This window comes from Empedobacter sp. UBA5036 (genome assembly GCF_002415215.1).
Classification (GTDB): Bacteria; Bacteroidota; Bacteroidia; order Flavobacteriales; family Weeksellaceae; genus Empedobacter; species Empedobacter falsenii_B.
This window is the reverse complement of record NZ_DICC01000007.1, coordinates 1-45,288: the sequence shown is the minus strand read 5'-3', so window position 1 is coordinate 45,288 and position 45,288 is coordinate 1. Positions and strand designations below refer to the sequence as shown.

57 protein-coding genes and 1 riboswitch are annotated in these 45,288 nt (G+C 33.2%); of the genes, 8 read left to right on the top strand and 49 right to left on the bottom strand.

Going from position 1 to position 45,288, the window contains the following annotated elements:
* Positions 1 to 18: 18 nt before the first annotated feature.
* On the bottom strand, positions 19 to 957 hold the full coding sequence (locus B4J88_RS00715; protein ID WP_291065895.1) for an outer membrane beta-barrel protein: 939 nt from the start codon (positions 955 to 957) through the stop codon (positions 19 to 21).
* 73 nt (positions 958 to 1,030) lie between these two features.
* Between B4J88_RS00715 and B4J88_RS00710 the strand changes: the two genes are divergently transcribed.
* Positions 1,031 to 1,465, top strand: a complete 435-nt coding sequence (locus B4J88_RS00710; RefSeq protein ID WP_291065871.1) for a hypothetical protein — start codon at positions 1,031 to 1,033, stop codon at positions 1,463 to 1,465.
* A 259-nt stretch (positions 1,466 to 1,724) separates the two neighbouring features.
* Here the strand turns inward: B4J88_RS00710 and ftsY are convergent, their stop codons facing one another.
* The 6 genes from ftsY to B4J88_RS00680 form a co-directional block, all read right to left on the bottom strand.
* Positions 1,725 to 2,687 carry a signal recognition particle-docking protein FtsY gene (ftsY, locus tag B4J88_RS00705; protein ID WP_038337066.1) on the bottom strand — a complete coding sequence of 321 codons (963 nt, stop codon included), beginning with the start codon at positions 2,685 to 2,687 and terminating at the stop codon, positions 1,725 to 1,727.
* A 124-nt stretch (positions 2,688 to 2,811) separates the two neighbouring features.
* Positions 2,812 to 2,961, bottom strand: coding sequence for a DUF4295 domain-containing protein (locus B4J88_RS00700; RefSeq protein WP_084106961.1), 150 nt, complete (start codon positions 2,959 to 2,961; stop codon positions 2,812 to 2,814).
* A gap of 14 nt (positions 2,962 to 2,975) precedes the next feature.
* Entirely contained in the window at positions 2,976 to 3,158 is a 183-nt protein-coding gene (gene rpmG / locus B4J88_RS00695; RefSeq protein ID WP_038337065.1) for a 50S ribosomal protein L33, read from the bottom strand.
* An 11-nt stretch (positions 3,159 to 3,169) separates the two neighbouring features.
* Entirely contained in the window at positions 3,170 to 3,406 is a 237-nt protein-coding gene (gene rpmB, locus B4J88_RS00690) for a 50S ribosomal protein L28 (protein WP_038337064.1), read from the bottom strand.
* 82 nt (positions 3,407 to 3,488) lie between these two features.
* Complete coding sequence (gene lnt, locus B4J88_RS00685; protein WP_038337063.1) at positions 3,489 to 5,144, bottom strand: apolipoprotein N-acyltransferase; 1,656 nt, start codon at positions 5,142 to 5,144, stop codon at positions 3,489 to 3,491.
* A gap of 142 nt (positions 5,145 to 5,286) precedes the next feature.
* Complete coding sequence (locus B4J88_RS00680; protein ID WP_291065869.1) at positions 5,287 to 6,930, bottom strand: M1 family metallopeptidase; 1,644 nt, start codon at positions 6,928 to 6,930, stop codon at positions 5,287 to 5,289.
* A gap of 615 nt (positions 6,931 to 7,545) precedes the next feature.
* Here B4J88_RS00680 and B4J88_RS00675 point away from each other — a divergent pair.
* Positions 7,546 to 7,872: a tRNA-binding protein gene (locus B4J88_RS00675; protein ID WP_291065893.1), complete on the top strand. Its 327-nt coding sequence runs from the start codon at positions 7,546 to 7,548 to the stop codon at positions 7,870 to 7,872.
* A 380-nt stretch (positions 7,873 to 8,252) separates the two neighbouring features.
* Complete coding sequence (gene dnaK / locus B4J88_RS00670) at positions 8,253 to 10,154, top strand: molecular chaperone DnaK (RefSeq protein WP_291065867.1); 1,902 nt, start codon at positions 8,253 to 8,255, stop codon at positions 10,152 to 10,154.
* A gap of 157 nt (positions 10,155 to 10,311) precedes the next feature.
* Here dnaK and B4J88_RS00665 read toward each other — a convergent pair whose 3' ends face one another.
* From B4J88_RS00665 to rpsH, 24 genes are all read right to left on the bottom strand, one after another.
* Complete coding sequence (locus B4J88_RS00665) at positions 10,312 to 12,576, bottom strand: NADP-dependent malic enzyme (RefSeq protein ID WP_291065865.1); 2,265 nt, start codon at positions 12,574 to 12,576, stop codon at positions 10,312 to 10,314.
* Between the two features lie 143 nt (positions 12,577 to 12,719).
* On the bottom strand, positions 12,720 to 15,347 hold the full coding sequence (locus tag B4J88_RS00660; RefSeq protein ID WP_291065863.1) for a carboxypeptidase regulatory-like domain-containing protein: 2,628 nt from the start codon (positions 15,345 to 15,347) through the stop codon (positions 12,720 to 12,722).
* Complete coding sequence (locus tag B4J88_RS00655) at positions 15,344 to 16,165, bottom strand: GLPGLI family protein (protein WP_185144170.1); 822 nt, start codon at positions 16,163 to 16,165, stop codon at positions 15,344 to 15,346. The genes B4J88_RS00660 and B4J88_RS00655 overlap by 4 nt, the downstream gene beginning before the upstream one ends.
* 55 nt (positions 16,166 to 16,220) lie before the next feature.
* Entirely contained in the window at positions 16,221 to 16,445 is a 225-nt protein-coding gene (locus tag B4J88_RS00650; RefSeq protein ID WP_125349688.1) for a hypothetical protein, read from the bottom strand.
* A 154-nt stretch (positions 16,446 to 16,599) separates the two neighbouring features.
* The gene (locus tag B4J88_RS00645) at positions 16,600 to 17,445 is read right to left on the bottom strand and encodes a GLPGLI family protein (protein WP_286474889.1); all 846 of its coding nucleotides are present in this window, start codon (positions 17,443 to 17,445) and stop codon (positions 16,600 to 16,602) included.
* 59 nt (positions 17,446 to 17,504) lie between these two features.
* Entirely contained in the window at positions 17,505 to 18,806 is a 1,302-nt protein-coding gene (locus B4J88_RS00640; RefSeq protein ID WP_291065860.1) for a glycosyl transferase family 1, read from the bottom strand.
* A gap of 7 nt (positions 18,807 to 18,813) precedes the next feature.
* The gene (locus B4J88_RS00635; RefSeq protein WP_291065859.1) at positions 18,814 to 21,459 is read right to left on the bottom strand and encodes a YfhO family protein; all 2,646 of its coding nucleotides are present in this window, start codon (positions 21,457 to 21,459) and stop codon (positions 18,814 to 18,816) included.
* Positions 21,449 to 21,706: a hypothetical protein gene (locus B4J88_RS00630; RefSeq protein ID WP_291065857.1), complete on the bottom strand. Its 258-nt coding sequence runs from the start codon at positions 21,704 to 21,706 to the stop codon at positions 21,449 to 21,451. The genes B4J88_RS00635 and B4J88_RS00630 overlap by 11 nt, the downstream gene beginning before the upstream one ends.
* A 1-nt stretch (position 21,707) precedes the next feature.
* Complete coding sequence (locus tag B4J88_RS00625; RefSeq protein WP_291065856.1) at positions 21,708 to 22,778, bottom strand: DUF6263 family protein; 1,071 nt, start codon at positions 22,776 to 22,778, stop codon at positions 21,708 to 21,710.
* 159 nt (positions 22,779 to 22,937) lie between these two features.
* Positions 22,938 to 23,588 (bottom strand): porin family protein, encoded by a 651-nt coding sequence (locus B4J88_RS00620; RefSeq protein WP_291065854.1) that lies wholly within the window; start codon positions 23,586 to 23,588, stop codon positions 22,938 to 22,940.
* A gap of 114 nt (positions 23,589 to 23,702) precedes the next feature.
* Positions 23,703 to 24,176 carry a 50S ribosomal protein L17 gene (gene rplQ / locus B4J88_RS00615; RefSeq protein ID WP_291065852.1) on the bottom strand — a complete coding sequence of 158 codons (474 nt, stop codon included), beginning with the start codon at positions 24,174 to 24,176 and terminating at the stop codon, positions 23,703 to 23,705.
* A 12-nt stretch (positions 24,177 to 24,188) separates the two neighbouring features.
* Positions 24,189 to 25,181, bottom strand: a complete 993-nt coding sequence (locus B4J88_RS00610) for a DNA-directed RNA polymerase subunit alpha (RefSeq protein ID WP_038335552.1) — start codon at positions 25,179 to 25,181, stop codon at positions 24,189 to 24,191.
* A gap of 22 nt (positions 25,182 to 25,203) precedes the next feature.
* A complete protein-coding gene (rpsD, locus tag B4J88_RS00605) occupies positions 25,204 to 25,806 on the bottom strand; it encodes a 30S ribosomal protein S4 (RefSeq protein WP_291065850.1) in 603 nt (200 codons plus the stop codon).
* A gap of 47 nt (positions 25,807 to 25,853) precedes the next feature.
* Positions 25,854 to 26,243 carry a 30S ribosomal protein S11 gene (rpsK, locus tag B4J88_RS00600; protein ID WP_019974178.1) on the bottom strand — a complete coding sequence of 130 codons (390 nt, stop codon included), beginning with the start codon at positions 26,241 to 26,243 and terminating at the stop codon, positions 25,854 to 25,856.
* Between the two features lie 11 nt (positions 26,244 to 26,254).
* The gene (rpsM, locus tag B4J88_RS00595) at positions 26,255 to 26,632 is read right to left on the bottom strand and encodes a 30S ribosomal protein S13 (RefSeq protein ID WP_038335547.1); all 378 of its coding nucleotides are present in this window, start codon (positions 26,630 to 26,632) and stop codon (positions 26,255 to 26,257) included.
* Between the two features lie 12 nt (positions 26,633 to 26,644).
* Complete coding sequence (ykgO, locus tag B4J88_RS00590; RefSeq protein WP_013598490.1) at positions 26,645 to 26,761, bottom strand: type B 50S ribosomal protein L36; 117 nt, start codon at positions 26,759 to 26,761, stop codon at positions 26,645 to 26,647.
* A gap of 75 nt (positions 26,762 to 26,836) precedes the next feature.
* Entirely contained in the window at positions 26,837 to 27,052 is a 216-nt protein-coding gene (infA, locus tag B4J88_RS00585) for a translation initiation factor IF-1 (protein WP_019974180.1), read from the bottom strand.
* A gap of 22 nt (positions 27,053 to 27,074) precedes the next feature.
* On the bottom strand, positions 27,075 to 28,445 hold the full coding sequence (gene secY / locus B4J88_RS00580) for a preprotein translocase subunit SecY (protein WP_038335544.1): 1,371 nt from the start codon (positions 28,443 to 28,445) through the stop codon (positions 27,075 to 27,077).
* A gap of 15 nt (positions 28,446 to 28,460) precedes the next feature.
* Complete coding sequence (gene rplO / locus B4J88_RS00575; RefSeq protein ID WP_291065848.1) at positions 28,461 to 28,916, bottom strand: 50S ribosomal protein L15; 456 nt, start codon at positions 28,914 to 28,916, stop codon at positions 28,461 to 28,463.
* A gap of 30 nt (positions 28,917 to 28,946) precedes the next feature.
* A complete protein-coding gene (gene rpmD, locus B4J88_RS00570; RefSeq protein ID WP_038335538.1) occupies positions 28,947 to 29,126 on the bottom strand; it encodes a 50S ribosomal protein L30 in 180 nt (59 codons plus the stop codon).
* Positions 29,127 to 29,137: 11 nt separating this feature from the next.
* Positions 29,138 to 29,659 (bottom strand): 30S ribosomal protein S5, encoded by a 522-nt coding sequence (gene rpsE / locus B4J88_RS00565; protein WP_114999014.1) that lies wholly within the window; start codon positions 29,657 to 29,659, stop codon positions 29,138 to 29,140.
* A 16-nt stretch (positions 29,660 to 29,675) separates the two neighbouring features.
* The gene (gene rplR, locus B4J88_RS00560; protein ID WP_114999013.1) at positions 29,676 to 30,029 is read right to left on the bottom strand and encodes a 50S ribosomal protein L18; all 354 of its coding nucleotides are present in this window, start codon (positions 30,027 to 30,029) and stop codon (positions 29,676 to 29,678) included.
* Positions 30,030 to 30,042: 13 nt separating this feature from the next.
* Positions 30,043 to 30,588 (bottom strand): 50S ribosomal protein L6, encoded by a 546-nt coding sequence (rplF, locus tag B4J88_RS00555; RefSeq protein ID WP_219034155.1) that lies wholly within the window; start codon positions 30,586 to 30,588, stop codon positions 30,043 to 30,045.
* 22 nt (positions 30,589 to 30,610) lie between these two features.
* Complete coding sequence (rpsH, locus tag B4J88_RS00550) at positions 30,611 to 31,012, bottom strand: 30S ribosomal protein S8 (RefSeq protein WP_019974187.1); 402 nt, start codon at positions 31,010 to 31,012, stop codon at positions 30,611 to 30,613.
* Between the two features lie 287 nt (positions 31,013 to 31,299).
* A riboswitch (TPP riboswitch) is annotated at positions 31,300 to 31,392 on the top strand.
* Between the two features lie 82 nt (positions 31,393 to 31,474).
* Between rpsH and thiM the strand changes: the two genes are divergently transcribed.
* Genes thiM through B4J88_RS00525 form a run of 5 tightly spaced genes read left to right on the top strand, consistent with a single transcriptional unit; the run spans position 31,475 to position 35,004 of the window.
* On the top strand, positions 31,475 to 32,278 hold the full coding sequence (gene thiM / locus B4J88_RS00545) for a hydroxyethylthiazole kinase (protein WP_221853935.1): 804 nt from the start codon (positions 31,475 to 31,477) through the stop codon (positions 32,276 to 32,278).
* Positions 32,268 to 32,927 (top strand): thiamine phosphate synthase, encoded by a 660-nt coding sequence (thiE, locus tag B4J88_RS00540; protein ID WP_038335526.1) that lies wholly within the window; start codon positions 32,268 to 32,270, stop codon positions 32,925 to 32,927. Before thiM ends, thiE begins: the two co-directional genes overlap by 11 nt.
* Complete coding sequence (gene thiD, locus B4J88_RS00535) at positions 32,902 to 33,738, top strand: bifunctional hydroxymethylpyrimidine kinase/phosphomethylpyrimidine kinase (protein ID WP_038335524.1); 837 nt, start codon at positions 32,902 to 32,904, stop codon at positions 33,736 to 33,738. The genes thiE and thiD overlap by 26 nt, the downstream gene beginning before the upstream one ends.
* Positions 33,722 to 34,384: a thiaminase II gene (gene tenA / locus B4J88_RS00530; protein WP_038335522.1), complete on the top strand. Its 663-nt coding sequence runs from the start codon at positions 33,722 to 33,724 to the stop codon at positions 34,382 to 34,384. The genes thiD and tenA overlap by 17 nt, the downstream gene beginning before the upstream one ends.
* Positions 34,369 to 35,004, top strand: a complete 636-nt coding sequence (locus B4J88_RS00525; RefSeq protein WP_125349695.1) for an HAD family hydrolase — start codon at positions 34,369 to 34,371, stop codon at positions 35,002 to 35,004. Before tenA ends, B4J88_RS00525 begins: the two co-directional genes overlap by 16 nt.
* A 71-nt stretch (positions 35,005 to 35,075) precedes the next feature.
* Here the strand turns inward: B4J88_RS00525 and rpsN are convergent, their stop codons facing one another.
* From rpsN to rpsL, 18 genes are all read right to left on the bottom strand, one after another.
* On the bottom strand, positions 35,076 to 35,345 hold the full coding sequence (gene rpsN / locus B4J88_RS00520) for a 30S ribosomal protein S14 (RefSeq protein ID WP_019974193.1): 270 nt from the start codon (positions 35,343 to 35,345) through the stop codon (positions 35,076 to 35,078).
* A 6-nt stretch (positions 35,346 to 35,351) separates the two neighbouring features.
* Positions 35,352 to 35,915: a 50S ribosomal protein L5 gene (gene rplE / locus B4J88_RS00515; protein WP_038335516.1), complete on the bottom strand. Its 564-nt coding sequence runs from the start codon at positions 35,913 to 35,915 to the stop codon at positions 35,352 to 35,354.
* Between the two features lies 1 nt (position 35,916).
* On the bottom strand, positions 35,917 to 36,231 hold the full coding sequence (gene rplX / locus B4J88_RS00510; protein WP_038335509.1) for a 50S ribosomal protein L24: 315 nt from the start codon (positions 36,229 to 36,231) through the stop codon (positions 35,917 to 35,919).
* 9 nt (positions 36,232 to 36,240) lie between these two features.
* On the bottom strand, positions 36,241 to 36,609 hold the full coding sequence (rplN, locus tag B4J88_RS00505; RefSeq protein ID WP_019974196.1) for a 50S ribosomal protein L14: 369 nt from the start codon (positions 36,607 to 36,609) through the stop codon (positions 36,241 to 36,243).
* An 8-nt stretch (positions 36,610 to 36,617) separates the two neighbouring features.
* Positions 36,618 to 36,872, bottom strand: coding sequence for a 30S ribosomal protein S17 (gene rpsQ, locus B4J88_RS00500; protein WP_019974197.1), 255 nt, complete (start codon positions 36,870 to 36,872; stop codon positions 36,618 to 36,620).
* Between the two features lie 16 nt (positions 36,873 to 36,888).
* On the bottom strand, positions 36,889 to 37,077 hold the full coding sequence (gene rpmC, locus B4J88_RS00495) for a 50S ribosomal protein L29 (RefSeq protein ID WP_038335494.1): 189 nt from the start codon (positions 37,075 to 37,077) through the stop codon (positions 36,889 to 36,891).
* Between the two features lie 22 nt (positions 37,078 to 37,099).
* Positions 37,100 to 37,519: a 50S ribosomal protein L16 gene (gene rplP, locus B4J88_RS00490; RefSeq protein WP_038335490.1), complete on the bottom strand. Its 420-nt coding sequence runs from the start codon at positions 37,517 to 37,519 to the stop codon at positions 37,100 to 37,102.
* Positions 37,520 to 37,555: 36 nt separating this feature from the next.
* Positions 37,556 to 38,278, bottom strand: coding sequence for a 30S ribosomal protein S3 (rpsC, locus tag B4J88_RS00485; RefSeq protein WP_019974200.1), 723 nt, complete (start codon positions 38,276 to 38,278; stop codon positions 37,556 to 37,558).
* A 4-nt stretch (positions 38,279 to 38,282) separates the two neighbouring features.
* Positions 38,283 to 38,699 (bottom strand): 50S ribosomal protein L22, encoded by a 417-nt coding sequence (rplV, locus tag B4J88_RS00480; RefSeq protein ID WP_019974201.1) that lies wholly within the window; start codon positions 38,697 to 38,699, stop codon positions 38,283 to 38,285.
* A gap of 9 nt (positions 38,700 to 38,708) precedes the next feature.
* Complete coding sequence (gene rpsS, locus B4J88_RS00475) at positions 38,709 to 38,987, bottom strand: 30S ribosomal protein S19 (protein ID WP_019974202.1); 279 nt, start codon at positions 38,985 to 38,987, stop codon at positions 38,709 to 38,711.
* Between the two features lie 3 nt (positions 38,988 to 38,990).
* On the bottom strand, positions 38,991 to 39,815 hold the full coding sequence (gene rplB / locus B4J88_RS00470; protein WP_038335472.1) for a 50S ribosomal protein L2: 825 nt from the start codon (positions 39,813 to 39,815) through the stop codon (positions 38,991 to 38,993).
* 15 nt (positions 39,816 to 39,830) lie between these two features.
* Positions 39,831 to 40,115: a 50S ribosomal protein L23 gene (gene rplW, locus B4J88_RS00465; protein ID WP_038335466.1), complete on the bottom strand. Its 285-nt coding sequence runs from the start codon at positions 40,113 to 40,115 to the stop codon at positions 39,831 to 39,833.
* Positions 40,116 to 40,125: 10 nt separating this feature from the next.
* The gene (gene rplD / locus B4J88_RS00460; RefSeq protein ID WP_038335460.1) at positions 40,126 to 40,755 is read right to left on the bottom strand and encodes a 50S ribosomal protein L4; all 630 of its coding nucleotides are present in this window, start codon (positions 40,753 to 40,755) and stop codon (positions 40,126 to 40,128) included.
* A complete protein-coding gene (gene rplC / locus B4J88_RS00455; protein WP_026357390.1) occupies positions 40,746 to 41,375 on the bottom strand; it encodes a 50S ribosomal protein L3 in 630 nt (209 codons plus the stop codon). Before rplC ends, rplD begins: the two co-directional genes overlap by 10 nt.
* Before the next feature lie 247 nt (positions 41,376 to 41,622).
* Entirely contained in the window at positions 41,623 to 41,928 is a 306-nt protein-coding gene (gene rpsJ / locus B4J88_RS00450; RefSeq protein ID WP_019974208.1) for a 30S ribosomal protein S10, read from the bottom strand.
* A gap of 10 nt (positions 41,929 to 41,938) precedes the next feature.
* On the bottom strand, positions 41,939 to 44,062 hold the full coding sequence (gene fusA / locus B4J88_RS00445; protein WP_180905902.1) for an elongation factor G: 2,124 nt from the start codon (positions 44,060 to 44,062) through the stop codon (positions 41,939 to 41,941).
* Positions 44,063 to 44,068: 6 nt separating this feature from the next.
* The gene (rpsG, locus tag B4J88_RS00440; RefSeq protein ID WP_019974210.1) at positions 44,069 to 44,545 is read right to left on the bottom strand and encodes a 30S ribosomal protein S7; all 477 of its coding nucleotides are present in this window, start codon (positions 44,543 to 44,545) and stop codon (positions 44,069 to 44,071) included.
* 12 nt (positions 44,546 to 44,557) lie between these two features.
* Positions 44,558 to 44,941 carry a 30S ribosomal protein S12 gene (rpsL, locus tag B4J88_RS00435; RefSeq protein ID WP_019974211.1) on the bottom strand — a complete coding sequence of 128 codons (384 nt, stop codon included), beginning with the start codon at positions 44,939 to 44,941 and terminating at the stop codon, positions 44,558 to 44,560.
* Between the last annotated feature and the right edge of the window lie 347 nt (positions 44,942 to 45,288).

Sequence of the window (45,288 nt, the reverse complement as noted above, 5' to 3'; positions counted from 1 at the left end):
TCTCTTTTTGTTTATTTATTAAAACGTTGCAGCTCCTGCAGTTTCATTTTCTAATTTTCGGTTGATATTTGTTTTCTTACCTGTAGCAAAATCCAAGCTCAAACCAACAACAAACATCGATTTATTATCCCAAATTTTCCCAACACGAGAATAATCTACATATTGTTTATCCATTGTTTTTTGCTTGTAAGTTGACGACATTCCAATCCAATACATTCCTGTAGAAAAAGTCCAATTATTATATTTATAACTCACAAAAGCATGGTTCATGTTTTCTTGTGTGTACAACAAAGCTCCGCCCAACGTGTAATACGGAATATTAAATTGATAATCTACACGAAAGTTTTTGTAAACAGATGATAATGCAAAATAATTTCCGATATAATCATTCTTCAAAATTCTACCATCTTTCGTTTTGAAACGCTCTGTTGCTGGTGCTACATTTACTTTAACAGTTAAAATATCTGTTCCAAAAGGTTTGATAGAACCTGTAATTTGAACACCGTAACGTTGCGACTTTTGAACATTTTCGTACGTTAATTTATACCCTTCTACATTTCCATTAATGATATTTTGCAAATACAATTGATTAATCGGATCTTTTGTATAATGATAAAATGCATTTGTATTTAAATCAAAATATTTTGAATTGAAAGAGTAAATCAAATTATTTCCAAAAGATTTCTGAATAGTTAAATACGGATTTCCTTCTTGTGTAATATTTTCCACAACCTGAATCACGTTTTTACTCAATGCCGAATTCCAAGGACTTGTTGGTTTATACGAACTGGAAAAACGTAAATTTTGATTCTTCGCTAATTCGTAACCCAATACTAATTTTGGCGTAAACGTCCACGTATCTGTGTTTGTATTTTCATTCTTATTATGAACATTCGTCAATCCAACACCTAAACGATTCGACAGCTTTTTCGCTTTTCCTGAATATTCAGAATAGATATATTGTTCTAAATAAATTACATAAGAATTGCAATTATTTTTGATAACTTTACGCTAAACAAGATTTTTGAGTTTGAAAAAAATATTTCTTTTTATCGCACTTTTTACAAGTTTCAATTTATTATATGCGCAAGAACAAGCCGAACGTTCGTTGACAGAATATCGTGTCGAAAGTTTTCAAACACCTTTGGTTGCAAAAAAAATGCTATATGATTGGTTAGGAAAATGGGACAATATTTTGTACAACGAAAAAAATCAACCGTTGTTAGTTTGGTCGAATAAAAACATCATTAATGAATCAAATGAAACTTTTACTTTGATTGCATCGAGCGTAGAAAATGATGAAGAAATGTACGGAACTGTTCAAGTTTTGACGAGTAAGAAACAAGATGCTTTAGCGAAAGATTCTCCTTTTAGAGAATATTTAAACGAGTTTCTAAAAACTATTTCGAAGAAAGAAAACAAAAGCAAAAAGTTTTATAAAGAATATATTAAAGTGGTTTATTAAGCTAAAATATTAGTTACACTTAACTTGTTTAAACTTTTGAATAAATCACCACATAGATACATAGAAATAGATGAATATTTTATATAGAAATCAATAGTTCACTCATAGTTTTTCATCTTTGATGAAAATTATTACACATCTAATTTCATTTATTTTATTTTTAAAAAAACTATATATCAATAATATAAAATTAGTTAAACAAAAAAATCCTCCTTCAATAACTTGAAAGAGGATTTATATTTTATAGAAATTGAATTTCTTAATTATTTCGTTTGAAGAAAGAATCGACAAACTCCATTTTATTGAAAGCTTGCAAATCATTGATTCCTTCACCAACACCAATGTATTTAACTGGAATCTTAAATTGATCTGAAATTCCAATTACCACTCCTCCTTTTGCTGTTCCATCTAATTTTGTAACCGCTAAAGAAGAAACTTCTGTTGCTTGTGTAAATTGTTTTGCTTGCTCAAAAGCATTTTGACCTGTAGAACCATCTAACACTAATAAAACTTCGTGAGGCGCATCTGGAATTACCTTTTGCATCACACGTTTTATTTTTGTCAACTCGTTCATCAAGTTAATTTTGTTGTGCAAACGTCCTGCAGTATCAATCAAAACAACATCTGCATTTTGGGCAACTGCCGACTGAATGGTATCAAATGCAACCGAAGCAGGATCAGAACCCATGGCTTGTTTTACAATTGGCACACCTGCACGCTCCGACCAAATTACTAATTGATCTACAGCCGCCGCACGAAACGTATCTGCTGCTCCAAGAACCACTTTAAGTCCTTGCGATTTGAACTGAGAAGCCAATTTACCAATCGTCGTTGTTTTTCCAACTCCATTTACTCCAACCACCATAATAACGTATGGTACATCTTTCTTCGGAATCGAAAAACCGTTTGTATCTTCTATATTGTTTTCGGAAAGTAAGCCTGCAATTTCTTCGCGAAGAATTAAATCTAACTCAGAAGTCGAAACATATTTATCACGTTCTACACGTTCTTCTATTCGACGAATAATTTTGATCGTTGTTTCAACACCGACATCAGAAGAAATCAATACTTCTTCTAAATCATCTAAAACCTCATCGTCCACTTTAGATTTACCTACTACAGCACGACTGATTTTATCAAATAGAGAAGTTTTAGATTTTTCTAATCCTTCATCTAATTTTTCTTTGCTTTCTTTACCTAATATCTTTTTGAACCAACTCATTAATAAGCTAAATTTCTTAAAATTTTGTACGAAGATACATAAAATATAAGGAAATAAAAAAGCCGCCCTGAAAACGAGGCAGCTCAATTAACCTTAAATATTTTTTGTTAAGGAGATGATTTGATTATTTCGTGAAGAAAGAATCTGCTTCATCAGCGTTAACTACTTTTTCAACAAATACGTAAGCTCCAGATTTTGGAGATTTTACCATTTTGATAACTTTGGTCATTTTTTTAGACCCAGTTTGTAGGGTTGCTACCGTTTTCTTTGCCATCGTCTAAAATTTTATTATTTAATCTCCTTGTGAATTGTATACTTTTTCAATACTGCGTTGTATTTTTTCAACTCAATACGATCTGGAGTATTTTTTTTGTTTTTAGTTGTGATATAACGAGACATTCCTGGCATACCACTTTCTTTATGCTCTGTACATTCTAAAATAACCTGTACTCTGTTTCCTTTTTTTGCCATGGTGTCTTAAATTATTTGATTAAACCTTCTTTACGTGCACGTTTAACAGCCTCATCAACTCCTAATTTGTTGATTGTTTTTAAACCGTGTGCAGAAACTCTTAATGTAATCCACTCACCAGTTTCTGGCATAAAAAATCTCTTTTTGAACAAATTCACTTCAAAAGTGCGTTTTGTTTTATTATTAGCATGAGAAACATTGTTTCCCACTAATCTCTTCTTACCTGTAATTTGACAAATTTTTGACATCTTATTTTGTATTGTCCTATTTTAAACGGAGTGCAAAGTAACAAATTATATATTACTTATACAACTCTTTAGGTTATTAATTTTATATTTTTTTCTTATTTTGTTTATATAACAACTTCTGCGCAAGAGTATAAGCCAAGATAATTCCCATTACCAACAGCGCTATCCTCGCGATTACATCGCCATATTTTGTGTAAAACGTTAATTCACTATTCATTAAAATTGTACCATTTAAGGCACCCTGCTCTCCATATGGTAAAGACTTCATTATATCTCCTCGCTGATTAACGAAAGCCGAAATACCTGAATTTGCAGATCTAACGATAGCGCGTCTATTTTCAATAGCTCTCAAATTACCATATAATAGTAATTGACGATGACCATCGGTAGAGCCCCACCAAGAATCGTTGGTCATTGTGAATATAACATTTGCGCCTTCTCTCACATATTCTGTTGTATAGTCTCCGTAAATAGATTCGTAACATATAACCGGAGCAACAGTAGCGTTGTTTGTTTTATTCTTGAAAACAGAACGATGAGGTTGAATCCCCAACGTTTTTGTTGTGCCGCCAAAGTTAAGCATAAATTCTCCAATAATTGGCATTAAAATGTTTCGATATGGAAAAATTTCTACTCCAGGTACTAATTTACTCTTATGATAAACTTCTATCGAATCGTTTCCACTTATCTGCAAAGCCGAGTTATAAGCGTCGTACCACGTAATTCCATCTCTCATAACAGATGCCGTTTCCGATGCTAAAGATTGCATTGGATAAATTCGCATGATAGATGCTCCTGTTACAAAATGTAAATCTTTTTTGGTTTTTGTCCATTGCTGAATGTCTTGTATAATTAAATCATCATACATATTATCAAAAATCAAAGCAGATGATCCAGGTACGGCAGTTTCTGGTGCAACAACAAATTGAGTTTTTGGTTGAATATTTTTCAGCGCCAATTGTTTCAATTCGTCATAAATCTGCAAACCATCTTTCATATACTTTTCGTTGTATGGATCAAGATCTGGCTGAAGAACTAACACATCAAGTGCTTTTCCCTTTTCTTCGTAATTCGCATAAATAATATAAGAAATACCAATTGGCACAGCAATTAATAATCCAGCATAAATACCTAATTTGTTTAGATACCTCATTTCTTTCTTATTAATATAAGCCGTCAAATAATAGAATACCGTAATATTAACTAACCAAATCCAAAGTGCACCTCCAAAAGTTCCTGTGTATTCGTACCATTGCACCCATTCGTAATATTTTGCAAAACCATTTCCAAGGTTAAACCAAGGCCAAGTCAACTCCCAATTCAAGGTTAGTTTGTCAAAACTCATCCAAATCGCAGGAAGAAAAACCAATCCATACAGATTACCAGCTTTGGTTTTGACGAAATGATATAACTGAAAAACAATTGACATAAACAAGGAATTCGCCACAACTGGAATCAAATAAGCGCTCCACGAATTGTGCAAATCTCCATTCGCGTCCGTTTCTTGTGCATAATGCAACCACCAAATTACAATCGCATTCCAAATAAAGAAAGCTAAAAACGAAAGTCCGAAAATTTTGCGTCCTTTTTTCTTGAATTCTGCGCGTTGCGTGATTTGATGTTCTGCCAACATCAAGGGTACAAATCCTATAAATAATAACAATGGAAAGCCGTGCGATGGCCAACCTGCTGTTAATAATAATCCTGATAAGATTGCGTATGCAATATATTTTTTCATGTCACAAATTTATAATTTCATCATTCAATAACCGATGATATTTGTTTGGAATATTTTATAAATCATTTTGGATGAGAACCTGAAACAAGTTCAGGTAGACTTTCTTTGTCATATTGAACTCATTTCAATATCTCATTCAGTTTTAATATATAATATGCGTGTCAATATAATAATTTGGATTAATTGTTACATCAATCGCTCTTGTAATCGTTGAGTTATTAATCGTTTGCCAATTAGTCGTTGGATTGATTGTTACTTCAGAATCTTTCAATCGCAAAGGCATTGCAAATCCATCCACAACATTTGTATAACGATATTCAACTTTATTTCCACTTTGTTTAAGTTCTAAAGTCGGTACTTTAATTGTTCTTAAATATTGATTGAAAAAAGTATTCAAATTTAATCCAGAAAACTTCGCAATATAATTTTCAATTTGCTCTGTAGTTACAGTTTGATGATAAAATTCTTTATTTAATCCACGTAACATTTGTCTAAATTTTTCATCATTATTCATCCAAGTTCTCAACGTGTGAATCATATTTGCACCTTTATAGTACATATCACCACTACCTTCTTGGTTTACGCCATACACCCCGATAATTGGAATATCATTTTGGATTGCCTTTCTCGTTCCACGCACATATTCGCTTGCCGCATCTTTTCCATGATAAGTTTCTGTGAACAACGTTTCCGAATAAGCCGTAAACGCTTCGTGAATCCACATATCTGCCACATCTTTTTCGGTAATATTATTCCCAAACCATTCGTGACCAGCTTCGTGAACGATGATAAAATCCCATTTCAATCCCCAACCAGAACCTGATAAATCTCGACCCAAATAACCATTTGCAAATTTATTTCCGTACGCAATACCAGATTGATGTTCCATTCCCAAATGCGGAGCTTCAACAATTTTGAAAGAATCTTCGTAAAAAGGATAAGGTCCAAACCAATGTTCGAAACTTTTCAACATTAATTTTGCTTGTTCAAATTGCGATTTTGCTTTATCTATATTATAATCTAATACATAATAATCTAAATCCAATTTACCTTTTTCTCCTTCGAAAGTATCTTTGAAATTGACATAATGTCCGATATATGGAATAATGTTATAATTATTGATTGGATTGACAACTTTCCATGTAGAAATTGTTTTACCATTTTTCTCTTTCTTAGAAACTAATCGTCCATTCCCTATTCCAACCAAATCTTTTGGAGCTATAATTTCCAATTCCATTCCATTATCTGGCTCATCGCCTAAATAATCTTTGTTCGGAAACCAAGCACTTGCGCCCAAACCTTGTACCGCAACAGACATCCAATCGCGACCTTTTTCATCTTTCGTAAAAATCCAACCGCCGTCCCAAGGTGCTTTCACTGCAACACGAGGATTTCCGTTATATTCTAATTCTAATTGATTTGAAGTATTCTTGATAATTTTTCCGACATTAATAAAATAAACATTTCCATCACGTTTGAAATCAGAGATTTTCTTTCCATTCAATTTTACAGCCGAAACCATCATCGGATCTTGTAAATCGATTTGCAATAAATCTGATTGTTGAGGAGCAGTTTTATCAAAGGTAATTGTAGTTTTTCCTTTTATCGATTTTGACTGATAATCTGGCTCTACACTTACTTTATAATGTTTGACATCCCACCAATTTCGGAATTCATTATTCGTCCCGCGAAGCGAATCTTGTCGCGTAAACTCTTGTTTGTTATTAAGTACTTGTGCATTTGTTGTTATCGAGATCAAGCCAAGTAATAGTACTAATTTCTTCATAGTCATTTTTAAAACATATCAAAAATAAGATTATATATTTGATAAATAAGCCAAAAAACTATGATTACAGAAAAATTTAAAGAAAGAATAAATTATTTAAAAAATAATCATTTAATCGTTGAAGCATTGTACGAAATTTTAGATGAATTAAAATTAAAACATAGTGCTTTTACAGGTTTTACGTTTCGAGAAGAAATCGATCCGAAAGGTTTTTTATTGACTGCAGAAGGCGAAGAAAAAACTGGAATTACGATTCGTGTTCCACGCAATATCTTAGATTTTGATTTAGTATTACTTTCTAATGTTTTGATGCACGAAATGGTACATGTTTTTCAGCGTTCGGGTGAAAATCAAATTGAATTGCGAGAAGAACGCGAATGGCAAGCATATACAGAAATGATTTTTCATAAACGATTTCCAAATGTTCCACCATTGACCGATTTTTACATCAAGCAGTTTGGCGAAAAAGCATTGACGTATTACAACAGAATGCCCGATGACATGAAAACGAAATATGCAGATGAAAAAACTGATTTAGAAAAAATTCTGCAAACGATTTACGATAAAGAAAATAAACCAAAAGAAGAACCAAAACCTGAAAATAATACTGAAACAATTTCTTGGCAAGATTTCGAAAAATTAGATATGAGAATTGGTACAATTATCAATGCAAATGATTTTCCGAAAGCAAGAAATCCTGCTTATCAATTAGAAATTGATTTTGGTCCGTTAGGAATCAAGAAAAGTTCGGCACAAATTACATCGCTTTATAACAAAGAAGAATTGATTGGAAAACAAATAATGGCTGTGGTTAACTTTCCGAAAAAACAAATTGCCACTTTTATGAGCGAATGTCTCGTGATGGGCGTTTATGGAAATAATAAAGATGTTATTCTCTTGAATCCCGAACGAAAAGTTGAAAACGGAAGTAAGATTGGGTAATATTGAGACTAAGACTAAGACTAAGACTGAGGTTAAGGCTGAGATAAAATTTGAGTTTGATTAAAACTGATGAGTAAACAAACTTTTAAAACAATTATTATTTTCTCACAACATAGATTGAGATTGAGACTAAGACTGAGATAAAGTTTGAGTTTAAGTATATAACTTAACGCTGACATTTTATCAACCAATAAACTGACTTTTTTATCGATAAATAATCAAATCATTAATCATAATCTGACAACCTGACATCTAAAATCTATTGGATGTCATTTTTTTTATGTTGGCACAAAGATTGACTATTCTGGTGTAGCATCATTTTTGATGATGTGTAAAAGTTTAAAATAAATCATTAATAATATAAAAAATAACTAAACAATATGAGCAAAATAATCGGAATCGACTTAGGTACAACGAACTCTTGTGTTTCTGTAATGGAAGGTAGCGAGCCAGTTGTAATTCCAAATGCAGAAGGTAAAAGAACTACTCCATCTATCGTAGCATTCGTAGAAGGAGGGGAAATTAAAGTTGGTGATTCAGCAAAACGTCAAGCTGTAACAAACCCAAAGAAAACGATTTATTCTATTAAACGTTTCATGGGAACTAAATTTAATAATGATGCAGATGAAATCGGTCGTGTTCCTTATTCAGTTGTAAAAGGAAACAATGATACGCCAGCAGTTGATATTGATGGACGTAACTATACTCCACAAGAAATCTCAGCAATGATTTTACAAAAAATGAAAAAAACTGCTGAAGATTATTTAGGACAAGAAGTATCAAGAGCGGTAATTACTGTACCAGCTTATTTTAACGATGCTCAACGTCAAGCAACTAAAGAAGCTGGTGAAATTGCAGGTCTTAAAGTAGAACGTATTATCAACGAGCCTACTGCTGCTGCATTAGCTTACGGATTAGACAAAGCAAACTCAGATAAAAAAATCGTTGTTTACGATTTAGGTGGTGGTACTTTTGACGTATCTATCCTAGAATTAGGTGACGGTGTATTCGAAGTGTTATCTACAAACGGTGATACACACTTAGGAGGTGATGATTTTGATGATGCAATCATCAATTGGTTAGCTTCTGAATTCCAAGCGAAAGAAGGTGTAGATTTGAAAAAAGACGCAATGGCTTTACAACGTTTACGTGAAGCTGCTGAAAAAGCTAAAATCGAATTATCTTCTTCTGCTCAAACAGAAATTAATTTACCATACGTTACAGCTAACGAAACAGGACCAAAACACTTAGTAGAAATTTTAACTCGTTCTAAATTTGATCAGTTAACAGAAGATTTAGTACGTCGTTCTATGGAGCCTTGTAAAAAAGCGTTATCTGATGCAGGTTTATCAATCAACGATATCGACGAAGTTATCTTAGTTGGTGGATCTACACGTATGCCAAAAATCCAAGAAGAAGTAGAAAAATTCTTCGGTAAAAAACCATCTAAAGGAGTTAATCCAGACGAGGTTGTTGCAATTGGTGCAGCTATCCAAGGAGGTGTTTTAACAGGTGATGTAAAAGACGTATTATTATTAGACGTTACACCATTATCTTTAGGTATCGAAACTTTAGGAGGAGTATTCACAAAATTAATTGAAGCGAATACAACAATTCCAACTAAAAAATCTGAAGTTTTCTCAACTGCAGTTGACAATCAACCAGCAGTAACATTAAGAATTGGTCAAGGAGAGCGTCCATTATTCAACGATAACAAAGAAATCGGACGTTTTGACTTAGTAGATATTCCACCAGCACAAAGAGGTGTTCCTCAAATCGAAGTAACATTTGATATTGATGCGAATGGTATCTTAAGTGTATCTGCAAAAGATAAAGGAACAGGAAAAGAGCAATCAATCAAAATTGAAGCTTCATCTGGATTATCTGATGCTGATATCGAAAGAATGAAAAAAGAAGCACAAGAAAATGCTGCAAAAGACGAAGAAGCAAAAAACAAAATTGAAAAAGTAAATGCTGCTGACGCGTTAATTTTCCAAACAGAAAAACAATTGACTGAGTACGGAGATAAAATTCCTGCTGACAAAAAACAACCAATTGAAGAAGCTTTAGCTGAGGTTAAATCTGCTCACGCTGCTCAAGACGTTGCTGCAATTGATGCTTCTATGGAAAAATTAAATACAGCTTGGAATGCTGCTTCACAAGAAATTTATGCTGCAATGAACGAAGGTCAAGAAAGTGGTGCACAAGCGCAACCAGGAGCTGATCAAGGTCAAGCAAAAAATGATGGTGTTGAAGACGTAGACTTCGAAGAAGTTAAATAATAGAATTTCATTTATCAATAGGAAAGCCTCGCATTGCGAGGCTTTTTTGTGTTTATTAATATAAATAGTTTATTTTTTAAATCATCTCGGTTTCATACAATACAAAAAATCCACTTAAAATCATTTAAGTGGATTTTTTTAATTCTAAATTTATATTTTACTGATGTTGTTGTGCATCAATTACAGCAATGGTAACCATATTCACAATTTCGCGAACAGTGCTATCCAATTGTAACAAATGAATTGGTTTTTTCATTCCGATCAAAATTGGTCCAACCGCTTCTATATTTCCTAATTCTTGTAATAATTTATACGAAATATTCGCTGATTCAAGATTTGGAAAAACTAATGTATTCGCATGCGTTCCTGCTAATTTAGAAAACGGAAAATTACTTTGTAATTTCTCTTTATTCACTGCAAAATTTGCCTGAATATCACCATCAACTAAAACATCTGGATGATTTTGATGTAGATAATTCACTGCATTCTGAACTTTAGAAACCGTTTCTCCTTTATTTGATCCGAAGTTTGAATAAGATAATAATGCAATCTTTGGTTCAATTTTAAATTTCTTAATTGTTTCGTTAAATTGCAATGTAATGTTAACTAAATCCTCTGAAGTTGGATCTAAATTAACCGTTGTATCACCTAAGAAAACTGGTCCTTTTTCCGTCAACATCATATACATACTCGCAACTTTTTGACCTTGTTCCGCTCCAATTAATTCTAAAGCTGGACGAATCGCTTGCGAATAATTTTTCGTCATTCCCGAAATCATTGCATCTGCATAACCAAACTCAACCATACATGATCCAAAATAATTACGATCTCTCAATAATTTTTTCGCGTCAGATTTTGAGATTCCTTTTCGTTGACGTTTCGAGTAAATAAAATCAACGAATTGATTGTATCTATCCGAATCTTCTTCTGCATTTGTATCAACAATTTCAACATCTTCCAAATCCAACATATACTCTTTGATCATTTGTTGAATTTTATTTTTCTTTCCTAAAATAATTGGAATAGCGATTTTTTCTTCCTTTACAATTTGCGCCGCACGAAGAATTTCGAAACGATCTCCTTCAGCAAAAACAACACGTTTTGGATTTGATTTCGCCGTTTGTGTCAAATTACGCATAATCGTACTTTCTTTTCCGATTCGCTTAATTAAGGATAATTTATATTCTTCGAAATCTGTAATTGTATTCTTTGCAACACCAGTTTCTATCGCCGCTTTTGCAACCGCAGCCGAAACTTCTGGTAACAAACGTGGATCATTAGGTTTTGGAATAATATAATCTTTTCCAAATTTGATCGAATGATTATTGTATGCTTGCGTCACAACTTCAGGAACTGGTTCTTTTGCTAATTCTGCAATTGCTCGAACAGCAGCAATTTTCATTTCCTCATTAATTGTCGTCGAACGAACATCTAACGCTCCTCTAAAAATATACGGAAACCCAAGTACATTATTCACCTGGTTTGGATAATCAGAACGCCCAGTTCCCATAATAATATCTTGACGCGTCGCAACTGCTAAATCGTACGCAATCTCTGGATTTGGATTTGCCATTGCTAACACAATTGGATTTTCTGCCATTGTATTCAACATATCTGCTGATAAAACATCTGCAGCCGATAAACCGATAAAAACATCTGCATCTTTAACAGCATCTGCCAATGTCGAAATATCACGATCTGTTGCCCATTCTGCTTTAGAAGGATCAAGATTATCACGGTCAGAACGGATTACGCCTTTACTGTCTAACATCACGATATTTTCTTTCGTTGCACCAACAGAAATATACATTCCTGTACACGAAATTGCCGCAGCACCAGCTCCGTTTACTACAATTTTAACTTTAGAAATATTTTTTCCTTGTAATTCACATGCATTAATCAACGCTGCACCAGAAATAATAGCTGTTCCGTGTTGATCGTCGTGCATAACTGGGATATTCATTTCAGCTTTCAAACGTTTCTCAATTTCGAAACACTCAGGCGCTTTAATATCCTCTAAATTAATTCCTCCAAAAGTAGGCTCTAAAGCTTTTACCGTATTGATAAATTCATCAACATTTTTTGTATCCAATTCGATATCGAAAACATCAATATCAGCAAAAATTTTGAATAGAAGACCTTTACCTTCCATCACCGGTTTTGAAGCTACCGCACCAATATCTCCCAAGCCTAAAACGGCTGTACCGTTACTAATAACTGCAACCAGATTTCCTTTTGCTGTGTACTTATAAGCATTTTCTGGATCTTTTTCAATCTCTAAACAAGGCTCCGCAACACCTGGTGAATAAGCAAGCGATAAATCACGTTGTGTATTCGTAGGTTTTGTAGGCACTACTGCAATCTTTCCTGGTTGACCCATTGAATGGTAATTCAATGCATCTTTCTTACGATTGTCATTCATTTCTCTGTGGTTTATATTTTTTCAAAATAAATTTAGGTAAAATATATTCAACCCACTTATGACAGATGTTAGATTTTGATATTTTATTAAAATAAATTATCGAGTTATACAATTTTGAAGTTAATAATTATGAGGTTGATAAATTAAAAATTAAATCGAGTGGTAAACATAACTTGAGTTGGTCTCAACTTATAGATAAATCGTTGTTCATAATTGGAAGAAAAACTGTTTTGAGAAAAATATTTTTCATTAAAAAGATTATAAGCAGACAATTCAAAATCTATTTTCTTCTTTTTTAATGAATAACGATACATTAAATCTCCGAAAGTTGAATTTGGATTTAATCTTGAATCATCATTAACATACAAATCAAAATTAAGTTTTATATAATGCTGATCTGCAGGAAAAAAATGTAATCCTATTTGGTGGATTTGATTGGTGATTGAACGTGATTCAGATTCCTTTGAAAACTTATTTTTATAATTTGTTAAACCGTATTTATATTCAAAAGTCATCCAACTTAATAATCTGAAAGATGCATCAAAATTAGAAGTTAAAATGGTATTGTGAATTTCGATTAAATCATCATTTAATAATTGATCGTAGGTTGTAAAATTATAACCTCCAGCTAAATTAAATGTTGTCTTAATTTTAGAAAAATATTGACTTATTTTAGCATTAACAGAATGTGTTTTTTGATGATTTTTTAAGTTCAAAGCTTCTAAAACTGTACTTGCATCCGCATTATAGCTGTAATTGTAGATTAAGTTATTTTCTGACCAATTGTACGAATATCCAAAATTGATAAACCTAGATTTTATCGGATTTTTATACTCGAAACGTAAAGAAGAAATCCATTTTTTTACTTCGTTAAAATTTCCGTCATTTTGTTGAATAGAATTGTATCGATACAATATAAATCCTTCGTGCAAACGTGTTAAACTCCCCAAATCATTAGAGAAATTATGCGAGGTTGATACTTTCCAGAATTTTGAAAATTCTAAACCTATATTAAATTTTGGTTCGATGTAAAAACGATTGTATGAAGTTTTATTTCCGAAAGAATTATTCTCTAAATTATACCACTGAAAAGGAATTCCAAAAGAAAAATTAAGTCGATTCTTTCTGTACGAAAAGTTATTTTCTACATACGGATTTAAAGTTGACCAGCGTGTATTGTTAGTAAAAGTAGAATTTATTGGTTGATTATCTGCTAACAAATCACTTTTCATTGTATGATTGGTGTACTTAATTCCAATTTTTGATTGTAGCGTTAAAGCTTTTATTCCTTTTGAAAATTCAGCGAAATTATTTGTCGAAAATTTCTCAAAATTAATTTGTTGAAACACATTTTGATAATCATTTCCGTTGTTTATAAAATCAGTAAAAACTCCAGGAGAAACACTTAAATTCTCGTTATAATTTCTGTATGCAATAACAGAACGCAACGTAATTAATTGTTTACCAACTTTCTTGATTGTATTAAACTGATTGGTAAACTGCCGATTTGGTTGTGTTAATCGTTGTGTAATAAAATTATTATTTTGATTGAGATCTCCTCTCGAACTGTTCCAGTCTCCTTTAAATTCCAAGACATTTTCAAGATAATTTTTAGAACTATTTTGAGATAATGTTGCTTTTAGATTAAGACTTTCTATTTGCAAATAATTTTTTTTGATTTCGTTGAGAAATATATCACCTGTTGGTAAAAAATATTGTGTGTTTGTTTCTCCGAATCGCTTTTGAAAATCGTTGTGATAAGACAAGTTAATTCGTAAATCTAGCTCTTTTTTTAATTTAAAAAGATGATTCCAAGAACCAATATTTATTGCATTATCTAACCAACGTTCGCCATCAAAATTGGGAGTTTGTACACCTGCAATTGATAACCAACTTTCGTTCGAAAATTTTTCAGAGTCATTTAAAAAATCTTCAAGACTTAAGGTTTTTAATTGACGAGAAACATCATTTCCACGATTATTTCCTTGATAAGAACCTATCATTTGTTGCTTTTTTGTGAACAACATTGGTGTAATATTCGCCTGATACAACAATGGTGAAGCGCCAAGACCAACTTCTGCTTTACCAGAATAGGTAATTTTGCTTTTTAATTTGATATTTAATGCGGCTTTAGAGCTATAAACCAAACTGTCTAAAATCTTGATCGGTTGATGATTCTCTAAAATTTGTACTTTATCCACAGCGTCTGCAGAAAGATTTTCGTTTGCTAATGCATATTTTCCGCCCAACAAATCCATTCCTTCGATGTAGTATTTATTGATTGGTTCGCCTTGATACAAGATTCTACCAGAATTTTCGATTTCTATTCCAGGCATTTTTTTGATCACATCTGCTATAGAACGGTCTTTTATATCTTTAAAATTACTGACATCATAGGCAATTGTGTCGCCTTTTTTGCGAATTGGAGATTCTTTTAATTTAACTTCTTTTAACTCGATAGCTTTTTCTTGTAAAGTGAAATCAAAGTTTGTAGACGATTCATTTACCAAATCTGAAGTAAAAGCATAATTCATCGCACGAACCTTAATTTCATAGGTTTCGTGCGATGGATTATCTATTTTGATAGAATATTTACCGTCCGATTTTGTAATAAAATACGCCAAGGTTTCTTCCGAAGTACTTGGAGAAATGGTAACGTTAGCACCAGATATAGGTTTTCCTTCCTCATTTTTTACAACACCAGAAATGGTAAGTTGTGCAAAAATAAAGTGAAAAAATAAAGCAAATAATAGTGTTAATTGGGCTTTCAAAAATTAATATGATTACTTTTTTCTAAAAAAACATTTTCGCTTTTTAATTTATTATCTATCTTTTTTTCCATTTCAGCTGGTGAAATATTAGAGCTTGTTATATTAAGACTTTTTAAGTTTTGTATAATTTCAACTCCCCTATTTTCATATATTTTTTTGTAATCCTCTAAATTCACTTTTTTTGATTTTGTAAAATCTTTTGTTAAATCAGGTTTTGTATTATTTTGATTAATCTCAATTGCAGAAAAATGGAAATAATTATTGTCATCATAGATTTCTAAAATAAGCCCTGGTAATCCTCCAAATTTGTATGGACCAACACTGTTTGGTATTTCTTCTGTGTACCAAGCTGTCCATTTTCGCCCTAAATATGTTGTTGTTGCTTTTTTTATAATTAAATCCAGCTGAGTTTTTTGCTCATTTTCTATTTTCCAATTTATTTCCTCAATAGGCTGATTTAATAGGTAAATATTTCTATTTACTTTACTTAATATTTTATTTGTTCCATTATTTCTTATTATAGTATGATTAATGATTGGGGATGGGTATTTTTCTTTTATAGCAGCTATATTTAGTGTGTTATTTGTTATAAATTCTTGAGTATTTTTAGCATTTAATCCTTGAAGATAATTATCGTAGTTTACCTTTTTTGGACTTATATAAATTGTACTATCTTTTGCAATATACAAATCCATTTCTTCATATTTTACTTCTTTTTTTACAGAATCAGTTACAAATTTCACGTCATATACAACTTTATATGTTTGTGCTTGAATAAAAAAAGAGGATAAAATAAATAATATGAATATTTTTTTCATAACTCTATTTATAAAGTATAGCATTAACTAAGTTTAATGCTATACCTCTTATTATTTAATTACAATAAACTTCCATTTCTTCATAAAGTTCTACAGCAAAATCTATAACATCTCCTAAAGGACCACAATCTTCATATACAAATCCAACTCCACATCTTTCAACAGATACATCCCAGCATTCTACTGAAGTTACATCTTGTTTATCTTCAGTTTCTGTTTCATTTGCCATTGCAAAAGTTCCGATAAGTGCAAAAGCACTTGCTAATAACATTTTCTTCATTTTTTAAGTAATTTAGTTTTTTAATAATCAATCATAGTTTGCAACCTACAATTGCCTCATTAACGTTAATTACATCAATAATAATAATAATAATAATAATACACAAATCTTTTTGCAACTTAAGTATATAAAAACAAATAATTTAATATTTGGTTTATTCTAATTCAATAGGGTTATAAGGCATTCCACCAAAATTGGTTATAGGTTTCTTATTTTCGTCAAGTGCAACTCCTTTTAACCTTTCAGCTGCATTTTCATGATAATCTTTTTCAGCTTTATAGAATTCTGTTTTCTTAACTTTTATAGGTGTTTTTTCACCTTGTGCTAAATAGATTTGTTTAGGATTTTGGTTGCTAGCGTTTGCTGTAAAATGATAATGTTCTTTATCATCATAAATCTCTAAAATAAGACCAGGCAAACCATAAAATTTATACGGACCAGCATTCATTGGGATTTCGTCAGTGTACCAAGCCGTCCATTTTCTACCACCGTAGTTTACAGTCGCTTTTTTTGCAGTATAATTCAAGATTTGTTTGGTGTCATTCAGTAGTTTCCAATCTAATTTTGGTAACGTTTCTTTGTAAAAAAATGAATCGTGATAAATTTTATCTGCAAAAGTCAATTGATCTTTTTCTTTATCGATAATAATTTGATATCTAAAGGCAGATTTGAAACGTTGAGCCATACTAATATTAATATCATTTGCATTAACTGTTCCCAAATGACTATGTTTTTCGTCTATAGAATCTGATCCTATTCTATTGTAATCGACGAATTTATTGTAACGTTTACCAATTTGTAGAAGTGCTAAACCAGCTTTCGCTTTTTCCGGGTTTTTTATATTACGAACAACTTTGTAATCGTAAGTTATATTGTAATCAGATAACTCGAAATTTGTTTGGGAGTAATTAGAAGAATTGAATGTCGCGTCAGTTTTTATTTGTGGCTGTGCATATACAATGCAACCAATAAAAATGATAAAATAGTATAGTAATTTCATTATAAGGTTGTTAATTATGATGAAATTACTATAAATATTTTTATTCTACAAATATAGTATTAATTTATTTTTAAATTATTTACCACGTCAACCAACTTTTTAGTTAAGTTTTTACGGTTGAATTGTTGAACTTCGTCTTCGTTTGTTTCAAATTTTTGAAGAGGATTTCTTAACCATTGGTTATAAATAGAAAGGATGAAAGATTTTATTTCAGTAACATCTTGATGGCTAAAATAATCGCCAGCTTTCGTTTTATGCAGTATTTTTTGAACATCAGCATCTGCTGGACCAACTGCTAAAATAGGATTTCCAGTCGCCATATATTCAAATAACTTTCCAGGAATAATTCCTTTAGATGCAACATTATCAAAGTTGGTCAAAATCAAAACATTTGCTGTATTAATAGCGTTCAATGACTCTTGATGTGAAACGTAACCATGTGCAACCAAGTTTTTCTCTAAACCTGCATCAATCACTGTTTGTTTGACGTCATCAGCTAAAGAACCATAAAAATTAAGTTTTAAATCTTCTTTGAATGATTGATTTTCGGAAGTTAATTCAGCTAAAGCTTTCCACAATGCAACAGGATTTCGAAGCATTTCCAAACCTCCAGAATACGTCAAATGAAAGTGATTTTGATCTTTTTCTGTTTGTTGTTTTACTTCTTCAAAACCATTTGTAATTACTTCTACATGTTTTGCACCAATCTTCTTGAAATTTTCTCCATCAGCATAACTTGTTGCTAAAACAACATCTGCTTTTTGCATTACTTCACGCTCTAAATCTTCGTGTTTTTTTGCAGCCCAAAAAGTTAATTTCAATTCTTTGTGATAACTAATTTGAGTCCATGGATCACGAAAATCTGCCAACCATTTGAGATTTGGTAATTGTTTTTTCAATTTCAAACCGATTAAATGTAAGCTATGAGGCGGACCAGAAGTTACAATCGTATCGATATTTTCTTTTTGTAAAAAGTTTTTTAAATATTCAGCAGAAGGATTTACCCAAAACTTACGTGCATCTGGAATAAAGAAATTCCCTCTTACAAAAACCGACAACTTCGACATAAAAGATTGATTTTCTTTTTTCTCGAAATGTCCACCTTTATAAGCTTTATTCTTTGGATTCAGTTTTTCTGCTAACTGATAAGGTTCCCAAATTTTATTCTTGATGATTTTAACTTTTGGATTAATGTCCTTGGCTAAAGTTTCATCGAGAATTGGATAAGAAGGATTTTCTGGAATATAAACATAGGTTTCATATCCAAATTCAGGAAGATATTTTGTGAATTTCAACCATCTTTGAACACCAGGACCTCCCGCAGGAGGCCAGTAATAGGTGATGATTAATATTTTTTTCATTCCAAAATTAAGCCTTTTCAGCGACTAAGTTTAAATTCTCTTTTATAGAACATTTTTTATATCCCAAATAAATACCTCCAGCCACAACGATTAAAAGTAAAATATTCGAAACTATCACAATCATATTTCCAGTAGAAATAACTTGTGGTTTAAATTCCATCACGATTGTATGATTTCCCTTTTGTACAGGAACTGCACGCAATACGTAATTCGCTTTTTCGATCGGAACTTCCTTTCCATCAACTGTTGCAGTCCATCCATGTGGATAATAAACTTCTGAGAAAACAGCAATTTGATCTGTATTAGAAGAAGATTTATACGTCATCTTCATTGGTGAATAATCAACCAATTCAATTTTCGCATTAGTATCTGCCGAAACATTCATGTTTTTATTCTCAACCAAATCTTTACGTAAAATTACAGTGTTATTAATTGGTGTAGAATTTATCGCTAAGATTTCATCATTTGCATTTTCTGTCCATTTGATATTTGAAGCCAACCACGCACTTCCAAAAGCTGTAGGATTTTGCTGTACTTGGGGTTCCGTTGGACTTCCATGAATAATGTATTTCGTATTCATCATATTCAATACATTAATCAAACCTGTTTCATCTTTGATTCCGTATTTTTTCAATTGTGGATCTTGAGAAAAATAGATATCCACAACATCTTGGTATTTCCCTAATTTCGCTGCATGATAACCACCAATCGAAGGAACAAAATATGAAGTTCCAGCTTCGTTAAATGTACTCAAAACCGTATTGTAAACACGGAAATGTGATTTATCTTGTTTTGATATGTTCGATAATAAATTATTCAACGGAACTTTGTAAGCAATTTGTGCTACATTATTGTTGTTCTGAGCTTCGGTTTGTAAACGAGGCGACATTTCCGTTGGGAAAGGATTATCAACAATGTATTTAGATACAAAATTATCTTCGTTCAAATATCTTTTATTCACCGTAAATCCATCAATAAAAGCCAATGCACCAATCGCTAAAATGACGATAATTGGTTTTTTGATAAACTTGAATAAATAAGCCAACAACAAAGCCATTGTGAACAAAACAAAAATCAATGTGCGAACTGTATCCGCTTTAAACATTGCAATTCTATCTTGAATTAATGCTTCATCTAATCGTTTTATCAATCCATCCCAAAGTCCGATTGCATTTGGATTTGCTTGCTGAATTTGTCCGATTAATTGTTCAGTCATTAATTTTTCATTCTCTGATGTAAATGGAAAAATCATTCCACCGAATAAGAAGAATATAATTAAAATTCCAACTGTAGAACCACCAGCTATATAAAGTACTTTCTTTTTGAATTCATCTGATTCGTCAGAATTAAAGAAATAATATAAAGTCAAAATTGCTAAGAAAGGCATTGTAAATTCGGCAATTACCAAGATTGATGATACAGCGCGAAACTTATCATACATCGGGAAATAATCAATAAATAAGTTCGTAACGAATGGTAAATTTTTACCCCATGCCAAAATGAAACTTAGAATCGTTGCTCCAACTAACCATTTTTTATAGGTCGCGTATTTTCCACGTACCATAAACATTCCGATAATAAACAAGAAAACGACTACAGCTCCCTGATAAGCTGGACCAGAAGTTCCTGGCTGATCTCCCCAATATGCACTTCTCGGTTGACTTGCCACAGCTTGAAAAACTTGCTGATTGAACTCGTCTTCACCAAGACTATATTGTGTATTTTGTAATTCTGATGTATAATTCTTTAAATCTTCTGGATTCGTTTGCGAACCACCACCCATCAAATTTGGAATAAAAAGATTTAATGTTTCTAATTTTCCATAACTCCATTGTGTGATATAATCGTGATCTAATCCGTTCGAATTCTTTTTCAACAAGGTCATCTCAGATTTTCCACGAGTTGTTTCTTTACTGTATTCGTAAGTTGACAATAATCGATTTGCATTCAATCCTGCTGCAATAATTAAAGCGACAACTACTAATGCAGATGATTTTAAGAAATCTGGTAATTCTTTTTTCTTTAAACTATCAATAAATTGAACAATTGCAAAAACCAACATCGCTAAAAACAAATAGAACGTCATTTGAATGTGATTGGCTTGTAATTGCAATCCCATAAACAAGGTTGTAAGTACAAAACCTGCAATGTATTTTTTACGATACAATAAAAGAATTCCGGCAACAAAAGGCGCGAAATAACCAATTGTATGGAGCTTTCCGTTATGCCCTGCTGCAATCAGCTCAAAATAATACGAACTAAAAGCAAAGAAAATTGCACCGACTAAAGCATATTGCCACTTTTTGAAAAGCGTTAAGCCAAGAATAAAAAATCCTGTAAACAACAAGAAAATGTAATCTGCTGGACGCGGTAAAAATCTGAATGCGCCATCAATGGTTTTGATGATATCAAAACTATATTTCGCACCAGTTTGATAGGTTGGCATTCCACCAAACATCGCATCAGACCAATAGACATTTTCTCCTGTTTTGTCTTGATACGTCAACATTTCTTGCGCACTACCCTTGTAGTTGATAATATCAGGCTGAATAACAGATTTTCCCGATAAAACTGGTGAACAATACACCAATGCAATCACTGCAAAAAGCAGCAATGAGATAAGAACGTAGAGTAAATTCTTTTTATTTTTCATCCTTTTTTTCTTCGATTATTTCGTAATCCACCGTTTCGGCGTCTATATTATATTTCGGTTTGTCGAAAGATGTGTTTGGTTTCGATTCGTTGTACGAATCATTTGAGTTTTGGCTCTGATTATAAGCATTTCTTTGCTGATTAATTGCTTCTTGAAAAACCTTTTTCACTGCAAATACTTTTCTTAAAAATCTAAAAATCGTTAAGAAAATAATACTTAAAATTAGAACCCAAAGAATTGTTTTCATTTTAGTTAACTGTTGTGACAGTTGTAACCGACTCAGTCATCGTTTGTTTTTGACCTTGCGCTTCTACTGTACGTTTTAATGTTTCCTTTTTCGTTAAATTAACTTTGTTGATCCAACCAGATTTAGTGTCCAACAAAATTTTACCATCTACATTCGCACTACTATTCGCAGACATTGTAACACCTTGTTGCGACTCATTACCTTTCAAACTTTGCGTTCCATTTACAGTAATTGTCGTATTTGCAGGCTCAACACTTGATAAAGTTCTCTTCATTGAAATATTTCCTTTCATTGGACCTTGATCAATTTTTTGACTATCGCTCCAAGATTCTTTAAGCGCTAAGGTTTTGTTAGGGAAAATATTCATCGTTTCTTCAAACTGAGAAGAAATCGCTTGTTTGTTTAATGAATTGTCGATAATCTGTGTAAAGAATTTGAACTCTTCTGCAGAAACTTGTTTTTTCACAGAATTAAGAATTGAAGTTTTGATTCCTTCTAATCCATCAACGCTTACAACTTTTCCTTTCTGATCAACTTTCATTGTATACGTTTTCCCTGTCATCGCTTTGTAAATCGACCAAGAAACCGCAATATCTTTGTTCGCTGGTTTTACAGCATTTGTATCATACGAAATTGATTTTCCCGAAGGATCTGTCATTTTCTCGCTATATTGTTTAGATTTCACTTCTAATGTATACACACCATCTTTGAAATCTTTTACCGTATAATCAATTTGTTTTTTACTTTCACTTGACATTTTTTGAGATTGTTTCCCATCCGAAGCCGTGTGAGTTGTTTTGATTCCCAACGTCATTGGATAAGTTTTTCCTATCTCCAAATTGTATTTGTATGCATATTTGTCATCTGCACCTTTTGTTATTGCTACAACTTCTGACTCAACAGGCGTTTCAGCGACTTTCAAAGAATCTGTTGTTTCTGTTTTGGCAACTGTATCGCCTTTTTCGTTCACAATTAATTCTTTTCCGTCTTTATCTTTTCCTACGACTTTATCATCTTTTTTACATGAAACAACTGCCACTGCAACAGCCATCATGAATAGTATTTTTTTCATATAAATATTTATGTTTGATAATTGGTTTATTGCCAAAATCAATCCAAAAATAAGGATTTTAGTTGATTTTTTAACATTAAGATTTTAAATCAATCATACATAATTACTTATCAGAAATTCAATTCAAATAAGAAAAGCCATTCTAATGAATGGCTTTTCTTATTTGATAAATGGAATAGCAAGCGATAAACTGAAATAGTGATTTCTCGATTTAATGTCATCTTCTTTATTAAAATTGGTTATTCCGTATGTATAACGCGCATTGATAGAAGCACCGAATTTAAAATCATACCCAATTCCTCCAACTACAGAAAAGTCCAAATCTTTAAAATCATCAATATCATCTTTTAGATCTACTCGTTCAGAAATTGTTTGAATAATACCTTGATGATTCCTGATATCTATTTGACGTGTATATTTTCCCAAATAAAAATAAGAAAGTTGCGGACCTACTTCGAAAGTCATTCCATTCTCCATCTTATATTTTGCAAGAACAGGTAAGGCAATATAGTCTGTTTTAAATTTTCCTTCAGATTCATACATTAAACCTTCAAAACTAAAATCTTCTTTTGTTCTGAAACCTTGTGAAGAATATAAAAGTTCTGGTTGAATTGAAAAATTTTTATCAAAAGGGATGTTAACATAAATGCCTACTGATGGCCCAAATTTGAATTTAGAGTTAATAAGCTCTTTATTTTCTGAAAAGCTAACATTAGAAAAATTAGAACCTAATCTCATTCCTAAAGTTGTTTGCGCTTGCGCAAACATGCTTAAACTGATAAAAGTTAATAAAGTGTAGATTTTTTTCATACAATACTATTTTATAGTAAAAATAATAATAATAATAATTGAGAGTTGAAGAAATAAGTATCAACAAAAAAAGCCTCCCAAATTGGGAGGCTTTTTACTATATAATCGAATAGATTATGCTTCTTCTGTACTTTCAGTTTCAGCAGCTGGTGCAGCTTCTTCTTTTTTAGTACTTTTTTTACTACGACGTGTAGTTGCTTTTTTCTCTACTTTCGCGTTAGTGTAGATATCATTGAAATCTACTAACTCGATCATTGCAGTATCAGCACCGTCACCTAAACGGAATCCTGTTTTGATGATACGAGTGTATCCTCCTGGACGATTTGCAATTTTAGGAGCTACAGTTCTGAATAATTCAGTTACAGCTTCTTTATCTTGTAAGTATGAAAATACAACGCGACGGTTGTTAGTATCGTCTGTTTTAGACTTTGTCAATAAAGGCTCAACATATGTTTGTAATGCTTTAGCCTTTGCTACTGTTGTGTTAATTCTCTTGTGAGTAATCAACGCTATAGCTAAATTAGATAATAAAGCTCTTCTATGAGAGGCAGTTCTACCTAAATGGTTAAATTTTTTTCCGTGTCTCATTTTTTAATAAAATTATTCTACGTCTAACTTATATTTTACGATGTCCATTCCAAAGTTAAGACCTTTGCTGTCCACCAATTCTTCTAACTCTGTAAGAGATTTCTTACCAAAGTTTCTGAATTTCATTAAGTCAGACTTAGCGAAAGAAACTAATTCGCCTAATGTTTCAACTTCAGCTGCTTTTAAACAATTTAATGCTCTTACTGATAAATCCATATCTACCAATTTTGTTTTCAATAATTGGCGCATATGTAATGCTTCTTCATCATAAGTTTCACCAGATGCAACTTCTTCCGCTTCTAATGTAATTCTCTCATCTGAGAATAACATAAAGTGGTGAATTAAGATTTTAGCTGCTTCAGTTAAAGCATCTTGAGGTGTTATAGAACCATCTGTTGTAATTTCAAAAACTAATTTTTCGTAGTCAGTTTTTTGTTCTACACGATAGTTTTCAATTGCGTATTTTACATTCTTAATTGGAGTGTAAATTGAGTCAATTGCTATAGTACCGATTGGCGCAGAAGCCTTTTTATTCTCATCAGCTGGTACGTATCCTCTACCTTTTTCGATTGTAAATGTAATTGTTACGTTTACTTTAGCGTCTAAGTTAGCGATAACTAATTCAGGGTTTAAAACTTGGAATCCAGAAATAAATTTCCCTAAATCACCTGCTGTTAATTGATCTTGCCCTGAGATAGTAGCAGTTACAGTTTCAGCATCTGATTCATCAATTTGTTTCTTAAAACGAACCTTTTTCAGATTTAAAATGATCTCTGTAACATCTTCCACTACTCCTGGAATAGTTGAAAATTCGTGCTCAACTCCTTCAATTTTGATTGAAGTGATCGCATATCCTTCTAATGAAGAAAGTAACACTCTACGTAGAGCATTTCCAACTGTAATCCCGTATCCTGGCTCTAATGGACGGAACTCGAATTGTCCGAATTTAGAGTCAGACTCTACTAAGATTACTTTGTCAGGTTTGATGAAATTTAAAATAGTCATTTTATTAGTCTGATTTTAAGGTTTATTTAGAATATAACTCGACGATTAATTGCTCTTTAATATCTTCTGGAATTTGAACTCTTTCTGGAGCTTTTGTGAAAGTTCCTGATTTTTGTTCGTCGTTCCAAATTAACCAATCGTACTCGCTACGTGCGTGTAAAGAGTTTGTGATTGCAGTTAAAGATTTCGATTTTTCTCTAACAGCGATTACATCACCAGCTTTTAATTGGTAAGAAGGGATGTTCACAATTTCTCCGTTTACAGTTATGTGTTTGTGAGATACTAATTGACGTGCAGCACTACGTGAGTTTGCGATACCTAAACGGTAAACTACGTTATCTAAACGAGATTCACATAATTGTAATAATACTTCACCTGTAATTCCTTTAGAAGCATTTGCTTTTTTGTATAAGTTAGCAAATTGACGCTCTAAAATACCGTAAGTATATTTTGCTTTTTGTTTTTCAGTTAACTGAATAGCGTATTCTGATTTTTTAGCTCTTCTTTTGTTAGGTCCGTGTTGCCCTGGAGGATATTTCTTTTTCTCAAAAGATTTATCGTCACCGAAAATTGGTTGTCCAAATTTTCTTGCAATTTTAGTTTTTGGTCCTGTATATCTTGCCATGATTTGTTACTATTAAATATATTAAATAATTAAATTGAGAAAAATGATTATACTCTTCTCTTTTTAGGTGGACGACATCCATTGTGTGGTAATGGAGTAACATCAACGATTTCAGAAACCTCGATACCACCGTTATGAATTGTTCTAATAGCAGATTCACGACCTTGACCTGGTCCTTTCACGAATACTTTTACTCTTCTTAATCCTGCTTCGTATGCAACTGTTGTTGCATCTTGTGCAGCTACTTGAGCAGCGTAAGGAGTGTTCTTTTTAGATCCACGGAATCCCATTTTACCTGCTGAAGACCAAGAGATAACTTCACCGTTTTTGTTAGTTAAAGTAACGATAACGTTGTTAAACGATGCTTGAATATGAGCTTGTCCAGTAGCTTCAATAACTACTTTTCTTTTCTTTACTACTTTCTGATTTTTTGCCATGATCCTATTTATTATTTAGTGGCTTTTTTCTTGTTAGCAACTGTTTTCTTTTTACCTTTTCTTGTACGTGAGTTATTTTTTGTTCTTTGACCACGTAATGGTAAACCTAATCTGTGACGAATACCTCTTTGACATCCGATATCCATTAAACGTTTGATGTTTAATTGGATTTCTGATCTTAATTCACCTTCTACTTTGAAAGTTTCATTGATCGATGCACGGATTGCGTTGATTTCTTCATCAGTCCATTCGCTAACTTTTGTATCTTCTGAAATGTTATTTTCAGCTAAGATTTTAGAAGCACTGCTTCTTCCGATCCCGTAAATGTATGTAAGTCCGATTACCCCTCTTTTGTTTTTAGGTAAATCTACACCTGAAATTCTTGCCATAATTCTAAATAATTAACCTTGTCTTTGTTTAAACTTAGGATTCTTTTTGTTGATCACATACAAACGTCCTTTACGACGCACAATTTTACAGTCAGCACTTCTCTTTTTAATGGATGCTCTAATTTTCATCTTTGTAAATTTATTTATAATCCGATAGAGTTAACGTATCTACATTAACTCTATCACCAGTCATTATTATTTCTTTTAGTATCTGTAAGATATTCTACCTTTCGTTAAATCGTAAGGAGACATCTCTATTTTAACTCGATCACCTGGTAATAATTTGATATAGTGCATACGCATTTTACCAGATATGTTACATGTTACAACATGTCCATTTTCTAATTCGACACGGAACATTGCATTGGATAATGCTTCTGTAATCGTACCGTCTTGTTCAATATGTTTTTGTTTAGCCATAAATCTTTTTAATAAAATCTTATTAGATATCTCTTGAAGTTCTACCTGAAGACATTAAACCATCGTAACGGTGATTTAATAAATATGTATTAATTTGTTGTACAGTATCTAAGATAACTCCCACCATAATTAACATTGATGTACCTCCAAAGAACATTGCTAAGCTCTGTTCTACACCTAATAATTTTACAATCGCTGGCAAAACAGCAAGCAAAGTTAGTAAAATTGCTCCAGGTAACGTAATTTTTGATAAAATTTCGTCTAAAAAATTTGCAGTTTCTTTTCCAGGACGGATTCCGGGGATGATTCCTCCGTTACGTTTTAAGTCTTCTGCCATTTGGTTTACTGGGATTGTGATCGCAGTATAGAAATAAGTGAAGATAATAATAAGTAATCCGAAGATCAAATTATATTCCCACGTAAATGGATCTGCCATTTTCGCGAAGAATGCTTTTACTGGACTTCCTTCGTCTAAGAAATAGTTTGCCAATGTTCCTGGTAAAAACATAATTGCTTGTGCGAAGATAATAGGCATTACACCTGCTGCATTTACTTTAAGTGGAATATATGAACGTACAGAGTCTGTAACTGATCTCATATATGAACTACTTGAAGTTTGCGCTCTTCTTACATATTGTACTGGTACTTTACGCACCGCTGCAACAATCATAATACACATTGCAATAACTAGGATTAACCCTAACATTTCTATCAAGAAGAAAATACCGTTTGAAGGATCTACTTCAAATGCATTAAATATTGCTTTTGGTAAGTCGGCTAGGATACCAACCATAATTAAGATTGAAATACCATTACCTATACCTTTGTCAGTAATTTTTTCACCCATCCACATGGCAAAGATTGTCCCTGTAATCAAAATGATTGTTGAAGGGAACCAGAACCAAAAGTTGGTTGGAGGAATTACATAGATAGCATATGAAGAAGTTGGATCGTAAGGTAAAATTTGAGAAGTTACTAATGTAAGGTATGCTGGTGCTTGCACCAAACAAATCCCGATTGTTAACCATCTCGTAATTTGGTTTACTTTGTTACGTCCGCTTTCTCCTTCTTTTTGTAGTTTTTGGATGTAAGGTACTGCTAATCCCATCAATTGTATAACAATCGAAGCAGAGATATAAGGCATAATTCCTAACGCAAATACGGAAGCTCTCTTAAAAGAACCTCCGGTAAAAGAGTTTAATAATCCTAAAATTCCTGAATTTGCATTTTCTTGGTCTGCAACAAAACGATTAACCTCGTTAATATCGACACCTGGAAGTGGAATATGAGAACCGAATCTATAAACCAACAATAGAAGGATAGTTACAAGTAACTTATCCTTCAATTCTTTTATGCTCCAGATATTTTTTATGGTCTGTATAAACCCTTTCATCTATAAAATATATTCTTAAGCGTTAACTAATTCTACTTTACCTCCTGCATTCACAATAGCTTCTTGAGCTGATTGAGAGAATTTATCAGCAGTAACATTAACAGTTGCTTTTAACTCTCCACGACCTAAAATTTTCACTAAGTCATTTTTGTGAGCTAATCCTAACTGAACTAATGTTTCTTTGTTTAAAGTATCTGTAATTTTGTTGTTATCAACTAATTGTTGAATTGTATCTAAATTGATTCCAGTGTACTCAACTCTGTTGATGTTTTTGAAACCAAATTTAGGTAAACGTCTTTGTAAAGGCATTTGTCCACCTTCGAAACCGATTTTTCTTGAATAACCAGAACGAGATTTAGCACCTTTGTGTCCACGACCTGCTGTCAAACCGTTTCCACTACCTTCACCTCTACCTTTACGGAATTTATTTTGTACTGAACCAGCAGCTGGTTTTAAATTACTTAAATTCATTTTTAATAATTTTTAAAAGGTTAAAAGCGATTAAGCTCTTTCTACTACTACTAAGTGTGAGATTTTACGGATCATTCCTTCAATTTGAGGAGTTGATTCGTGCTCAACAACTTGATTCAACTTTTTTAAACCTAAAGCAACTAATGTAGCTTTTTGAGATTTATCACGGTTGATTGCACTACGTGTTTGTTTTACTCTTACTTTGCTCATTTTACTTTTTTTTAACCGTTGAATACTTTAGTTACAGAAATACCTCTTTGACGAGCAATAGTTTCTACAGAACGTAAGCTTAATAAAGCACGGAATGTAGCTTTTACTGCATTGTGAGGGTTAGAAGAACCTTTTGATTTTGATAATACATCATGTACACCAACTGATTCTAATACCGCACGTACTGTACCACCTGCAATTACCCCTGTACCTTTAGATGCTGGACGGATGAATACTTGCGCACCACCGAAACGAGCTTCTTGTTCGTGAGGAATTGTGTTGTTAAATAACGGGATACGTACTAAGTTTTTCTTAGCGTCTTCGATAGCTTTAGCGATTGCAGAAGCTACGTCTTTAGATTTCCCTAATCCGTAACCTACTACTCCGTTTCCGTCACCTACTACTACGATTGCAGAGAAACCAAATGCTCTACCTCCTTTTGTTACTTTAGTAACACGTTGTACTCCAACTAAACGATCTTTTAAATCTAAACCTGTTGGTTTTACTCTTTCTACGTTTTTAAATCCTAACATAATTTCTTTCTCTTTTTTAGAATTTTAATCCACCTTCTCTAGCACCATCTGCTAAAGCTTTGATTCTACCATGATATACGAAACCGTTACGATCAAAAACTACAGTTTCAATTCCTTTTGCAATAGCTTTAGCAGCTAATGCTTTACCAACTGATACAGAAACTTCAGATTTTGTACCTTCTACAGCAACACCTTTTTCACGAGATGATGCAGAAGCTAAAGTTACTCCATTGTTATCGTCAATAATTTGAGCGTAAATTTCTTTGTTAGAACGGTAAACTGATAAACGAGGTTTAGTTTCTGTTCCAAAAATATTTCGACGCACGCGTCTTTTTATTTTTTGTCTTTTTTCTACTTTAGATAATGCCATTTTTCAATGATTTTTATGCAGATTTACCTGCTTTTCTTCTAATAATTTCTCCTACGAATTTAATTCCTTTTCCTTTGTAAGGCTCTGGCTTACGGTAAGAACGAATTTTCGCTACAATCATTCCTAATAATTGATTATCATGAGATGATAATGTAATAATAGGATTTTTACCTTTTTCTGTTAAAGTTTCAACTTTAATTTCAACAGGTAATTCAATAACGATATTGTGAGAGAAACCTAATGACAAATCTAATTTTTGTCCGTTGTTAGATGCTCTATAACCAACACCAACTAATTCTAATTGTTTTTTAAAACCTTCTGTTACACCAGTAATCATGTTATTGATTAATGAACGGTATAAACCATGTAAAGCTTTGTTATCTTTAGAATCGTTTGGACGAACTACAGTTAAAACTCCGTCTTCGATTGTTAAATCAAATCCTTCTTTTAACTCTCTTGTCATTGTAATGTTGTTACCTTTTACAGTAACTACGTTATCTTTAAATTCAACAGTTGCTGCTGCAGGGATGTTGATATGTGCGTGTCCTATTCTTGACATAATTTCTTAATTTTTTAAAAGATTAATAAACAAAACATAAAACTTCACCACCTACATTCTCTTGACGAGCTTGTTTATCTGTCATCACACCTTTAGAAGTTGAGATGATAGCAACACCTAAACCGTTTAATACACGAGGTAATTCTTTAGATCCTGCGTATTGACGTAAACCTGGAGTTGAAGCTCTTTTGATTTTACGGATAGCTGGCTCTTTAGTAACTTTGTCGTACTTTAAAGCGATTTTAATTGTTCCTTGAGGTTGATCTTGTCCTTCGAATTTGTAGTTCAAGATGTAACCTTGTTCAAATAAGATCTTAGTGATCTCTTTTTTAATTTTAGATGCAGGAATTTCCACTACTTTGTGTCCTGCCATCATTGCATTTCTAACGCGAGTTAGAAAATCTGAAATTGGATCTGTATACATAAATAATTCTATAGTATAGCGCGTAAGCACTACTTTTAAAATTAAACTTTTACCAAAATGCACTATGCATTTGGGTTGCAAATATATTGCATATTTTTTAATTACAAACTATTAATCTAAATAATTTATTTTTAATCGTTTTATAACTAGGGATTAAGACAAAACATGAAACTCAATCTTTATATTTATTTATCTTTTTAATCGATCTCAACAATTAATTCTTGATGTAATCTTCTATTTTTATTCTTAAAAAATAGCTGAAAGTCAAAACAATTTATATAAATTTGATTTGGCTTTAGGGGTATTCTGAAAAGAATTGAGAGAGTCCCTTTGAACCTGATACGGTTAACACCGACGTAGGGAAAAGCAATATCTATGCAATTATTTAATATTTGCAACGCTTTATTTTCAAAGAAAATCCTCTTTAGCCATTAATTGTTTCATCTAAAAAATTATCAATTAATGGAAAATCTAATTATTCAAAATTTACATGCTGTCCGGACAAAAAATCCGCTTGTTCACAACATCACCAATTTTGTGGTGATGAACAATACTGCAAATGCTCTTTTGGCAATTGGAGCATCGCCTGTTATGATACATGCACACAAAGAAGTGGAAAATATCGTCAAAATCTCAAATGCATTAGTCATCAATATCGGAACTCTTGATGATTATTGGGCAGAAAGCATGCTAATTGCAGCAAAAAAAGCAGATCAACTGAATAAACCTTGGGTATTAGACCCTGTTGGAGCTGGAATTTCAACTTTCAGAAATGAACTTATAAAAGAACTGCTTCGCTATCATCCTACTGTCATAAGAGGAAATGCTTCAGAAATTTTAGCTTTAGATACCTTCGAAGCTGTTCAGGGAAAAGGAGTCGACAGTACACATCAAAGTAATCAAGCGATAAAAGCAGCACACAATTTAAACCAGAAAATTGGATCTGTTGTTTGCATTTCAGGTGCTTCAGATTTTATTGTATCCAACAATCCGATAATTGAAATTAAAAATGGTCATGAATTGATGACTAAAGTTACTGGTTTAGGTTGTTCAGCAACAGCTAGCATCGGTGCTTTTATTGGCCTTAATAAAAATCCTTTCCTCGAAACGGTTAGCGGCATGGCCATATTTAGTTTAGCAGGTGAATTGGCACAGAAAAAAAGTAATGGCCCAGGAACCTTACAAATGAATTTGTATGACACGTTATACCATATATCTGCAGAAGAAATTCAAACAAATTTGAAAATCTCAGTTTATGAAGATTAATCCAACTTTTCCTTATCCTTTGTATTTAGTCATTTCTGAAAAAGATTGTACGCATCTTCATTGGTTAGATGTTGCAGAGCAAGCAATTATAGGTGGGGTTGATATCATTCAGCTTCGGGAAAAAAATTGCACTGTCAGCGAGTATATTTCAAAAGCTACAATATTAAAAAAAATTACGGACCACTACAATATCCCTTTGATTATTAACGATTCATTAGAAGTCGCAACCGCTGTTAATCCTTGGGGAATACATGTCGGGCAGTCAGATATATTACCTTCTGAAATTCACAAAAATGCACAAGCTCTAAAAAATATTGGTTGGTCTTTAGAAATTATCAAACAGTTGAATGATGATGAAATGAAATATGTACATCATTTAGGGGTAAGTCCAATATTTTCGACTCCAACAAAAACCAATACGATTACTGAATGGGGTTTTGAAGGATTAAAATTTTTGAAAACTAAAACATCAAAACCATTGATTGCAATTGGCGGAATTAATGAAAGTAATATTGCTAAAATCATACAAGCCGGTGCAGATAGTGTTGCAATTGTTTCTGCAATTTGCGGAAGCAAAAATCCAAAAAAATCTGCCCAAATTTTAAAACAAATTATTAACGAAAATGAATACCATCCAAAAAGCATATAGTGTCTTAACAATTGCCGGATTTGACGGAAGCGGTGGCGCTGGCATACAAGCTGATACCAAAACAATTTCCGCTCATGGCTGTTATGCAACAAATGTATTGACAGCCTTGCCTGTTCAAAATACACAAGGCGTACAAAATATTTACGAAATTCCTGCACAAGCAATTCGTGAACAAATTCAATCCATATTAGAGGATATTTATCCTGATGCAATAAAAATTGGAATGGTTCATAGTGTTGAATTGGTTCATATCATTTCAGAGGAATTAAAAAATTACAATAGACCGATTGTTTATGACCCTGTCATGGTTGCGACAAGTGGACATCGGTTAATCAAAGAAGAAACACTTGAAGCTTGCATAGAAAAGCTTTTTCCTTTGGCCACGCTTATCACGCCAAATCTTGATGAAGCAAGTATTTTGGTAAATCATAAAATTGATTCTGCTGAATTGATGCTTTCTTATGGAGAAACGATTTTAAATTTAGGTTGTCAGAATCTTTTATTAAAAGGCGGACATCTTCAGCAAGAAAAAATTATCAGTTATTTATTTCAAAAAGAACAACCTGTACAAAGTTATACCTCTCAAAAAATAGAGACAAAAAATACGCATGGTTCAGGCTGCACACTATCTTCTGCAATTGCGTGTAATTTAGCTTTGGGGGTTTCACTCACACAAAGTGTACAACTAGCACAAGAATATGTTGAACAAGCAATATTAGGAAGTAAAGACCTAACAATTGGAAAAGGAAATGGACCTCTTAATCATTTATTTAATCCACAAAAATTAAAAACCTATGACATTCACAACTAAAGCTTGGGAAACCATCGCGCCTATTTACAATGATATTCTAAATATGCCTTTTATAATTGAATTGCAAAATGGGTCATTACCAATAGAGAAATTTCAGTTTTACATGTTACAAGATGCAAAATATTTGGAACATTTTGGGCGAGTATTAGCTGCCATTGGATCAAAATCTGAAGACAATCAACAAGCCATTGACTTTTTCGAATTCGGAAAAAATGCATTAATTGTTGAACGTGCTTTACACGAATCCTATTTTGAGGATTTTGGATTATCGCAAAACATCATCATCGAAACACAACCTGTTTGTCACCATTATTCACATTTCTTAAAAAGTACAGCTGCATTCGAACCTATTGAAATTGCATTAGCTGCTGTTTTGCCTTGCTTTTGGATTTATAAAGAAGTTGGTGATGAAATCATCAAAAATCAAACAAAAGAAAATAATCCATATCAAAAATGGATTGAGACCTATAGTGGAGATGAATTTGGTGAAGGTGTAAAAAAAGCGAAAAGTTATGTTGATAAGATTGCAGAAGGAGCAACTGAAAAAATAAAAGAACAAATGCTAGAAGCTTTTGTCAAAGCAAGCGAATTAGAATTTCAGTTTTGGAATGCATCTTATGAAAATATCACATGGGAAAGAAAATAAATGCCATCTTTTTTGATTTTGATGGGGTAATCGTAAATAGTCAACAATTATGGGAGCTGATGTTTGATGAAGTCATTAAAATATATCGGTTGGATACGATATGTTTGGTAGAAAATGACGGAATGAATTTCACAACAAATGAAGCAATCCAATTGATGTTAGAAAATCAGCAACGCTTTACAAATCATTTGTACGAGGAAATAATCGATTGGACAGAAAAATTTTATGTCGAAAACTTTCATCAGTTTGTACAATTAAATGACCACGTTGCTGAGATGTTGGAACATTTAAAAGCCAATCAAATTCAAATTGTTCTTGTTTCCAATTCCTCTAGAAGACAAATTAAGTATGCTTTTCAACAATTAAAACTTCATTCCTATTTTGATCACACTATTTCAGCAGATGATGTTTCAAAAGGCAAACCAAATGCAGAACCTTATTTAAAAGCTTTATCATTATGCGAAAAGCAAAAGGAAGAAGTTTTAGTTATCGAAGATTCACTCACCGGAATTAATTCAGCAAAAGATGCTGGTTTAAATTATAAAATTTACAACAATTCAGATTTTTGTCTTCAGCCAAATTACATAGCTGATTTTAGGGAATTGATCAAAGAAATATAAACCTTACAAAAACAAAAAAATCCTTACTCAATAAAGAGTAAGGATTTAATATTTCTAAAGCTATTGGTAAATTACCAAGACGCTTTTTTAACACCTGGGATTAACCCTTCGTTCGCCATTTCGCGGAAAGTTACACGAGAGATCCCGAAAGTTCTCATGTATCCTCTTGGACGACCTGTTAATTTACAACGGTTGTGTAAACGTACAGGAGAAGCGTTTTTAGGTAATTTTTGTAATGCTTCGTAGTCACCAGCTTCTAATAAAGCTTGACGTTTCGCAGCATATTTAGCAACTAATGCTTCTCTTTTGCGCTCACGCGCTTTCATTGATTCTTTAGCCATGACTTCTTATTTTTCTTTAGTAAATGGTAATCCGAATTTAGATAATAAAGCTTTTGCTTCTTTATCTGTGTTCGCTGAAGTTACAAAGGTAATATCTAAACCTTGAATTTTCTTGATTTTATCAATATTAATTTCTGGGAAGATAATTTGCTCTTTGATACCTAAGTTATAGTTACCTCTACCGTCGAAACCTGTAGAAGAAATACCGCTAAAGTCACGTACACGTGGTAAAGCTGCAGATACTAAACGATCTAAGAATTCGTACATTTTCTCACCACGTAAAGTTACTTTAGCACCAATTGGCATTCCTTTACGTAATTTGAAAGCTGCTTCATCTTTCTTAGAAATTGTTCCTACTGCTTTTTGACCAGTGATTAATTCTAACTCTTCGATAGCGTAATCAACGATTTTTTTGTCAGCTGTAGCCGCACCTAAACCTTGAGATAAAACAATTTTCTCTAATTTAGGAACTTGCATAATAGATTTGTATCCGAACTCTTCTTTAAGAGCAGCTACAATCTCTTCTTTATATTTAACCTGCGGACGAGGTGTGTATGTTGTTGTACTCATCTTAGATAGCTTTTCCTGATTTTTTAGCAATTCTTACTTTTTTCCCTCCTTCTTCTTTGATCGCTACTTTCGTTGCTTTCCCAGTTTCTGGATCTACTAAAGCCAATTTACATAAATAGATTTGAGCTTCTTTTTCAACAACTCCACCTTGTGGATTTTGTGCGCTTGGCTTTACACGTTTTTTTGCAATATTAACCCCTTCAACGATAGCTTTAGCTTTGTCAGGGAATACGCGTAACACAGTACCAGTTTGACCTTTGTTAGATCCTGATAAAACGACTACTTTGTCTCCTTTTTTAATTTTTAACTTTGCCATGTTGTTCTATTATAATACCTCTGGGGCTAATGATACAATTTTCATATATTCTTTATCACGTAACTCACGAGCAACTGGACCGAATACACGAGTACCACGCATTTCTCCTTGAGTGTTCAATAATACACATGCATTATCGTCGAAACGGATATATGAACCGTCTTTTCTACGAACTTCTTTTTTAGTTCTAACTACAACAGCTTTTGATACAGCACCTTTTTTAACGTTTCCTGAAGGTGTAGCTTCTTTGATCGCAACTACGATTTTGTCACCTACTGATGCGTATCTTCTTTTAGTACCACCTAAAACGCGGATTACTAATGCTTCACGAGCTCCTGTGTTATCTGCAACTTTTAATCTAGATTCTTGTTGTAACATAACTTATCTTATTTAGCTCTTTCAATGATTTCTACTAATCTCCATCTTTTGTTTTTAGACAAAGGACGAGTCTCCATGATACGCACTGTGTCACCTTCGTTACACTCGTTATTTTCGTCGTGCGCTGTATATTTCTTCGTTTTTAAAACGAATTTCCCATAGAATGGGTGCTTTTGCTTCTTAGTTTCAGCTACAACAATGGTTTTTTCCATTTTGTTTGATGTAACTAAACCTACTCTTTCTTTTCTTAATTTTCTTTCCATCAGTTACAGATTACTGTTATGATTGTTTTTCGTTTAACACGGTATTCAAACGAGCAATTGTTCTGCGTAAGTCTCTAATACCGATTGGATTTGCTACAGGAGAAACAGCGTTTGTCAATTTTAATTGATCGTAGTTCGCTTGTTCTTCAGCTATTTTAGCTTGTAACTCCTCAACACTTAGATTTCTAATATCTGCTGCTTTCATTTTTTCTTAATTTTTGAAATTATTAATTTTGGAAATCACGTGCAACGATAAACTTAGTCTTAACAGGTAACTTCTGAGCTGCTAAACGCAATGCTTCAGTTGCAACCTCTACTGGCACACCTCCTACTTCGAATAAGATACGACCTGGTTGTACAGGAGCTACCCAATATTCTGGTGCACCTTTACCTTTACCCATACGTACCTCTGCTGGTTTCTTAGTAATTGGTTTATCTGGAAATATTTTAATCCATAATTGACCCTCTCTCTTCATGAAACGAGTTGCAGCAATACGAGCTGCCTCGATTTGACGTGCTGTAATAAACGCTTCGTCTAAAGATTTGATCCCGAAAGTCCCGTAAGCTAATTGAGTTCCTCTGTGAGAAACACCTTTCATCTTACCTTTTTGGGTTTTTCTAAACTTTACTCTTCTCGGTGATAACATATCTACTTAATTCTTTATGTTAGTTGTTAAACTAAATTATCGCTTTCTATTATTAGATCTTTCACCTCCCTTTCTGTTGTTGTCAGATTTTTTTTGTTTTTTCTGTAATCCAACTAAAGGAGATAATTCTCTCTTACCATATACCTCACCTTTCATGATCCATACTTTGATCCCTAAACGACCATAAGTTGTATGAGCTTCTGAAATGTGGTAATCAATGTCTGCACGGAATGTAGACAAAGGAATACGTCCATCTTTATAAGTTTCAGAACGTGCCATCTCTGCACCGTTTAAACGACCAGAGATTTGAACTTTGATTCCTTCTGCGTTCATTCTCATTGCTGATTGAATTGCCATTTTAATAGCACGACGGTAAGAAATACGATTCTCAATTTGACGAGCGATACTATCCCCTACTAAGATTGCATCTAATTCTGGTCTCTTAATTTCGAAGATGTTAATTTGAACCTCTTTACCAGTGATTTTCTTTAACTCTTCTTTTAATTTGTCAACTTCTTGTCCACCTTTACCAATAATGATACCTGGACGAGCAGTAGTTACAGTTACTGTAACTAATTTTAAAGTACGATCGATGTAAATACGAGAAACTCCGGCTTTAGACAAACGTGCTCTTAAATAAGTACGAATTTTTGCATCTTCTGCAATTTTATCACCGTAATCATTTCCACCGTACCAGTTAGAATCCCATCCTCTGATGATTCCTAAACGATTTCCGATTGGATTAGTTTTTTGTCCCATATTCTTAATCTTGTACTTTTTGTTTATCTTCTTTAGTTCCTAAAACCAAAGTTACATGGTTTGAACGTTTTCTGATTCTATGTGCTCTACCTTGAGGTGCAGTACGAATTCTTTTTAATTGACGTGCACTATCAACAGAGATTTCTTTAACATATAATCCAGCTTCTTCAACATCAGCTCCTTCATTTTTGATTTGCCAGTTAGCGATAGCGCTTAATAACAATTTCTCTAAACGGATTGAAGCGTGGTTTTTAGTATATTTTAAAATACCTAAAGCTTTTTGAATTTCAACTCCACGGATAATATCTACTACTAATCTCATCTTACGAGGAGAAGTAGGAACATTATTTAATTTCGCAAAAGCTACCTGCTTGTTAGCTTCTTTGATTCTTTCGTTACTTAATCTTTTTCTAGATCCCATGGCCCTTTACTATTTTTTTCCTTTGTTTTTAGCTCCGGCATGACCTCTAAAAGTACGTGTAGGAGCGAACTCACCTAATTTATGACCTACCATATTCTCAGTAACATAAACAGGAATAAATTGCTTTCCGTTGTGTACTGCGATTGTTTGACCAACAAAATCAGGAGAAATCATTGATGCTCTTGACCATGTTTTGATCACGTTTTTGCTACCGCTTTCTACGTTAGCAAGAACTTTCTTTTCTAATTTATAGTGGATGAATGGTCCTTTTTTTAATGAACGTGCCATAAATTATTTTTTTCTTCTTTCAACAATATATTTGTTAGACGCTTTCTTCTTGTCACGAGTTTTGTAACCTTTCGCTGGAATACCGTTACGAGAACGAGGGATACCTCCTGTCGCACGACCTTCACCACCACCCATTGGGTGATCTACAGGGTTCATAACCATTGGACGAGTTCTTGGACGACGACCTTGCCATCTAGAACGACCAGCTTTACCAGAAACTTCTAACTGATGGTCTGTGTTAGAAACAACACCTACTGTTGCTTTACACTCCACTAAAATCATTCTTGATTCACCACTTGGTAACTTAACGATAGCATATTTACCATCACGCGCAACTAATTGAGCATAAGTACCTGCACTTCTTGCCATAACCGCTCCTTGCCCTGGACGTAACTCAATACAAGAGATTACTGTACCTAATGGCATGTTTTTAAGCTTCATAGCATTACCTACTTCTGGTTCTACGTTTTCACCTGAAACAATTACTTGTCCAGCTTTCAAACCATTTTGAGCAATAATGTAACGTTTTTCACCATCTTCGTAAGATAATAAAGCGATGAATGCAGTTCTGTTTGGATCGTATTGTACAGATTCTACAGTTGCAGCACCTTCTTTATCACGTTTGAAGTCGATGATACGATATTTTTGTTTGTGTCCACCACCGATATAACGCATTGTCATTTTACCAGTGTTGTTACGTCCACCCGATTTAGATTTTCCTTCAACTAATGTCTTTTCTGGCTTAGCATTTTTATCTACTGCCGCAAATTCATTAACCACTCTAAAACGTTGTCCCGGGGTGATAGGTTTTAATTTTCTTACTGACATTTTTTAATTCTTAAATTATCCGAACAACTCTATTTCTTGACCTTCAGCTAAGCTAACGATCGCTTTTTTCAACTTATTTGTTTTTCCAGTTTGAAAACCTGTTTTTGTGTAACGAGTTTTTACTTTTGGAGCAGATACTAAAGTACTAACAGAAACTACAGATACACCGTAAGTTTTTTCTACAGCTTCTTTAATTTGAATTTTGTTAGCTTTTGTGTCTACATAAAACGAATATTGCCCTAACAACTCACTGTTATTAGTTGCTTTTTCTGAAATTACTGGTTTAATTATGATTCCCATTTTCTTCGTCTTATTTTGTTAAATTTTCTTGAACTGTTGCTAAAGAACCTTCTAAAAATACGATTTGAGAAGCATTGATTAAATCAAATACATTTAATTCCTCAGTTGTAACAACTTTAACTTTTTGTAAGTTACGAGAAGATAAATATACATTGCTATTAGATTCACCTAATACGAATAATGATTTTGTGTTCTCTAATCCTAAATCAGTTAAAACAGTTTTGAACTCTTTAGTTCTTGGTGCTTCGAAAGAAAAGTTTTCAACAACTTTGATTTCATTCTCAGCTAATTTTTGTGATAAAACTGATTTTTTAGCTAATCTCTTTTGTGCTTTGTTTAATTTGAAAGAGTAGTTTCTTGGACGTGGTCCGAAAACTCTACCTCCTCCTCTAAACACTGGAGATTTGATAGAACCAGCACGAGCTGTACCTGTTCCTTTTTGCTTTTTGATTTTACGAGTTGATCCCGCAATCTCAGCTCTTTCTTTTGCTTTGTGCGTTCCTTGGCGTTGAGCTGCTAAATATTGTTTAACTTCTAAGTACACTGTGTGTGTAGAAGGCTCAATTCCGAAAACTGCCTCGTCTAAAGATACTGTTCTTCCAGTTTCTTGACCTTTGATGTTTAATACTACTACTTCCATCTTCTAACGATTACGTATGAATTTTTAGGACCTGGGATAGCACCTTTAACAATTAAAAGATTTTTCTCAGTATCCACTTTAAGTACTTTTAAGTTCTGAACAGTAACTTGTTTACCACCCATTCTTCCAGCCATACGCATTCCTTTGAATACACGAGATGGATCTGAACCAGCACCGATAGAACCTGGAGCTCTTAAACGGTTATGTTGACCGTGTGTAGCTTGACCTACCCCACCGAAACCATGACGTTTAACAACACCTTGGAAACCTTTTCCTTTTGAAGTACCTGTAACACTTACAAATTCTCCTTCGTTGAATAACTCAACGTTAACTTCTCCTCCTAATGTTAAAGAGTTTACGAATTCTTCTCCGTAAAACTCAACTAACTTTCTCTTTGGAGTAGTTCCTGCTTTTTTAAAGTGACCTTTTAAAGCATTAGTCGTGTTTTTTTCTTTTGCGTCATCGAAACCAAGTTGAGCAGCAACGTACCCATCTTTCTCTACGGTTCTGACTTGAGTAACCACACATGGCCCAGCCTCTACGATTGTCACAGGAATATTTTTCCCGTTCTCATCAAATAAGCTAGTCATCGCGATTTTTTTACCAATGATACCTGACATTTGATTAAAATATGTTAATAATTTGTTTAATATTTCAGAGAATGTGGACTTTCGACCACTAGAGATCTTCTCTAAAATTAGCATGCAAATGTATGAATTAATTTGTAAACAACAAACTTTCAATTGATTATTTTTCAAAAGTTTACAAACAGCGAAAAATATCAATCAAAGCATTCTTACAGTAATTCATAAAAAAACCCTGAGATGTGCACGTCTCAGGGTTTATATTTATTTAAAATACAGCTAACTATACTTTAATTTCTACTTCAACACCACTAGGTAATTCTAACTTCATTAAAGCATCAACTGTTTTAGATGAAGAAGAATAAATGTCTAATAATCTTTTGTGAGCTGATAATTGAAATTGCTCACGAGATTTTTTGTTAACGTGTGGAGATCTTAAAACTGTAAAGATTCTTTTGTGAGTTGGTAATGGAATTGGTCCATTAACAACAGCTCCTGTAGCTTTTACAGTTTTTACGATTTTTTCAGCTGATTTATCAACTAAAGAATAATCGTAAGATTTTAATTTTATTCTAATTTTTTGACTCATTTTTCTTGAATTAAGCGTTACCTTTTGCTTTAGCGATTACAGCTTCAGACACGTTTGTTGGTGCTGGAGCGTAGTGATCGAATTCCATTGTAGATGTAGCACGACCAGAAGATAATGTACGTAATGAAGTTACATATCCGAACATTTCTGCTAATGGAACCATAGCTTTAATAACTTTAGCGTTATTTCTATCATCCATTCCTGATACTTGACCACGACGACGGTTTAAGTCACCTACAATGTCTCCCATGTTTTCTTCTGGAGTTAAAACCTCTAACTTCATGATAGGCTCTAAGATTTGAGCACCAGCAGCTTTTGCAGCAGCTTTGTAACCCATTTGAGCAGCTAACTCGAAAGATAATTGGTCAGAATCCACAGGGTGGAAAGATCCATCTTTTAAAGTAACTTTTAACGAATCCATTTCGAATCCTGCTAAAGGTCCATTCTTCATTGCAGCTTTGAAACCTTTCTCAATAGAAGGGATAAATTCTTTTGGAACGTTACCACCTTTAATTTCTGAAACGAATTCTAAACCTACTTTTCCTTCATCTGCTGGTCCCATTTCGAAAACGATATCAGCAAATTTACCACGACCACCTGATTGTTTTTTGTAAACCTCACGGTGATTAGCTGGACGAGAGAATGATTCTTTGTACTCTACTTGAGGCTCTCCTTGGTTAACCTCTACTTTAAATTCACGTTTTAAACGGTCAACGATGATATCTAAGTGTAACTCACCCATACCAGAAATAACTGTTTGACCAGAAGCCTCATCAGTTTTTACTTGGAATGTTGGATCTTCTTCAGCTAATTTAGCTAAAGCCATACCTAATTTATCAACGTCAGCTTTCGTTTTAGGCTCAACTGCGATACCAATTACTGGATCTGGGAAGTCCATAGACTCTAATACGATAGGTGCTTTTTCATCACATAAAGTATCTCCTGTTTTGATATCTTTGAAACCTACTGCAGCTCCAATATCACCTGCTTCGATTCTCTCGATAGGCTCTTGTTTGTTAGCGTGCATTTGGAAGATACGAGAAATACGTTCTTTGTTACCAGAACGAGTATTTAATACGTAAGATCCAGCATCTAATCCACCTGAATAAGCACGGAAGAATGCTAAACGACCTACGAATGGGTCAGTAGCAATTTTGAATGCTAATGCTGCGAATGGCTCATCAACTGAAGGCTTTCTTGTGATAGGCTCGTCAGTTTTTGGGTCAGTTCCTGGGATCGCTTCTTTATCACTTGGTGATGGTAAGTAACGACATACAGCATCTAACATGAATTGTACACCTTTGTTTTTGAACGAAGATCCACAAGTCATTGGGATGATAGACATATCTAATGTTGCAGCACGTAATGCAGCGTGAACTTCTTCTTCAGTAATAGAGTTTTCGTCCTCCATGTACTTCTCTAATAAGTTCTCGTCATACGCAGCTACTTCTTCAATTAATTGACCACGGAATTGTCTTACATCGTCAACCATATCAGCTGGGATTTCAACAACATCAAATGTAGAACCATGATTCTCATCATGCCATACAATTGCACGGTTTTTAATTAAATCTACAACTCCTTTAAAGTCTGCTTCGTCACCGATTGGTAATACGATAGGAACAGCGTTTGATCCTAACATTTCACGTACTTGACGACATACATTTAAGAAGTCAGCTCCTTGACGGTCCATTTTGTTAACGAAACCTAAACGAGGAACTTTATAGTTATCTGCTAAACGCCAGTTTGTTTCAGACTGAGGTTCAACTCCGTCTACTGCTGAAAATAAGAAAACTAAACCATCTAAAACACGTAAAGAACGGTTTACCTCTACTGTAAAGTCAACGTGACCAGGAGTGTCGATAATATTAAAGTGGTATCCTTTAGCGTCTGGTAATGGTTTACCTTGCTCTGTTGGGAATGTCCAATCTACTGTTACAGCTGCAGAAGTAATTGTAATACCTCTTTCAGCCTCTTGCTCCATCCAGTCAGTTGTAGCTGATCCTTCGTGAGTTTCTCCAATTTTGTGATTCTTACCTGAATAGAATAAGATACGCTCTGTCGTTGTAGTTTTTCCTGCATCGATGTGAGCAGCAATACCAATGTTTCTTGTGTATTTTAAATCTCTTGCCATCGTGTATTAGAATCTAAAGTGAGAGAATGCTTTGTTAGCTTCTGCCATTTTGTGAGTATCTTGACGTTTTTTAACGGCAGATCCTTCTTCTTTAGCAGCTGCAATAATTTCTCCAGCTAATTTTTGAGCCATCGATTTCTCGTTTCTGTTACGAGAATATTTGATTAACCATTTCATTGCTGTTGAAATTTTACGGTCTGGACGAATTTCCATTGGAATTTGGAATGTAGCTCCACCAACACGGCGAGAACGTACTTCTACGTGAGGCATTACATTAGATAATGCTTCTTTCCAAATGTCTAATGAAGTTTTTTCTGCATCTTCTTTACGAGAATCTACGATTTCTAACGCATCATAGAAAATTTTGAATGCTACAGATTTTTTTCCGTCGTACATTAAGTTGTTTACGAAACGAGTTACTAACTGATCATTAAATTTAGGATCTGGAAGTAAAGGTCTTTTTTTAGCTCTTGTCTTTCTCATCTTACCTTAAATTTATTTTTTAGCATCTTTAGGACGTTTCGCTCCATACTTACTTCTACGTTGAGTACGTCCGTTTACTCCCGCAGTATCTAACGCTCCACGTACAATGTGGTAACGCACACCTGGTAAATCTTTAACTCTACCTCCTCTAACCAATACTATCGAGTGCTCTTGAAGATTATGACCTTCACCACCGATGTACGCGTTAACTTCTTTCCCGTTTGTTAATCTAACACGAGCAACTTTACGCATTGCTGAGTTAGGTTTCTTAGGAGTTGTAGTGTAAACACGTGTACAAACACCGCGGCGTTGTGGACATGATTCCAATGCAGCCGATTTACTCTTCTTGGTTAGTTTTTTTCTACCTTTTCTAACTAATTGTTGAATTGTTGGCATACTAATTAAATTTCCTTTTAAATTTGGATTAAACCCATTTTTTGGGCATGCAAAACTACAAATAATTTATACAAAAACAAATAATAATGGATTTATTTTACATTGATTTATAATTTTTTAAAGAATTATAAACTATATTTTACAGAATTTTAATTCAAGAATAACAAAACAAGTAAATTATCAATAAACCTAATTTTTGATAAGTGATAGTATCTTATCTACATCTATTGACAACAAAATTTATTAAAACTTTATCCTATATTATTTTTCTCTAAGCTAATAACTTTTCGTATTTTTAATTAATCTGAATATCATATAATTATCAATACCCGTAGTGCATTTAGATA

What these genes read in the sequence shown, in the direction of transcription:
- rplO (WP_291065848.1), bottom strand. Translation starts at nt 28,916, where the DNA reads ATGAATTTAAGTAATTTAAAACCAGCTGCTGGTTCAGTACAAAATAAA.
- lnt (WP_038337063.1), bottom strand. Translation starts at nt 5,144, where the DNA reads ATGAAAAAATATATTGCATACGCAATCTTATCAGGATTATTATTAACA.
- rpsG (WP_019974210.1), bottom strand. Translation starts at nt 44,545, where the DNA reads ATGAGAAAGACAAGAGCTAAAAAAAGACCTTTACTTCCAGATCCTAAA.
- rpmB (WP_038337064.1), bottom strand. Translation starts at nt 3,406, where the DNA reads ATGTCAAAAATTTGTCAAATTACAGGTAAGAAGAGATTAGTGGGAAAC.
- B4J88_RS00655 (WP_185144170.1), bottom strand. Translation starts at nt 16,165, where the DNA reads ATGAAAAAAATATTCATATTATTTATTTTATCCTCTTTTTTTATTCAA.
- rpsM (WP_038335547.1), bottom strand. Translation starts at nt 26,632, where the DNA reads ATGGCAAGAATTTCAGGTGTAGATTTACCTAAAAACAAAAGAGGGGTA.
- B4J88_RS00610 (WP_038335552.1), bottom strand. Translation starts at nt 25,181, where the DNA reads ATGACTATTTTAAATTTCATCAAACCTGACAAAGTAATCTTAGTAGAG.
- B4J88_RS00650 (WP_125349688.1), bottom strand. Translation starts at nt 16,445, where the DNA reads ATGAAGAAAATGTTATTAGCAAGTGCTTTTGCACTTATCGGAACTTTT.
- rpsC (WP_019974200.1), bottom strand. Translation starts at nt 38,278, where the DNA reads ATGGGACAAAAAACTAATCCAATCGGAAATCGTTTAGGAATCATCAGA.
- rpsK (WP_019974178.1), bottom strand. Translation starts at nt 26,243, where the DNA reads ATGGCAAAAAATCAGAAAGTAGTAAAGAAAAGAAAAGTAGTTATTGAA.
- B4J88_RS00625 (WP_291065856.1), bottom strand. Translation starts at nt 22,778, where the DNA reads ATGAAAAAAATACTATTCATGATGGCTGTTGCAGTGGCAGTTGTTTCA.
- secY (WP_038335544.1), bottom strand. Translation starts at nt 28,445, where the DNA reads ATGAAAGGGTTTATACAGACCATAAAAAATATCTGGAGCATAAAAGAA.
- B4J88_RS00680 (WP_291065869.1), bottom strand. Translation starts at nt 6,930, where the DNA reads ATGAAGAAATTAGTACTATTACTTGGCTTGATCTCGATAACAACAAAT.
- rpmC (WP_038335494.1), bottom strand. Translation starts at nt 37,077, where the DNA reads ATGAAAGCAGCAGATATTAGAAATCTAAGTGTTGAGGAGTTACAAGCT.
- infA (WP_019974180.1), bottom strand. Translation starts at nt 27,052, where the DNA reads ATGGCTAAACAAAAACATATTGAACAAGACGGTACGATTACAGAAGCA.
- B4J88_RS00665 (WP_291065865.1), bottom strand. Translation starts at nt 12,576, where the DNA reads ATGAATGACAATCGTAAGAAAGATGCATTGAATTACCATTCAATGGGT.
- fusA (WP_180905902.1), bottom strand. Translation starts at nt 44,062, where the DNA reads ATGGCAAGAGATTTAAAATACACAAGAAACATTGGTATTGCTGCTCAC.
- thiD (WP_038335524.1), top strand. Translation starts at nt 32,902, where the DNA reads ATGAATACCATCCAAAAAGCATATAGTGTCTTAACAATTGCCGGATTT.
- rpsJ (WP_019974208.1), bottom strand. Translation starts at nt 41,928, where the DNA reads ATGAGTCAAAAAATTAGAATAAAATTAAAATCTTACGATTATTCTTTA.
- rplW (WP_038335466.1), bottom strand. Translation starts at nt 40,115, where the DNA reads ATGGGAATCATAATTAAACCAGTAATTTCAGAAAAAGCAACTAATAAC.
- rpsS (WP_019974202.1), bottom strand. Translation starts at nt 38,987, where the DNA reads ATGGCACGTTCATTAAAAAAAGGACCATTCATCCACTATAAATTAGAA.
- B4J88_RS00630 (WP_291065857.1), bottom strand. Translation starts at nt 21,706, where the DNA reads ATGAAAACAATTCTTTGGGTTCTAATTTTAAGTATTATTTTCTTAACG.
- ftsY (WP_038337066.1), bottom strand. Translation starts at nt 2,687, where the DNA reads ATGAGTTGGTTCAAAAAGATATTAGGTAAAGAAAGCAAAGAAAAATTA.
- dnaK (WP_291065867.1), top strand. Translation starts at nt 8,253, where the DNA reads ATGAGCAAAATAATCGGAATCGACTTAGGTACAACGAACTCTTGTGTT.
- rpmG (WP_038337065.1), bottom strand. Translation starts at nt 3,158, where the DNA reads ATGGCAAAAAAAGGAAACAGAGTACAGGTTATTTTAGAATGTACAGAG.
- rpsL (WP_019974211.1), bottom strand. Translation starts at nt 44,941, where the DNA reads ATGCCAACAATTCAACAATTAGTTAGAAAAGGTAGAAAAAAACTAACC.
- B4J88_RS00635 (WP_291065859.1), bottom strand. Translation starts at nt 21,459, where the DNA reads ATGAAAAATAAAAAGAATTTACTCTACGTTCTTATCTCATTGCTGCTT.
- rplP (WP_038335490.1), bottom strand. Translation starts at nt 37,519, where the DNA reads ATGTTATCACCGAGAAGAGTAAAGTTTAGAAAAACCCAAAAAGGTAAG.
- rplQ (WP_291065852.1), bottom strand. Translation starts at nt 24,176, where the DNA reads ATGAGACACGGAAAAAAATTTAACCATTTAGGTAGAACTGCCTCTCAT.
- B4J88_RS00645 (WP_286474889.1), bottom strand. Translation starts at nt 17,445, where the DNA reads ATGAAATTACTATACTATTTTATCATTTTTATTGGTTGCATTGTATAT.
- thiM (WP_221853935.1), top strand. Translation starts at nt 31,475, where the DNA reads ATGGAAAATCTAATTATTCAAAATTTACATGCTGTCCGGACAAAAAAT.
- B4J88_RS00620 (WP_291065854.1), bottom strand. Translation starts at nt 23,588, where the DNA reads ATGAAAAAAATCTACACTTTATTAACTTTTATCAGTTTAAGCATGTTT.
- rplF (WP_219034155.1), bottom strand. Translation starts at nt 30,588, where the DNA reads ATGTCAAGAATAGGACACGCACATATCAACATCCCTGCAGCAGCAACT.
- rpsQ (WP_019974197.1), bottom strand. Translation starts at nt 36,872, where the DNA reads ATGGAAAGAAAATTAAGAAAAGAAAGAGTAGGTTTAGTTACATCAAAC.
- B4J88_RS00525 (WP_125349695.1), top strand. Translation starts at nt 34,369, where the DNA reads ATGGGAAAGAAAATAAATGCCATCTTTTTTGATTTTGATGGGGTAATC.
- tenA (WP_038335522.1), top strand. Translation starts at nt 33,722, where the DNA reads ATGACATTCACAACTAAAGCTTGGGAAACCATCGCGCCTATTTACAAT.
- rplV (WP_019974201.1), bottom strand. Translation starts at nt 38,699, where the DNA reads ATGGGATCTAGAAAAAGATTAAGTAACGAAAGAATCAAAGAAGCTAAC.
- rplB (WP_038335472.1), bottom strand. Translation starts at nt 39,815, where the DNA reads ATGTCAGTAAGAAAATTAAAACCTATCACCCCGGGACAACGTTTTAGA.
- thiE (WP_038335526.1), top strand. Translation starts at nt 32,268, where the DNA reads ATGAAGATTAATCCAACTTTTCCTTATCCTTTGTATTTAGTCATTTCT.
- rpmD (WP_038335538.1), bottom strand. Translation starts at nt 29,126, where the DNA reads ATGAGCAAAGTAAGAGTAAAACAAACACGTAGTGCAATCAACCGTGAT.
- rpsN (WP_019974193.1), bottom strand. Translation starts at nt 35,345, where the DNA reads ATGGCTAAAGAATCAATGAAAGCGCGTGAGCGCAAAAGAGAAGCATTA.
- rplD (WP_038335460.1), bottom strand. Translation starts at nt 40,755, where the DNA reads ATGGAAGTAGTAGTATTAAACATCAAAGGTCAAGAAACTGGAAGAACA.
- rpsH (WP_019974187.1), bottom strand. Translation starts at nt 31,012, where the DNA reads ATGTATACAGATCCAATTTCAGATTTTCTAACTCGCGTTAGAAATGCA.
- rplN (WP_019974196.1), bottom strand. Translation starts at nt 36,609, where the DNA reads ATGTTACAACAAGAATCTAGATTAAAAGTTGCAGATAACACAGGAGCT.
- rpsE (WP_114999014.1), bottom strand. Translation starts at nt 29,659, where the DNA reads ATGTTAGGATTTAAAAACGTAGAAAGAGTAAAACCAACAGGTTTAGAT.
- rplR (WP_114999013.1), bottom strand. Translation starts at nt 30,029, where the DNA reads ATGGCATTATCTAAAGTAGAAAAAAGACAAAAAATAAAAAGACGCGTG.
- B4J88_RS00700 (WP_084106961.1), bottom strand. Translation starts at nt 2,961, where the DNA reads ATGGCAAAGAAAACGGTAGCAACCCTACAAACTGGGTCTAAAAAAATG.
- B4J88_RS00640 (WP_291065860.1), bottom strand. Translation starts at nt 18,806, where the DNA reads ATGAAAAAAATATTAATCATCACCTATTACTGGCCTCCTGCGGGAGGT.
- ykgO (WP_013598490.1), bottom strand. Translation starts at nt 26,761, where the DNA reads ATGAAAATTAGAGCATCCATTAAAAAGAGAAGTGCTGACTGTAAAATT.
- rplC (WP_026357390.1), bottom strand. Translation starts at nt 41,375, where the DNA reads ATGTCAGGTATCATTGGTAAAAAAATCGCGATGACTAGCTTATTTGAT.
- rplX (WP_038335509.1), bottom strand. Translation starts at nt 36,231, where the DNA reads ATGGCAAAGTTAAAAATTAAAAAAGGAGACAAAGTAGTCGTTTTATCA.
- rpsD (WP_291065850.1), bottom strand. Translation starts at nt 25,806, where the DNA reads ATGGCAAGATATACAGGACCAAAAACTAAAATTGCAAGAAAATTTGGA.
- rplE (WP_038335516.1), bottom strand. Translation starts at nt 35,915, where the DNA reads ATGAGTACAACAACATACACACCTCGTCCGCAGGTTAAATATAAAGAA.